Genomic DNA, 57,671 nt, shown 5'->3' on the forward strand with positions numbered 1-57,671 from the left:
CTTTGGGCCATCGTCAGCAACCGGACGCCCTACGCGACAAACTTCAAAAATGCTGCTTGACTCAAACATTAGGCTGCGACCTCCTGCGACCGGCCGGCCATGGCAAGGCCGACCGCGTTGCGGTCGACCGGTCCCTTGCTGGCGTCGAACTCGGCGACGATGCGGCCCTTGAACATCACGACGATGCGGTCGGACAGGGCCAGGATCTCGTCGAGTTCCGATGACACGATCAGCACGCCATCGCCTTCGTCGCGCGCATGCACGATGCGGCCGTGGATATACTCCACGGACCCCACGTCGAGCCCGCGCGTGGGCTGGGCGGCGACCAGCACCTTGGTGTCGCGCGACAACTCGCGCGCGACGACGAGCTTCTGCTGATTGCCGCCCGAAAGCTGGAAGGCCTTGGCATGCACGGAGGGCGTACGCACGTCGAAATCGACCGCGTTGCGGGCCGACTGCTCGAACACGGCCGGCCACCTTATCGCCGGACCGGCCGCAAAGCGGTCCTCGTAATAATTGTTCAGGGCCATGTTCTCGGCGATCGTGAAGTCGCCGATGATGCCGGTGCGCTGGCGGTCCTCGGGGATATGCGCCATGCCCATGGCATGGCGGTCGCGCACCGAGGCGCGGGTGATGTCCCGGCCATCGAAGATGATGGTGCCGCCATCGGGGCGTCGCAGCCCGGTGACGGCCTCGACGAGCTGCGACTGGCCATTGCCCTGCACGCCGGCAACGCCGACGATTTCGCCGCTTCTGACATCCAGCGAAACGTCGTCGACGATCAGGTCTCCGCTTTCGCGATAGACCGTCAGCCCGCGTATCTCCAACAGGACCTGGCCGGGCGCGAACGGCGCCTTGTCGACATCGAAGCTGACCGGGCGTCCGACCATCATCTCGGCAAGCTGCTGCTCGTTGACCTGTTTGGGGTCGCCGTGGCCGGTGATGCGGCCCGCACGCAGCACGCTGATGCGGTCGGCGATCTCAAGGATCTCGTCGAGCTTGTGGGTGATGAACACGATCGCCTTTCCCGCATCGCGCAGCGACCGGACGATGACGAAGAATTCCTCGACTTCCTGCGGGGTCAGCACGGCGGTCGGCTCGTCCAGGATGAGCACGTCCGCCGAACGGAACAGCACCTTGATGATCTCGACGCGCTGCTGGATGCCCACGGGCAGGTCTTCGATCAGCGCGTCGGGGTCGACTTCCAGTCCGTAGGTGTCGCCGATCTCGCGCACCTGGCGGCGTGCCGTGTTCAGATCGAGATAGTCCAGCCTCTGGGTCGGCTCGATGCCCAGGATCACGTTCTCGGCGACGGTGAACACGGGCACGAGCATGAAGTGCTGATGCACCATGCCGATGCCGGCGGCGATCGCATCGCCCGGCCCGCCAAAGGCCACCGGCTTGCCGTCGATGCGGATCTCGCCCTCATCGGGAGAATAAAGACCCGAAAGCACGTTCATCAACGTCGACTTGCCCGCGCCATTCTCGCCAAGAAGGCCGAGGACCTCGCCGGCGCGGATATCCAGATCGATGCCGTCATTGGCGACGACGGATCCGAAGCGCTTGGTGATGCCGCGCAGCTCAATGTCCATGACGCACTCCGGTAAAGCCGGCCGGCCGCGGTCGGGCCGGCCGTCGGGGCAGGGGCCTGCACCTATTGCGTCACGTCGACCTCGCCGGCGATGATGTCTTCGCGCAACTGCTCGATCTCGGCCTTCAGGTCGGCGGGCACGGCGTCCTCGAAGGCGTGGTAGGGCGCAAGGCTCACACCGCCGTTCTCGAGCGTGCCGACGATGACACCGCCTTCGAACGCGTCATTCATGGCCATTTCGATCACCTGGAAGACCGTGGCGTCCATCCGTTTCATGATCGACGTCAGATACACATCCTGTCGCTCCGGATCGGTGAAGTACAGATCGGCGTCGACACCGATGATCTTGAGCGCGTCCGTCCCCAGTTCGTCGGCCAGCGTTGCCGAGCCCAGACCGACCGGGCCGGCCACCGGCAGGACGATGTCGGCGCCCTCGTCATAAAGGTTCTGGGCAAAGGCGCGGCCATCATCGAGCGACTCGAAATTGTTGGTGAACAGGCCCTGTTCGCTCTCGGGGTCCCAGCCGAGCACTGTCACCTCCGCGTCCTTCTGTTCGTTGTAGAAGTCGACCCCGCGGGCGAAGCCGTTCATGAAGATCGTCACCGGCGGGATGTTGATGCCGCCGAAAGTGCCGACAATGCCCGTCTCGGTCATGCCGGCGGCAAGATAGCCGGCGAGAAACGCGGCCTGATCGGTCGCGAACACCTGGCCGACCACGTTCGGAAGCGGCGGCTCGTAGGCGAAGTCGACGATCGAGAACATCTGGTCGGGGTTGGCTTCGGCCGCTTCCCTCGTGGCGTCGCCCAGAAGGAAACCGACCGTGACGATCAGGTCGCACTCGCCCAGAAGCGAGTTGATGTTGGGCATGTAGTCGGTTTCCGCCTGCGACTCCAGAAAGCGAGCGTCGATGCCGAGCTGCTCCTGGGCCATCTGGACGCCTTCCCAGGCGGTCTGGTTGAACGAATTGTCGTCGATGCCGCCGGTATCGGTGACCTGGCATGCGGTGAAGGCGGCGGCCGAGGTGGCCATTCCGAACGTCAACGCAGCCGCAATCAGGGCCGCTTTCGCGAAAACAGGCCTGCTTCCCATGGTGCTTCTCCTCCAGTGATGATCCTGTCATGCGCGACGGCGTCACGCATGCATGGCGCGCCGGCACACGACATGATGCGGCGTTGACCGGCTCGCATGCTAGCAAGCAAGCCGTCATTCGGGCTTGACGTGAATCAAGCTGCGCTGTCTGGCGTGGTGCGCGCGAACGGGGCGGTCAGCGCGCCAGCCAGCCGCCGTCCACCGGCAGGATCGCGCCGTGCACGAACCGGGCCGCCTCGCTTGCAAGGAACACCACCGGGTCGGCGATCTCCTCGGCCGTGCCCCAGCGCCCGACCGGCACGCGCGCCATCAGTTCGGCGCTGCGCGCCTGGTCCGTCTGCAGCCCGGTGTTGATGTCGGTGGCGATATAGCCCGGCGCGATGGCGTTCACATTGACGTTTTGCGGCGCCCATTCATTGGCGAGCGCGCGCACGATCTGCGCGATCGCGCCCTTGCTCGCCGCATAGCCGGGCACGGTGATCCCGCCCTGAAAGCTCAGAATCGACGCCACGAAGACGATCTTGCCGCCGCCGCGCTCGATCATGCGCCGGCCGATTTCGCGCGAAAGGATGAAGGGCGCGCTCGCATTGACCTCCATCACATGGTCCCAGTCCGCATCGGCGTGCTCGGCCGCCGGCGCCCGGCGAATCGTGCCGGCATTGTTGACCAGAATGTCGATGGCGTGGTCGTCCGCATCGAGCGTTTCGACCAGCCGGTAGATTGCCTGCCGGTCGGCGAAGTCGCACCGATAGCCGGCAAAGCGCCCCCCATGTCCGGTAACGTCCGCTTCGACATCGCTGCCGGTGGGTTCAAGGCTGGCGCTGACGCCGACCACATCGGCCCCGGCCCGCGCAAGGCCCGCCGCGATCGCACGGCCGATGCCCCGCCGGCAGCCGGTGACGAGCGCCGTGCGACCGCTCAGGTCGAAGTGGGACAGGTCGCCGGCCATCACCGCGCCCTCACAGCAACAGCCGACGCGGGTCGGCGAGCAGACTGGCGTAGCGCGCCAGAAAACGCGCCGCATCGGCGCCGTTGATGACGCGGTGGTCGTAGGACAGGTCGAGCGGCGCCATCGGCACCGGCAGCCATTGCTCCTGGTCCCAGACCGGCACGGTCTGCATGCGGGTGATGCCCAAAATGGCGACCTCGGGCGGATTGACGATCGGCGTGAAGGCCGTCCCGCCAATGCCGCCCAGATTGGAGATCGACATCGATGCGCCGCCCATCTCCTCGGCGCGGATCTTGCGCGCCTGCGCGCGCGCCGCCAGATCGGCGATCTCGGCGGCGATGCGCCAAAGCCCCTTGCGGTCGGCCTCGCGAATGACCGGCACCATCAGTCCATGCGGCGTGTCCACGGCGATGCCGATGTGAACGTAGTGCTTGAGTATCAGCGTTTCGCCATCGGGCGACAGCGAGGCGTTGAAGCGCCCGAAGGCGCCGAGGCAATGGGCGAGCGCCTTGACGTGGAAGGCAAGAGCGGTCAGCCGCACCCCGCGCTCGGCCGCTTCGGTCTTGAGCGAAGCGCGCAAGGCCTCGACGGCGCGCATGTCGGCGCGGTCGTGATGGGTCACCTGCGGGATCAGCGCGTTGGCCGCCGACAGATTGTCCGAAGCAAGCCTTGCAAAGCGCGGCAGCGGTTCTTGCGACACCGCGCCATGGGCGCCATGGTCGACGGCCCAGTAGCCTGTCGGGCCCTGCCGTGCCTCGCCCTTGTCGCCGCCGCCGTTTCCATCGCCCAGATGCCTGTCGATGTCCTCGCGCGCCAGCGTCTGGCGGCCTGCGGCGCGGGCCACATGGTCGATGTCGACGCCCTTGTTGCCGGCATAGGCCCTGACCGAGGGGCTGGCCACGACGCTCATCGCATGTCCTTTCCGGCCGCTACCAGGCCGCCGAGATGTATTGCGTTTCCATGAATTCGAGCATGCCCTCATGGCCGCCCTCGCGGCCCAGACCCGACTGCTTGACACCGCCGAACGGCGCGGCCGGATCGGAGACCAGCCCGCGATTGAGACCGACCATGCCGTATTCGAGCCGTTCGCACACCTTCATGGCGCGTTTCATGTCCTCGCAGAAGACATAGGCCACCAGCCCGTATTCGGTGTCGTTGGCGCGGGCGATCACGTCCTGCTCGTCCGTAAACCGCTGGATCGCGGCGACCGGTCCGAAAATTTCCTCGCGCACGCAATCGGCATGGGCCGGCACGTCGGTGATCACCGTGGGCGGGTAGAAGAAGCCCGGCCCGTTCGGGATCGCACCGCCGAGCTTGAGCTGCGCGCCCTTTGCAAGCGCGTCGTCGACGAAGGCGACGACCTTGTCGCGCGTGTCGGCGTTGACCAGCGGGCCGACATCGACGCCCGCGTCGAGCCCGTTGCCCATCTTCAGCGCCGCCATCTTCTCGGTGAAGCGTTCGGTGAAGGCCGCGGCGACATCGTCATGGACGTAAAGGCGGTTCGCCGCCGTGCACGCCTCGCCGATATTGCGCATCTTCGCCAGCATGGCGCCCTCGACCGCCTTGTCGATGTCGGCGTCCTCGAAGACGATCAGCGGCGCGTTGCCGCCCAGTTCCATGGCTGGCTTGAGCACCTGGTCGGCGGCGGCGTGCAGCAGCTTGCGACCGACGCCCGTCGAGCCGGTGAACGAGATCACGCGCACGCGCGGATCGTGCAGCAGATGGTCGACCAGCGCGCCGGTACGCCGCGAGGGCAGCACGTTGACGAGCCCCGCCGGCACGCCCGCCTCCTCGAGCAGCGGCATCAGTGCCAGCATGGTCAGCGGGGTTTCCGAGGCCGGCTTGATGATGACCGGGCAGCCGGCGGCAAGCGCCGGGGCGATCTTGCGCGTGCCCATGGCGGCCGGATAGTTCCACGGCGTCACCAGCACGGCGATGCCCGCAGGCTTGTGCTGCACGATGATGCGAGCGCCCGAGGCGGGCGCGTGGGTGATCAGCCCGTCGGCGCGAACCGCTTCTTCGGAGAACCAGCGGAAGAACTCGGCCGCATAGGCCGCCTCGCCCATGGCGTCGGCCCGCGCCTTGCCGTTTTCCAGCGTGATCAGGCGCGCAAAGTCCTCGCGCCGCGCCGTCATCAGCTCGAATGCCTTGCGCAGCACCTCGGCGCGCTCGCGCGGCGGGCGTCCGGCCCAGTCCGCAAAGGCGGCCTGGGCCGCATCGAGCGCCGCATCGGCATCGGCGATCTCCGCCGAGGCAACCGATGCCAGCACCTCCTCGGTGGCCGGGTTGATCACGTCGAAGCGTTGGCCGTCCGCGCCCGGCCGCCAGGTTCCGTCGATGTAAAGGTCGGTATGGTCCATGGTGCCGGTGTCCTAGAGCAAGTGCCTGAGCGGCTCGGATATCCGACCGGCGAACGCATTGACAAGGGCGACCGCCTCGGTTGCGGCAAGCGCGCCTTCAAGCGCGATCGCCAAGTGCGCGCCGGCGTCGGCGATCTGGATCACCACCGCGTTCTCGCCGTCCCGGCGCATGGCCGTGATCGCGCTTCCGGTAAGATCGCGAACGATCAAGTCCGCCGGCCCGTCGGGTCCTGCCTCACAGGTGGCGGCGAGCGAAATCCGGTCCGGGTCGACCAGACGCGCCGGCGCCGTGGTGCCGGCCGTCTCGATGCCGACGCGGAGTTCGGTCTCGCGCCCGGTCGCCTCGCGCAGGGCCGCGGCGGCGAAGGCGGCGAACACGCGGCCGGGCTCGGCCGCAGCGCCGGTCTCGGCGGCGATGAATTCGAGCAGTTCATCGAACTGGGCGCGCGGCGCTTGCGCCTCGATCCGCGTTGCGGCGGCCGCTGCCGGCGCGGTGGCAGGCACGGCGCGCAGGACCTCGAGATCGGCGACATGGTAGGGCGGCCGGGCGCCGCTCCGCGCCAGGTGCCCCAGATCGAGCCCCTGCTCGCGCGCCAGCCGCCGTGCCTTGGGAGAAGCCAGGATGCGGCCATCGCCGGCCGCTGCGACCGGCGCGGCCTGCGGCGTCGGCTCGCGCGGGGTTTCGGCCGGGGCTGCCCGTTCCGACGGGGCGGGCCGGGCGTCTTCGACCTGCGGCTCGGGCGCGGCCGGCTCGACAGTGACAGCGGCATCCTCGGTGTCGGCGATCACCGCGACCACTTGCCCGATGGGCACATGCTCGCCCGCCGCCGCCGCGACGCCGGACAGGAAGCCGTCGACCTGCGCTTCGACCTCCATCGTCGCCTTATCGGTCTCGACCTCCATCAGCCCCTCGCCGGCCTTGACCGCGTCGCCCGGCTGCTTGAGCCAGGCGACGATCAGCCCGGTGTCCTGGGCCATGCCGAGTGCCGGCATGATCACGTCATGCGGCATCGAACACCTCGCCGCGAACGCACAGCCGCGCCCGTTCGGCCACCTGCTCGGCGGTCGGCACGGTCAGATCCTCGAGCGCCGGCGAGAACGGCACCGGCACATCCATCGCGCCCATGCGCTGCACTGGCGCGTCGAGATGGTAGAACGCCTTCTCACCGATGCGGCTGGCGATTTCGGCGGTCACGCCATAGCTCCGATGGCCTTCGTCGATCACGATCGCGCGGGATGTCCTGCGCACGGAATCAAGGATGGTGTCTTCGTCCAGCGGCACGATGGTGCGCGGGTCGATCACCTCGGCGGAAATGCCCTCGCGCGCCAGCGTCTCGGCCGCGCCCAGCGCCACCTGCACCATGGACGAGGTGCCGATCAGCGTGATGTCGCGGCCCGGCCGCACGATCTCGGCCCGGCCGAACTCGATCAGATATTCGGTGTCCGGCACTTCGGCCTTGTCGTTGTACATCAGCTTGTCTTCGAAAATGACGACCGGATTGTCGTCGCGGATCGCCGTCTTCATCAGACCCTTGGCCTCATAGGCCGAGGACGGCAGCGCCACCTTGAGCCCGGGAATGTGCGCGACCAGCGTATGCAGGGACTGCGAATGCTGCGCGGCCGAACGGCGCGTCGCACCCAGATTGGTGCGCAGCACCATCGGCACAGTGAGCTTGCCGCCGGACATGTAGTGGGTCTTGGCGGCCTGGTTGCACAGCTGATCCATGACCAGGAACAAGAAATCGCCGAACATCAGATCGACGATCGGCCGCGATCCGGTCATCGCCGCGCCCACCGCGATGCCGACGAAACCCGGCTCGGAGATCGGCGTGTCGATGATCCGTTCGGGCCCGAACTCCTCGACCAGTCCGGACAGCACCTTGAACGGCGTGCCTGCCTCGGCGACATCCTCGCCGATCAGGAAGATCGTCTCGTCGCGCCGCATTTCCTCGGCGATGGCCTGGTTGACGGCCTTTGCCAGCGTGATCTCGGCCATGATCGTCTCCTTAAAGCGCGCGCAGCGCCGGCGTTTGCGCATGCACATGCATGGCGACCTCGCCCGCATCGGGGTAGGCGGCGGCTTCCGCGTAGGCGACCGCTTCCTCGGCCGCCCCGCGTTCCTCGGCGTCGATGGCGGCAAGGTCGTCCGCGCCGGCAATGCCCTGCTCGCTCAGCCAGCGGCCGAAATTGGCGATCGGGTCGCGCTCGGACTTCCACAGCGCTTCCTCGTCCTTTGACCGGTAGTAGCCGCGATTGATGTCGCCGACATGGTGGCCGTGATAGCGATAGGTATCGAGCTGGACGAAGAAGGGTCCCTCGCCCTTGCGCGCCCGTTCGACGAGATCCTGCGCCAGCCGGTTGACGGCGAGCACGTCCTGGCCGTCGACGCGATGCGCCTCGATGCCGAAGGCTTCGGCCCGTGCCGTCAGTTCGCCGGCCGCCATCTCCTCGACCCTGGTGTACTCGCCATAAAGATTGTTCTCGCACGCATAGATGACCGGCAGCCGCCACAGCGCGGCCATGTTCATCACCTCGTAGAGCAGTCCCTGGCCGAGCGCGCCGTCGCCGAAAAAGCACACCGTGACATCGTCGCGCCCGGCGCGCCTGGCCGAAAGCGCCGCACCGGTGGCGATGCCCGCCGAGCCGCCGACGATCGCGTTGGCGCCCAGATTGCCGTTGTCCTGATCGGCGATGTGCATCGAGCCGCCCTTGCCCCGGCAATAGCCCTCGGCCTTGCCGAGCAGTTCGCAGAACATCGGACGGAACTCGGCGCCCTTGGCGACGCAATGGCCATGGCCGCGATGGGTGGAGGTGATCTTGTCGTCGACGCGCAGTGCTTCGCAGATGCCGACCGCCACCGCCTCCTGTCCCGAATACATGTGGGTCAGGCCCGGCATCTTGGCCGCAAGGTAGAGCTGGTTGGCGTTGTCCTCGAACACCCGGATGCGCACCATTTGCCGGTACATGCGCAGATAGCCCTGACGATTGGTCTTCGGATCGGCGGTCATGGCGGCGCGGCCTCAATAGCGGTTGGCGATGGGCAGGTCTTCGGCCGGGAACAGGCTGATCACCTCGCAGCCCCTGTCGGTGACAACGACCTCCTCCTCGATACGCGCGGCGGAATAGCCGTCGGTGGCCGGGCAGTAGGTTTCCAGTGCGAACACCATGCCGGTCTCGATCACCATCGGGTTCTCGAGGCTGACCGCGCGCGAGATGATCGGCCGCTCGTGCAGCGCCAGCCCAAGGCCGTGGCCGAATTGCAGGCCGAAGGCGGAGAGTTCGTCGGGAAAGCCGAAATCGGGCGCGGCGGGCCACAGCGCGGCGACGGCGTCGGTGGTCACGCCCGGCTTGATCGCCTCGATGGCCGCATCGAGCCACTCGCGAGCCTTGACATAGGCGTCCACCTGCACCGGCGTCGCCCGGCCGACATTGAAGGTGCGATAGTAGCAGGTGCGATAGCCCTGATAGCTCTGCAATATGTCGAAGAAGGCCTGGTCGCCGGGCCGGAACAGGCGGTCGGTGAAATTGTGCGGATGCGGATTGCAGCGCTCGCCGGAGATGGCGTTGATCGCCTCCACATCGTCCGAGCCCATCTCGTAGAGCATCTTGTTGGCCATGGCGACGATGTCGTTCTCGCGCACGCCCGGCTTCAGCTCCTCCGAGATCATGTGATAGACCCCGTCGACCATCGAGGCGGCCTGGTTGAGAAGCTGGATCTCGTCGATATTCTTGATCTCGCGCGCCGACAGCATGATCTGCTGGCCGTCGACCACCGTGATTCCGGCCTCCTGCAGGGCGAAGAACATCGCCGTCTCCGCATAGTCGACGCCGACCGGCATGTCGCCGACCCCGGCCTGCCTGAGAAGGTCCGCGATCTCCTCGGCATAGCGTTTCATCAGCCCGAAGGCGGGCGGGATCGTCCCGCGCATGCCGACCACTCCGGCGCGGCAGCGCTCGGGGTCGAGCCAGTCGCAATATTCGCGGTGGTGGACCGCCGCCGAGCCGAAATCCCAAACATAGGGCTCGCCGTCGCCGGCCAGAAGCGCGAAGCGGCACATCTTGTCGCGCTCCCACTCGCCGATCTTGGTGCCCGACACGTAGCGGATGTTGTTGACGTCGAACAGCAGCAGCGCCCCGCAATCGGACTTGGCGAGCGCCTCCCTTGCGCGGGAGAGCCGATAGCGCCGCAGCCGGTCGTGATCGACGCGTCTCTCGAAATCGACGGCCATGTGGCCGAGCGCCGGGATATGCCGGTCCCAGCGCCAGTTCGGCTCGAGGTCGGTCGGTTGCAGGATGCGTGGGTTCAGGGCCTGGTTCATTCTTGCCTCCCCGCGCGCTGGGGCGCGTTTCGATGGGTCTGATTGCGCGCCGCCCCTTGGCGGATGCGCACGATCGTCACTGGATGCACCAGCCGCCGTCGATGTGGATCATCTGGCCGGTCATGTAATCGCTGTCGGAGCTGGCAAGGAACGCCGCCGTGCCCTTGACGTCGTCGGGATAGGAGACCCGCTTGATCTTCAGCTCGTTGGCGACGATGTCCTCGTAGGCCTGGCCCTCGCGCTTCTTGAAGCCGATCTCGATGAGGTCCTTGTCGAGTTGCTCCCACAGCGGGGTGACCACCACGCCCGGCGCATAGCCGTTGACGGTGATGTTGTGCTCGGCCAGTGCCACCGCGCCGCAATGGGTCAGCGCCAGGCAGCCATATTTGGAAGTGCAGTAGACCGTGACGTCGACCAGCGGCTTGCGCGAGGCGATCGAGCCGACATTGATCAGCTTGTAGGGGTAGTCCTGCCTGCCCTGGGCGATCATCTGTCTGGCCGTCTCCTGCATGCCCAGCCACATGCCCTTGGTGTTGACGTCCATGATGTGGTCCCAGTTGTCCTCGTCGATATCCATGAAGAAGCGCGGCTTGTTCAGCCCGGCGTTGAACACCCCCACATTGATCGGTCCGAAGGCCTCGACGGTGGCGGCGACCGCCGCCGCATTGTCCTCGCGCCTGGTCACGTCCATCCGGACCGCGATCGCCTCGCCATTGCCGCGCCGGTTGATCGCGTCGGCGACGCGCCGGGCCTGCTCGACATCGATATCGCCCAGGCACACATTGGCGCCCTGCTCGGCGAAGTGCTCGGCATTGGTCGCGCCCATTCCCTGGGCCGCCCCCGTGATCAGGATGTTCTTTCCCTTCAGGCGATTGGAATCCATCGTCTCCTCCCTCGTGTCATCGATGCCCGGGCTGCTCGAGCGCCTCTTCGGCCCGCCCTTGCGCAGCGCGCAGCGCCTGGCGCGGCGACTGGATGCCGCGCAGCATGTCGTGGAATTCCTCGCCGCAGATCTGGATGATCCGGTTGATCTGCGGAATCGGCGGGCGCGGCCAGAACTGCAGTTCGTCGCGCCAGGACATGGCGTCGACCGCCTCGAAGATCGGCGACGAGCCGCGCACCTCCGGATCGGCGCCGACCGAATAGCGCGGATTGGTGCGGCTGCCGTTCTGGATGTAGAGCTTTTGCGCCTCGGGCGACGTGAAGACGATCAGCGCCTCGGCCACCGCCTCGAGCCGCTCGGGCGCGATATTGGCCGGCACGCACAGCACATAGCCGCCGACCGGCGCGACGGGTGCGGCACCCGGTCCGGCCGGATGCGGCAGGTAGCCGGTCTGGCGCGCCGCCGGCGAATCCGGGTCGAGCTCGAAATAGGGCGCCAGCAGCGTGTATCCGTAGGCCATGGCGATCTCGCCGGCCGCATAGGGGCGCACGCGCTCGTACCACGACATCGACAGGATGTAGGGCGGCGAGTATTTCAGCAGCGCCATCAGATATTCGGCCGCCGCCAGCCCGGCCTCGGTGTCGATGGTCGGCCGATGCCCGCCCTCGGCGAGGCGGTCGGTGTCGAAGCCGCCGGCGGAACGCGGCAGATCGATCACCGGCTGGCCGAAATCGGCCAGCGTCATCAGGAAGGTATGGCCGAGCGCGGTGCCCCGGGCCGCGTTCCAGGCGATGCCGTAGCGCCCCTGCGTGGGGTCGTGCAGCGCCTCGGCCGCCCTGAGCACGTCCGCGGTGCGTCGCGGCGGCTCGAGCCCGGCCCGGGCGAACAGGTCGCGGCGATAAAAGAACAGCTCCGGCGTCGTCTGCGCCGGCACCCCGTAGGCCCTTCCGCCCCAATGCGCCGCCTTCCAGCCCGCCGTATGGAAATCGGCCGGGTCGAGCCGGGCCGGGTCCAGCGCCCGGTCGAGCGGCATCAGCATGCCGCGCTCGACGAACTCGCCCACCCACGGCAGGTCGACGGCGATGATGTCGTACCGGCTCGTCTTGCGCTCGGCGTTCTTGATCGCCTCGGCATGCAGCCGGTCGATCGAGAAGGCGCGCTGGTTGATCTGCGTGCCGATGACCTGCTCGAACTGCCGCTTGAGCGTGTCCATGACCATGAAGGTCGGATCGCCATGGACAAGAACGCGCACGCCGCCGGCGATCTTCAGCGGCTCGGGCAGCACCTGCAGCGGCGGTATCGACTGCGCCGCCAGATAGGACGCTCCGAAATAATAGTCGCGCGCCTCGTCGCGCGGCGCGCCCCATTCGAAGCTCTGCTCGGCGAGCCGGCGCGTGCGGGCGGTGAACTGCATCCAGGCGTCGACCAGCTTGTCGCTGGGATGCATGGAGTAGGTCTTGCCCGAGCGCGTGCGCGGCCGCTGCTCGATCAGCCCGGCTTCGACCATCGCCTTCAACCGCCGGCTGGCGGTCGCATAGGGCACGCCGGACGCGCCGATCAGCGATGTCGGCGTCACCGTCTTGGCTTCCAGATGGCTGCGGATGAGATGCAGGGACATGCGAAAATACGGATTGGGCGCAGACACTTCCAGGGCATGCTCGAGCTCGTCGCAAAAGTCCTCCACGAAGGACAGCGTGCGCAGGACTTCGTCCCGGTCGCGCGGCGAGACCGCCATGGTCTGTGCGCTTGCTCCTCCCGATTGCGTGGCCTCGTGTCGGACGCGCCGGCCAGCGCCCCCGTTCACGTCTGCCCGCCTGTCGCGGGCGTTCGATTCTGACGGTCGCTGGCTGTTCACTTGCGCCTCCCATGCAAAATGTCCAAAATGACGCACCGACCATACGGGCAAAATATCCATATCCGATACGAAAATTCTCAGATTGGATATCTTCCGGACTCCAGCCGGAAGGTTCCTTCGGCACTGTGATCGGCGATCACCCGGGATTCGGGTGGCCGTTGACGGCTGGTCCGCTGGCCGCGACGCGAGCATTGTTTGTTGGGAGAAATCGGGAGGAGTACCAGATGACCAAGCGCATCACGCTTGCCGCCACCACCGCACTTGCCGGGCTGATGCTGGCCGGCGCCGCTCAGGCGGAGACGATCACCATCGGCATCACGCAGAACAATGTCGGTGTCGACAGCTACCAGACCACCTATGAGAAGGCCTTCATCGAGGCCGCCGAGGCCAATGAGAACGTCGAGGCCATCGTGCTCGACGCCGGCGGCGACGTCGCCCGCCAGATCGCCCAGATCCAGGACTTGATCCAGCAGGAAGTCGACGCGATCATCATCTGGCCGACCAACGGCAAGGCCGTCGTGCCCGCCGTTCGCAAGGCCGATCAGGCCGGCATTCCGGTGGTCATCACCAATTCGAACATCGCCGAGGAGGGCTTCGAGTTCATCGAGTCCTTTTCCGGACCCGACAACATCACCCAGGGCGCCTATTCGGCGGAACTGATGTGCGACGCGCTCGACGGCGAGGGCCAGATCGTGCAGATCTCCGGCCAGCCCGGCTACACCACCGCCATCGAGCGCCAGAAGGGCTTCGAGGATCGCCTCGCCGAGGCCTGCCCCGGCGTCACGATCATGGAGACCCAGCCCGGCGACTGGAATCGCGAGAAGTCGCAGCGCGTCATGGAGTCCTTCCTGGTCAAGTATGACGAGATCGATGGCGTGTATTCGGGCGACGACAATATGGGCGTGGGCGCGCTCAACGCGGCCAAGGCCGCCGGCCGGGCCGACGGCATGATCTTCGTGGGCGCGACCAACTTCGCCGTCGGCTACGAGGCGATGGGCCGCGGCGAGTATTACGGTTCGATCTACCAGTCGCCGGTCGACGATGCCAGGAACGCGCTCGCAACCGCGATCGCCGTCGTCAATGGCGAGGACGTGCCTTTCCTCAACTACTTCGATACGCCAAAGATCACCCAGGAGAACATGGAAGAGTTCTCCAAGCCCGTTTTCTGAGGCACAACGACCATGCGGCGCGGGACGCTTGACGCCCGCGCCGCCTGCGGCTTGGCACGGCCGCCCGATCCGCTATCCTGCGCCAGCGGGCGCATGGCAGCCGATCGCGCCGGGAGGAGACGCGGCGCGGGCCGTCGGGGCACCGCGCAAGCCCGTAGCGCCCGAACCCTTGGGGAGCGCGCAAGGCCACGACCATCGAGCGTCATGTTCGCCGCCCGGGCCGGCGGGCAAGGGCCGTCACGGGCCGGGAGGAGGCAGACATTGGCATCGACCACGTCACCGGACCGCATCAAGGATCTGACGACCGTTCTGGCGCGTCAGGGCATCCTCATTGCCTTCATCCTGTTCATGATCGGCTTCGGGCTCGTTTCCGACCGCTTCCTGACGCCGGAGAACCTGATGACCGTGGTGCGCCAGTCGGCCATCATCGGGGTCATGGCGATCGGCGTGACGGTTGTCGTCCTCAGCGGCAATCTCGACCTTTCGGTCGGCTCGATGCTGTCCTTCGCCACGGTGCTGGTGGTCGATCTGCACGACAAGCTCGGCGCCGCGCCCGCCATCGGCGTGATGCTGGTGGCAACGCTGTGCATCGGAGCGATCAACGGATTTCTCGTCGGCTTCCTGCGCCTGAACTCGCTCATCGTCACGCTCGGCATGCTGTCGGCGATCCAGGGCGTCACGCTGATCTATTCGGGCGGCAAGAATGTCGACATCGCCGATCAGGAAACCACCTGGTTCGCCATCTTCGGCCGCGGCGAGGTGCTGGGCATGGCAACGCCCATCGTCATCTTCCTGGGGCTCGCGGCGATCATGCATCTGGTCATTGCCTATACGCCCTATGGCAGGCGCATCTACGCCGTCGGCGGCAATCCCACCGCCGCGGTCTTCTCGGGGATCCGGCGCAACCGGGTCGTGTTTTCGACCTATCTGGTCTCGGCCTTCTGCGTGGGCATCGCCGCAATCATACTCGGCAGCCGCGTCATGGGCTCGCAGAACAATGTCGGCCAGGGCTATGAACTGCTCGTGCTGTCGGCCGTCATCCTGGGCGGCACCTCGCTTCTGGGCGGTTCGGGTACGATCTGGAAGACCGTCATCGGCGTGCTGATCCTGGGCTTCATCCAGAACGGGCTGCTGCTGCTCGGCTTTCCCTATTTCGCCCAGTGGATCGTCACCTGGATCGTCATCATCCTCGCCGTCTGGCTGGACGTCGCCGCCAAGCGCGGCCGGCTGTTCTCGCCGATCGCGTAAGGGAGCCGGCCATGGCCCAAGTTCTGTCGACACCGACCGCACCACGCCTTTCCGGCGCGTTCCGATGGCTGCTGCGCCATCCCATCTGGGGCTTCGTGGCGGTGGTCTTCATCTTCTTTTCCTTCGCCACCGCGCACTTCTTCGACGTTCAGAACCTGCAGAACGTGCTGGTGCAGACCTCGACGATCGGCCTGATCGCGCTCGGCATGACGCTGGTCATGATCAATGGCAATATCGACCTGTCTGTCGGCGCCACGCTCGCCCTTGCCGCCAGTCTGACCGTCGACATCATGGGCTGGCCGGTCTTCGCCGACTGGGGCAACTGGCAGCTCCTGCCGGCGGTCCTGGCCGGCCTTGCGGCCGGTGTCGCCATCGGCGCGCTCAACGGCATCATCGTATGGAAGACGGGCGTCGACGCCTTCATCGTCACCCTGGGCGCCATGCTCGGCGTGCGCGGCCTGGTCTTCGTCTACACCGAGGAGCAGTCCTTCTACGCCATGAACTTCGCCTATTCCGATTTCGGCGCCAGCTCCATCGGTCCGCTGCCCACGCTCGCGGTCATCTTCATCGTCTGCGCCATCGCCATCCATCTGCTGCTGTCGCAGACCGTCCACGGCCGCAACACCTACGCAGTCGGCGGCAATCGCGAGGCGGCGGTCAATGCCGGCATTCGGGTCGGCCCGCACATGGTCGTCAACTTCATGATCGTCGGCTTCTTCGCCGCGCTCGCCGGCATCACCCTGTCCACGCAAATGGGCGCTTCCACGCCCAATCTTGGCCGCGACTACGAATTGTGGGTGATCACCGCCGTGGTCCTTGGCGGCACCAAGCTGACCGGCGGGGCCGGCAACATCATCGGCACGCTGGGCGGCGTGCTCGCCATCGGCATCCTGCGCAACGGCATGAACCTGATGCAGGTGCCGGCCTTCTACGTGCTGGTCATCCTGGGCACGATCCTGATCGCGGTGCTTTTCCTGGACAAGCAGCTCAACCGCAAGGGCGAAGAGGAGTTGCGCCTGTGACCGAAAGCGAACCGACACTTCGCCTTGAGGGCATCGTCAAGACCTTTCCCGGCGTGCGCGCGCTCGACGGCGTCAGCTTTGAGGTCCGCGCCGGCGAGGTGCACGCGCTGCTTGGCGAGAACGGCGCCGGCAAGTCGACGCTGATGAAGGTGCTCGCCGGCATGTACCAGCCCGATGCCGGACAGATCGTCGTCAGCGGCAGGCCTGTCGTCATGCGCAACCCGATCGAGGCCAAGCACAACGGCGTCATCCTCATCCACCAGGAGCTGTCGCTGGCCGAAGAGATGAGTGTGGCCGAGAACATCTTCCTGGGCGAGTTGCCGCGCCGGCGCTGGGGCTTTGTCGACTGGAAATCGCTGCACGAGCGCGTCGCCACCATCCTCGACAAGCTCAATTGCGATTTCGGCCCGCGCACGCGCATCGACACGCTGTCGATCGCCAAGAAGCAGATGGTCGAGATCGCCCGCGCGCTCACGCACCAGGCCCGGATCGTCGTCTTCGACGAGCCCACCGCCTCGCTCACCGACCAGGAAAAGGTCGTCCTGTTCGACATCATCCGCGACCTGCAAAGGGACGGCGTCGGCATCGTCTACATCTCCCACCGCATGGAGGAGATCTTCACCATTTCCAACCGCATCTCCGTGCTGCGCGACGGGACCCATCGTGGCACGCTCGAGACCGCCGAAACCGACGAGGACGAGGTCACGCGCCTGATGATCGGGCGCAGCCTGAGCTATGAGCGCAACCGCGAGGCCCCCGACGTCGGCGATGTCGCGCTCGCCGTCGAGGGCCTGTCCTGCGGCAGGCTGTTCGACGACATCGGTTTCGAACTGCGCGCCGGCGAGGTGCTGGGCTTTTACGGTCTGGTCGGCGCCGGCCGAACCGAGCTCGCCGAAACCCTGTTCGGCCTGCGCAGGCCCACTGCCGGCCGCATCGTGCTCGGCGGCAGCGAGGCACGCATCGACTCCTCGGTCGAGGCCATCCGGCAGGGCATTTCGCTGGTGCCCGAAAGCCGCAAGGAACAGGGCCTGGTCTTGTCCATGAACTGCCGTGACAACATGACGCTGCCGCAGATCGACGATCTGACGGCCGGCCCGTTCGTCTCCAATGGCGGCGAGATCGCGATCTACGACATGTATCGCGACCAGCTCGACATCAAGGCGCCGAGCTGGCGCCAGCTCGTCCAGTTCCTGTCCGGCGGCAACCAGCAGAAGATCGTCATCGGCAAATGGCTTGCCATGAAGCCGCGCGTGCTGATTGTCGACGAGCCCACGCGCGGCATCGATGTCGGCTCGAAGGCCGAGATCCACAATCTGCTGCGCGAACTGGCGCGGTCGGGCTACGCGGTCATGGTCATTTCCTCGGAGATGCCCGAGGTGCTGCATGTCTCCGACCGCATCATCGCCATGTATCAGGGGCGGATCACCCGGCAGTTCACCGCCGCCGAGGTCAATGAGGACAACCTCGTCCAGGCGATCTCCGGCATCGGTCCGGGGAGCGGCGGCAAGGCCCGGCCGATCGGCGCGCAGGCGGCCTGAACACGGTGATCGGGCGACCTCTCCGGTGTCGCAATTGGACCATTGTGACAATTTCGAGGCGATTTCTTCGGTCGGCTTGCCGGCCGAAAAGGCCTTGTGCGCCAATGGCTTCAGGCTCGTCTCACCGGCCAGGGGCATCGCCCCTGCACGCATTGGGGGTTGACCTTGGTCGCTGATTGGCCATGCTTATGAGAGGCAACAGGTGGAGGCTCGCCATTCGGGGCAGAAAGAAAAAATTGGATCGATACCGGTCGGATTGCCGCTTCTGCGCGAATGTCGTGAGACCACGGGAACGCCCCCCGGCTTTCTGACGTTGCTCTTTTGGACAGGACCGCAAGCGCGGACTGGTTGCCCGCTTCGGGCGTCTTACCGCTTCCGGCTTCTGGTCCCCCGATGTTCTGCTCAACAGGAGTTATTCATGCGTAAACTCGCACTTGCCACATGTGTCGGCGCCGCCATGTTCCCGGCCGCCGCACTCGCCCAGGACGACGGCTGCGGCGAAGTCTCGATCACCGAGATGAACTGGGCTTCGGCCTCGATCGTCACCCAGGTCGCCAATTTCATCATGGAACAGGGTTACGGCTGCGACGTGACGATCGTTCCATCGGACACCGTGCCGGCCGTGACGTCGGTGGCCGAGAACAACGAGCCCGATATCCTCACCGAACTGTGGCGCAACTCGACCGGCGAAGTCTATCAGCGCCTCGTCGACGAGGGTAAGATCGAGCCGGTTGCCGACGTGCTCGATCCCGGTGGCGTCGAAGGCTGGTGGATCCCGACCTATCTCGCCGAGGAGCATCCCGAACTGACCGATCTCGAGGGCGTGCTCAACAACCCCGAACTCGTCGGTGGCCAGTTCAACAACTGCCCGGACGGCTGGGGCTGCCGGGTCGTCAACGACAATCTGATCCGCGCCATCGATCTGGAAGACCATGGCATCGAGGTCTTCAACCACGGTTCGGGCGAAACGCTCGCCACCTCGATGGCCTCGGCCGTCGAGAACGAGGAACCCTGGTTCGGCTACTACTGGGGCCCGACCGTGCCGCTCGGCAAGTACGACATGACCCAGGTCGACCTCGGCGAGGTCAAGCCGGACGTTCACGCGGCGAACGCCACGCCGGACAATCCGGACCCGCAGGTCTCCGACTTCCCCGCCGCGCCGGTGCTGACCGTCGTCACCAGCGACTTCGGCGAGCGCGAGCCGGAAATCGTCGAGTTCCTATCGAACATGACCTTTCCGACCGAGCTGATGAGCTCGCTGCTGGCCTGGCAGGACGAGAACAGCGCCTCGGGCGAGGAAGCGGCCGTCTACTTCCTGCAGAACAACACCGAGCTGTGGTCTGAGTGGATCAACGACGCCGCGCGCGAGAATCTCTCGGGCCTTCTGTAAGGCTCCCCGTTAACGGATGAACACCGGACAGGGCCGTCAGCCGGCCCTGTCCTCTCTTTATTGAACAGGGGGCGCCGCCCGACACCAACCGGCGCTTGATTGATGGCAACATATGATTTCGTGTTCGACGCGCTTGGCTTGCGCGGGTGGTGCGACGCAGGCGGCTCTCAGGCGCCTGCTTCGATGTCCGACCTGCTCGCTCAGGCCCAGGGCGCCGATGCTCCGGCACCGTCCCTGTGGGATCTGCCGTTCCCCTCGCTCGACGCGCTGAACGAAGCCTGCGGCCGCATCCCGCAGTCTCGCGATCTCACGCGCGGGCTCGAGCAGGGTTTCCTCGACATCAAGGACGCACTGTCGCTCGTCCTCGACCCGATCACGCAGCCACTGAGCTGGATGCTCAATGGCGCGCTGTGGACGATCCTGAACACGCCGTGGTGGATCGTCATTCCGGCGCTTTTGCTCGTGACCTTCTTCGTGGCGCGCTCATGGGGCCTGGTCGGCTTCGTTGCGGCCTGTATCGGTCTGCTGGCCTTCATCGACCACTATGAATTCGCCATGCAGACGCTGGCCATCATATTCGTCTGCGCCTTCCTGTGCGTGCTGCTGGGCGTGCCCATCGGCATCGGCATGTCACGGTCCGATGCGGCACAGCGCGCGATCATACCCGTGCTCGACATGCTGCAGACGCTGCCGCCCTTTGTCTATCTCATTCCGCTGATCTTTCTGTTCAGCGTCACCGAACCCAAGCTCTACGGCATCGCGATCATCCTTTACGCCATCGTGCCGGTCATCCGGCTGACGGACCTGGGCATCCGGCTGGTCGATCCGGCCGTCATCGAGGCCGCCGACGCCTTCGGCATGACCGACCGGCAGAAGCTCTACGGCGTGCAGGTGCCGCTGGCGCTGCCCAACATCATGGCCGGCGTCAACCAGACGATCATGATGAGCCTGGCCATGGTGGTGATCGCCTCGCTGGTCTCCGCGCCAGGGCTCGGCGTGCTGGTGCTGCGCGGCATCCGCAATCTCGAACTGGGCGTGGGCCTCGTCGCCGGACTGGGGATCGTGCTGCTGGCGATCATCCTCGACCGCGTGACCAAGGCATCGCTGGCCCGCGTCAACGCTTCGCAGAAGGCCGGGGGCTGAACGATGAGCGACGAAGCCGTCAAGATTCGCATCCGCGAGCTCTACAAGATCTTCGGCGAGGACCCGCAAGCGGCCCTCGAACAGGTCAAGGCCGGCATGTCCAAGCCCGAACTGCTCGACCAGACCAACCACGTGCTCGGCCTGTCGGACATCAATGTCGACATCCGCGACGGGCTGACCACGGTGATCATGGGGCTGTCGGGCTCGGGCAAGTCCACGCTGATCCGGCACCTCAACCGCCTGATCGAGCCGACCGCCGGCGAGGTGCTGGTCGACGGCGAGGACATACTGGACTACGGCCCGGCGCAGCTGCGCGACCTGCGGCGCCGGCGCATGTCCATGGTGTTCCAGAAATTCGCGCTCTTCCCGCACCGGACGGTGCTGGAGAACGCCGCGCTGGCGCTGGACGTGCGCGGCATCGCCCGTGCCGAATACGAAAAGGAAGCCACCAAATGGCTCGACCGTGTCGGTCTTGGCGGCAATGAATCGCAGTTCCCGCATCAGCTTTCGGGCGGCATGCAGCAGCGCGTCGGCATTGCCCGGGCATTGGCGTCGAACTCCGAGATCATGCTCATGGACGAGGCCTTCTCGGCGCTCGACCCGCTGATCCGCACCGACATGCAGAACCTGCTCGTCGAACTGCAGGCCGAACTGCAAAAGACCATCGTGTTCATCACCCACGATCTGGACGAGGCGCTCAAGCTCGCCGACCATCTGGTCATCCTCAACGAGGGCGCCGTCGTCCAGCAGGGCGAGCCGCAGCACATCCTGCTGCATCCGGCCGATCCCTACATCGAGGACTTCGTGTCCGACATCAACCGGGCGCGCGTGCTCAAGGTGCGCTCGGTCATGACCCGGGACGAGGGGCCGGCGGGACCGATCGCCGGCGAGGTCGACCAGGAAGCGACGCTCGAGGACGTCATCTCCATTTCCGAGGGCGACATCTCCAAGAACTATCTGGTCACCAAGGACGGCCAGCGGGTCGGAACGCTGAAGATGAAGGATCTGGTCAAGGCGCTGGTGCCCTCCAAGCCCGCCGAGGACGGCATCCGCGTCAAGATGAGCGCCTGACCGACCGGAAGAACCCGACGACATGGCACGGTGCGGCCGGAACGCCGCGCCGACCGCGAGGGTTATCCCGGGATCGCGTGTTGATCCCGCCGCACCCCTGCGTCACAACAGAACCGATCGCAATCCGACGAAAGGCCGCTTTCCGATATGTGTGGAATTGCCGGAGAAATCCGCCTTGACGACGACTTCGCCGACCCCCGTGCCGTGGCGACGATGGTCGACGCGCTGGCGCCGCGCGGCCCCGATGGCAGCGGCGTGCTCGCCCAGGGACGGGTCGCCTTCGGCCACCGCCGCCTGAAGATCATCGATCTGTCCGACAAGGCCGCCCAGCCCATGGCCGACCCGGCGCTGGGGCTGAGCATCGTCTTCAACGGGTGCATCTACAACTATCCCGAACTGCGCGCCGAACTCGCCGCCGCCGGCTACCACTTCTTCTCCGACGGCGACACCGAGGTCGTCCTCAAGGCGTTCCACAAATGGGGCGAGGCGTGCGTGACGCGCTTTCACGGCATGTTCGCCTTCGCCATCCATGACCGCGACAGCGGCCGCGTGACGCTGGCGCGCGACCGGTTCGGCATCAAGCCGCTCTACCTTGCCGAAGGTCCGGGGCGCCTGCGCTTTGCCTCCACCCTGCCGGCGCTGCTCGCCGCCGGCGAGGTCGACACGCAGATCGACCCGGGCGCGCTGCACAACTACATGTCCTTTCACGCCGTCGTGCCGCCGCCGCGCACCATCCTTCGGGGCGTGCGCAAGCTGCCGCCGGCGACAACGCGCACCATCGAGCCCGACGGGCGGACACGCGACCGGCTCTATTGGGAGCCCTCCTATGAGCGGCGCGCCGAAGATGGCGGCCTGACCGCCGATGACTGGCGCGACCGCGTGCTCGCCGCGCTGCGCACCGCCGTGCGGCGCCGCATGGTCGCCGATGTGCCCGTCGGCGTGCTCCTGTCGGGCGGTGTCGATTCCTCGGTCATTGTCGGTCTTCTCGCCGAGGAGGGCCAGAAGGATCTGATGACCTTTTCGATCGGCTTCGAGGAGGCGCATGGCGAAAAGGGCGACGAGTTCGTCTATTCCGACCTGATCGCCGAGCGCTTCGGCACGCGCCACCACAAGATCTTCGTGCCCGGCGACGACATGATGACCCATCTGCCCGAGGCGATCGCCGCCATGTCCGAGCCGATGGTTTCATACGACAATATCGGCTTCTACCTGCTCAGCCGCGAGGTTTCCAAACACATCAAGGTGGTGCAGTCGGGTCAGGGCGCCGACGAGGTGTTCGGCGGCTATCACTGGTATCCGCCGCTCGCCCATTCCAACGACGTCGCCGCCGACTATGCCCGGGTGTTCTTCGACCGCAGCCATGCCCGGCTCGCCGAGCATCTGTCGCCGCAATGGCTGGCGGACCGCGACGACAGTTTCGAACTGGTGCGCGATCACCTGATGCGGCCGAACGCGGCGACCCCGGTCGACCGCGCGCTGCGCCTTGATTCCCATGTCATGCTGGTCGACGATCCGGTCAAGCGGGTCGACAACATGACCATGGCCTGGGGGCTTGAGGCGCGCGTGCCCTTTCTCGACCACGAACTGGTCGAACTGGCCGCCTCGATCCCGCCCCAGTTCAAGCTTGCCCATGAGGGCAAGGGCGTCCTCAAGGAGGCCGCGCGGCTCGTCGTTCCCTCCGAGGTGATCGATCGCAAGAAGGGGTATTTCCCCGTGCCGCAGCTCAAATACATCCAGGGGCCGTTTCTCGACATGGTTCGCGACGCGCTGACCTCGCAGGCGGCGCGCGAGCGCGGCCTGTTCCGGCAGAGCTATCTCGACGCCCTGTTCGAGAGCCCGGCCGAGCACATCACCCCGCTGCGCGGATCGGAACTGTGGCAGGTCGCCCTTCTTGAGATGTGGCTGCAAACGCACGACATGTAAGGGTACATGACCAAGGGCAAGGACAGCTCCAAGACGTGGGCCGGCGGACGCGAGCGCCAGCACGGCGATGCCTATGCCCATCGCCTCAAGCGCATGCGCGAGCAGGGCCTCAAGCCGCCCATCGCCCATCACGGCAATGACGCCGACCAGATGAAGCCCGAGTTCGCGCTCGATTGCGGCTGGGGCCGGCTCGTCTTCGCCCAGACCTTCGAGACCGCCGAACCCCTGACCGCCGCCCTGCGCGGAGAGCAGCCCGACCAGCGCGACATCGCCGTCTATGTGCGCAACCCGCACGTGCTGCTGGCCCATGCCCCGCAGGAGCTGTTCCTCGACCCCTCGCACACTTTCCGGCTCGATCTTTCGCACTACCGGCCCTCTCGCCGGCCGATCAAGGGCTACTTCATCCGCCGGCTGACCTCGCAATCGGATGCCGAGGCGATCAACCGCATCTATGCCAGCCGCTCCATGGTGCCCGTACCGCCGGAATTCTTCTGGTCCAAGCGCGATGCGCGCACCATCGTCTATTTCGTCGCCGAGGATGAAAAGACCGGCGAGGTCATCGGCACCGTCACCGGCGTCGACCACATGCGCGCCTTCAACGATCCCGAGCGCGGCGCCTCGCTGTGGTGCCTGGCCGTCGATCCGGCGGCGCGCCATCCGGGCATCGGCGAGGCGCTGGTGCGGCGGCTGGCCGAATACTTCATCGCGCGCGGCGCGGCCTTTCTCGACCTGTCGGTGATGCATGACAACGAGCAGGCCATCAAGCTTTACGAAAAGCTCGGCTTCGAGCGCGTCTCCTTCTTTTCGGTCAAGCGCAAGAACCCGATCAACGAGACCCTGTTCACCGGCCCCGAGCCGGACCACGATCTCAATCCCTACGCCACGATCATCATCGACGAGGCGCGCCGCCGCGGAATCCATGTCGACATCGTCGACGCCAGGGGCGGCTTCTTCCGCCTGACCCAGGGCGGCCGCTCCATCCTGTGCCGGGAAAGCCTGTCGGAGCTGACCACGGCCGTGGCCATGTCGATCTGCGACGACAAGGCGGTCACGCGCCGCATCGTCGGCGCGGCCGGCGTGCGCGTGCCCGAACAGTTGTCCGGCGATGCCAGCCCCGACGAGATCGCCGAGTTCGTCGCCCGTTTCGGCACGATCGTCGTCAAGCCGGCGCGCGGCGAGCAGGGCAGGGGCGTCTCGGTCGGCCTGTCCGATATGGACGATATCGAGGCGGCGATCGCGGCCGCGCGCGAGGTGTCGGACACGGTCCTGCTCGAGGAGTGCGTCGAGGGCGAGGATCTGCGGCTGGTTGTCATCAATTTTCGCGTGGTCGCCGCCGCCGTGCGCCGCCCGCCAGTGATCGTCGGCGACGGCGAGCGCTCCATCGCCGACCTGATCGCCGCGCAGAGCCGCCGCCGTGCCGCCGCAACGGGCGGGGAATCGCGCATTCCGCTCGATGCGGAGACCGAGCGCACCGTGGCCCAGGCCGGCTATGCGCTGGAGGACATTCTGCCCGCCAGGACCCAGCTCGCCGTGCGCCGCACCGCCAATCTGCACACCGGCGGCACGATCCACGACGTCACCGACACGGTCAATCCGGTGCTGGTCGAGGCCGGCATCAATGCCGCCCGCGCCATCGACATCCCGGTGACGGGCATCGACCTGATGGTGCGCTCGCCGCATGAGGCCGACTACGCCTTCATCGAGGCCAATGAGCGGCCCGGCCTTGCCAATCACGAGCCGCAGCCGACCGCCGAGCGCTTCATCGATCTGTTGTTTCCGCTGTCCATGCCCGCCTCGGCGCGGCAGGCGCTGCGGCAGGCCGGCGACCCGGCGCCGTAGCCGCGCCTCAGCGCTCGCCGCGCCGATACGGCGCCATCAGCGCTTCGGGCACCTGTGCCCGGCGCGCCACCAGGATCAGCGCCAATATGGAAAGTAGATATGGCGCCATCAGGAAGAGCTGGTAGGGCACGTCCTCGACGACGTTCTGCAGCCTGAGCTGATAGGCATCGAAGAAGGCGAACAGCAACGCGCCGAGCAGCGCCTTGCCCGGCCGCCAGGACGCGAAGACGACCAGCGCGATGCAGATCCAGCCGCGCCCCTGCACCATCTGGGGAAAGAAGCTGTTGAAGGCGGCCATGGTCAGGAACGCGCCGCCGACCGCCATCAGCGCCGAGCCGGCGACGACCGCGCCGATGCGGATGGCGATCGGGTCGAGCCCCTGCGCTTCCACCGCATGCGGGTTCTCGCCGGTCATGCGGATGGCCAGCCCGACCGGCGTGCGATTGAGCACATAGGCGAGCACCGCCACCGCCGCCAGCGCCAGATAGGTCGGCGCGGTCTGCGCGAACAGCACCGGGCCGAGGAACGGTATGTCCGACAGGAACGGAATGGCGAGCGGCCGGAACGGCGCGATCGTCGGTGGCAGATCGCCCACCTCGACGATCAGCCGGTAAAGATAGTAGGACAGCGAGGAGGCGAACAGGGTGATGCCAAGCCCCGAAACGTGTTGCGACAGGGCGAGCGGCACCGTCAGAAAGGCATGCAGCAGCCCCATCAGCGCGCCCGACAGCGCGGCCACCGCAAGGCCGGTCCACAGATCGGCGCCCAGGAACACCGTCAGCCAGCCGACCATGGCGCCCATCGTCATGATCCCCTCGATGCCCAGATTGAGCACGCCCGCGCGCTCGCACAGGAGCGCGCCGAGCACGCCGAAGATCAGCGGCGTTGCGATGCGCAGCACCGCCGCCCACAGGCTCGCCGTGGTCAGGATGTCGAAGGCTTCCATCATCGGCGGATCCGGTAGGTGGTGAACAAGAGCGCGACCAGCATGGTCAGCAGCGACATCGCCATGATCACATCGGCGATGAAGCTGGGCACGCCGGTGGCGCGCGCCATGCCGTCAGCGCCCACGAAGATCGTGGCGACGAACAGTGCGGCGGCGACCACGCCCGCCGGATGCAGCGCCGCCAGCATGGCGACCACGATGCCCGAATAGCCGAAGCCGGGCGACAGCGTGGTGGTGACATTGCCGGTCACGCCCATCACCTCGATCGCGCCGGCAAGACCGGCCAGCGCGCCAGAAAGCAGCGCCACGCCCATGATGGTGCGCGGCAGCGACACGCCGGCGAATGCGGCCGCGCGCGCATTGAAGCCCGCCGCCCGTGCCTCGGCGCCGAACACCGTGCGCGCCAGAATCAGCCAGACGACCCCCGCCGCCGCGATCGCGACGACAAAGCCGACATGAAGGCGCGAGCGCGGCACCAGATCGGGCAGCCGCAAGGCCCCGTCCACCGGCACCGATTGCGGCCATCCGAACGCCAGCGGGTCGCGCAGCGGACCCTCGATCATCAGCCCGACGAACAAGATGACGACGAAATTGAGCAGAAGCGTCGTCACCACCTCGTCGACGCCGAAGCGCAGGCGCAGGAAGGCCGGCCCGGCCAGCAGCGCCGCGCCGGCCGCCATGCCGCCGGCCATCAGCAACGCCATGCCGATGACTGGCGGCAGCCCGGCGAGAAGAAAGTGGCCGGCCCAGGCGGTGACCAGCGCGCCGACATAGAACTGGCCCTCCCCGCCAATGTTCCACAAGCGCGAGCGGAAGGCGACGGCGGCGGCGAGCCCGGTCAGGATCAGCGGCGTCGCCCGTGTCAGCGTCTCGGTGACCGACAGCCGCGAGCCGAAGGCACCGCGCAGCATCTCGCCATAGGCGGTGAGCGGGCTGACACCGGCCATGGCGATCAGCCCGGCCGCCAGCACCATGGCCGCGGCGATGGCGGCGAGCGGCGCGATGGCGGCAAGGCCGAGCGGCACATGGGCGCGCCGTTCAAGCCGCATCGTCGCGCTCCCACATGCCCGCCATCATCAGCCCCAGCCGGCGCGAATCGGCCTGTTCGGCCGCCACCGGCGCCGACAGTCGGCCGCGCACGATCGCCTGCATGCGGTCGGCTAGGCCGATGGCCTCTTCGAGTTCCTCGGTGATCAGAAGGATCGCCGCGCCCTCGGCCCGCGCCGCCAGCAATTCGGCATGGACGGCGGCGATCGCCCCTTCGTCGAGCCCGCGCGTCGGCTGGTTGGCCAGGATGAAGCGCGGCCCCGCCGAAAGGATGCGTCCCAGGATCAGCTTTTGCATGTTGCCGCCCGAAAGCAGCCGCGTGCGCGTTTCGGCCGCCGCGCCGCGAATGTCGAAGCGCTCGATCAGCGTGTGCGCGAACCGGCGCGCGGCGCCGCGCCGCACGAAGCCGCGCGAGGAGAATTCGGCCGTGCCCATCCGTTCGAGCACGGCATTCTCCCAGACCGGCAGTTCGCCGACCGCGCCTTCGGCATGGCGATCCTCGGGAATGCGCCCGACGCCGGCGCGCACCAGCGCGCGCGGGCCGAGCGCTCCCATGTCTTCTCCGTTCAGCGTCAGACGGCCGGCATCGGGCCGCGCCAGCCCCGACAGCAGCCGCCCCAGCGCCGCCTGGCCATTGCCCGACACGCCGACAATGCCCAGGATCTCGCCCTCGCACACCTGGAACGACACGCCGTCGAGCCGCCTCTCGCCGCCCTCGCGCACCGTAATGTCCGTGCCGATCACCACCGGCGCGCCCGTCGCGTGCTGCTGGCGCCGGGGCCGGGTGACGCGCCGCCCGACCATCAGTTCGGCCAGTTCGTCCGGGTCGGTGTCGGCGGTGCGGCGCTCGGCGACGTTGCGGCCGCCGCGCAGCACCACCACCCGGTCCGATGCCGCCATCACCTCGTGCAGCTTGTGGCTGATGAAGATCAGCGACAGCCCGCCCCTGGTCATGCCGCGTAGTGTGTCGAACAGTCGTTCGGCCTCCGGCCGCGCCAGCACCGCCGTCGGCTCGTCGAGGATCAGAATGCTTGCGTCGCGGTAGAGCGCCTTGAGGATCTCCACGCGCTGGCGCTCGCCCACCGAAAGATCGCCGATGCGCGCGTCGGGGTCGACGGGCAGACCGAAGCGCTCGGCGATTGCGGCAAGCCGGGCGCGCGCCCGCGCCCGCTGGCTTTGCAGTCGCATCAGGGGTTCGGAGCCGAGCACGACATTGTCGAGCACGGTCAGATTGCCGGCCAGCGTGAAATGCTGGTGCACCATGCCGACGCCGGCCTCGATCGCCGCGCGCGGCTTGCCGGGCGGCAGCGTCGAGCCGAACACGTGCACTTCCCCCTCATCGGCGGTGTAATGGCCGAACAGGATGTTCATCAGCGTGGTCTTGCCGGCGCCGTTCTCGCCCAGAAGGGCGAGGATCTCGCCCTTCGCCAGCGACAGGCTCACCGCGTCATTGGCGACAAGCGTGCCGAAGCGCTTGGTGATGCCGTCGAGTTCGAGAACGGCCGTCATGGCAACCCCGCAACGGCAAACGGAAACGTCAACGCCGGCGCGACCGCCTCCAGCCGTGCGCCAAGCCCCAGCAATGCGGCGTCCGACCCCATCGGGCCGAGAAGCTGCACGCCGACGGGCAGCCCATCGTCAAGCCCGAAGGGCAGGGCAAGCGCCGGCAGCCCGGCGACATTGGCCAGCGAGACGTTCGGCGCCAGCGCCGCCATCTGCGCCAGGCGGGCGGCCGGATCGGTGGCCTGGGGATCGAACGCGCCGATGGCCGGCGGCGGACCCGACAGCACCGGCATGAGGATCACGTCGCACGCATCGAACAGCGCCCATGCCCGGTGCGAGACCCGGGCGAGCGCCCGGCTGGCCGCGAACAGTTCGGCGGCGCCCATGGTGCGGCCCTGCTCGGCGAAGGCGGCGGTGATCGGCGTCACCTCGTCGCACCCGATGTCCATGATAGCCAGCCAGTCGGCGAGCGAGGCGGTCAGGATCGTGCCGGCCACCTTGTGGGCGTCGGCGCCCAGCGTGTCGATCGACCCAAGAGGCTCGATCGCCGCGCCCAGATCCTCGAGCGCCCGCGCGGCGGCTCTTGTCCGTTCCTCGACCGCCGGTGCGCAGTTGCCGGGGATGGCCAGTCCGACACGCACACGATCGCCGAAGCCGACCGGCGCCGCGTCGGGGCAGGGGCCGCGCGCATCGCCGCCCGCCGCGGCAAAGGCGGTCGCCACGTCGCGCACCGTGCGCGCCAGCACCAGTTCGCCGACAATGCCCAGGAGGTGGTTGAAAAAGCCCGGCCCGCCCGGCGTCGCCCCGCGCGTCGGCTTGAGCCCGACCAGCCCGCAGCACGCCGCCGGCACGCGGATCGAGCCGGCCGCATCGGTCGCATGGGCGATGGCCGCGATGCCGGCGGCAACCGCGGCCGCCGCGCCGCCCGACGAGCCGCCCGGCGAAAGCGAGGTGTTCCACGGGTTGCGCGCCGGTGGCGCGCCCGGCGGCTCCGAGGTCAGGGCGAGGCCGAATTCGGGGGCGGTGGTGAGCCCGAACGGGATCAGCCCCGCCGCGCGAAACCGGCCGAACAGGGCGCTGTCCTCGTCCGGGTCGGCCATCCGGCGCCGGAGGGCGGGCGAACCGGCCGCCGTCGCCATGCCGGCGGCGGCCGAGCCCAGATCCTTGCCCGGGAACGGCACGCCGTGCAACGGCCCGCGCGCCGCGGCGGGCGCGGTGTCGGCGCGGCGCGCGGCGCCAAGCGCGCATTCGGCCTCGATGCGCGTCAGCGCACCGAGCCAAGCGTGACGCTCGGCCGCCTCGAGGGCGGCCGTCATGGCGGCATGTGCGCTCGTCTCCCCCGCCGCGATCGCAGCGGCGAGGGCCGTGGCATCGGCCACCAGAACGCCTTAAGCGGGCTCTTCGGCGTCGATGGGCACCTCGAAATCGCCGGCCTGGATGTCAGAGCGCTTCTGCTCCATCGCCGGGATGGCGTCGGCCGGAACCATTTCGGCGACGTAGATCAGATCGTTGCCGCCATGCTTCATGAAGGAATATTCGGTGTAGTCGCGGCCGACCGGATTGCCGGCATTGATGTCGGCGACGATCGCATCGATCGTCGGCCCGTAATGCCAGATCGCATTGGCGAACACGGTGTCCGGATAGCGCGGCGTGTAGTCGATCAGCGAGCCGATCGCCTTGACGCCGCGTTCCTGGGCGCCGTCGGCTGTGCCGATTCGCTCGCCGAACAGGATGTCGGCGCCCGCGTCGATCTGCGCGATGGCCGCTTCCTTGGCCTTGGCCGGGTCGAACCAGGCGCCGATGAACCCGTTCAGGAACGTCGCGTCGGGATTGACCTCGCTGACCCCCATGCGGAAGGCGTTGATCAGAAGGTTCACCTCGGGGATCGGATAGCCGCCGACCGAACCGAACACGTTGGAGTCCGACATCCGGCCAGCCAGCATGCCGGCGAGATAGGCCGCCTCATGGTTGCGCGTGCCGAACACGCCGAAATTGTCGCCCTGCGGCCCGCCCGACGAGCCCATCAGGAAGGCGGTGTCCGGATAGTCGGCGGCCACTTCGCGCGCCTCGCGCTCGACCGCATAGCTCTCGCCCCAGACCAGTTGATGGCCCGCCTCGGCATATTCGCGCATGGCACGCGGGTAGTCGGTGGCGGACACACCCTCGGAGAACTCGTATTCGATCTGGCCGGCCTCGGCGGCCTTCTGCATGGCCAGGTGGATGCGCGAGTTCCAGGCGTTTTCGACAGGCGAGGCGTGCACGCCGGCCACCTTCACCGGCGACTGCGCCCAGGCGCGCCCGACCAGGGCGGGCATGGCAAGCGTCGCGGCGGTGCCGATCAGCACCTTTCTGCGGGACGTGATGATGGGCATGGCATTTGGTCCTTTCCTGCGGGTGGGTGCGGGTCGTTTCATTCGGCCGCCGTTCTCAGATCGGTATCCTCGGCAACCGGCGCGTAATCGGCCGGATCGACCGTCGCCGGCCGGCCTTCGACGGCAAGCCTCGCCCGGCGCGGCGGGGTCTCGGCGATGACGCGGCCCTTGCGGATCACGCACAGCCGCGTCGCCTTCAGCCGCACCGCCTCGATCGGATCGCGCGCCTGCAGCACCACCAGGCTGGCCGGCCCGCCCTTGCGCAGGCGGGGATCGGGCAGGCCCATCGCCGCCGCGCCATTGACGGTCACCGCATCGAACGCCCAGGCCATCGCCTCGCGCGAGGTCATCGGCGCGGCGTGCACGGCCATGTGCGCGACTTCCAGCATGTCGGCCGAACCCAGCGGATACCAAGGGTCCATGGTGCAGTCCTGGCCGAAGGCGACATTGACGCCCGCCGCGCGCAATTCGGCGATGCGCGTCAGCCCGCGCCGGCGCGGATAGCTGTCCTGACGGCCCTGCAGCGTGATGTTGATAAGCGGGTTGGGCACGACGCTCATGCCGCTCTCGGCGATCAGCGCGATCAGCTTGGTCGCATAGTAGTTGTCCATCGAGTGCATGGAGGTGACGTGGCTGGCGACGACCCTCGACCCGAGTCCGAGCCGTGTCGCCTCGGCGGCGAGCGTTTCGATGTGCCGCGACATCGGATCGTCGCTTTCGTCGCAATGCAGGTCGACCGGCAGGCCGCGTTCGGCGGCGATCGCGCACAGCCGCTTCACCGAGGCGGCACCGTCTTCCATCGTGCGTTCGAAATGCGGAATGCCGCCGATCACGTCGACGCCCATGTCGAGCGCCCGTTCGAGATTGGCCTCGGCATTGGGCGAGCGGTAGAGCCCGTCCTGCGGAAAGGCGACGAGCTGCAGATCGATATGGTCGGCGACCTGCCGCCTGACCTCGAGCAGCGCCTCGACGGCGAGCAGCCGGTCGTCGCAGACATCGACGTGGCTGCGGATCGACAACAGTCCCTGCGCCACGGCGAGATCGCAATAGCGCAGCGCCCGCTCGATCACCGCCTCACGGGTGAGCTGCGGCTTGAGTTCGCCCCAGAGCGCGATCCCCTCGAGCAGCGTGCCCGAGCGGTTGAGCCGCGGCAGGCCAAGGCTCAGCGTGGCATCCATATGAAAGTGCGGGTCGACGAAGGGCGGCGAGGCCAGCCGGCCGCCGGCGTCGATCTCGCGCCGCGCGTCGGCGGCAAGGTTCGCGCCGATCTCGGCGATGCGGTCGCCGCTGATCGCGATGTCGACCGGGCCACGCCCATCGGGCAGCCGTGCATTGCGCACGACGAGATCGAGCATGTGCACCCCCGCGCCACCGCCTTGAAAACGCGAGTTAAGCAGGCCCGCATCGACCGGTCAAGAATGTGCGCGGCCGCGATGTTGCACTGCGGGAAAGATCAGTAGTCGCGCTCGAAGAACACGCCCAGCCGGGAGTCGCCTTCGGCATCGACGCTGCCGCGCGCGGTCAGCGAGTCGGTGATGTCCAGATTGATCGTGGTCTCGACGCCGCCGGGCTCGGTCTCCAGCTCCAGATAGACATTGTCCGACAGGTAGCGGCCGGCGCGCACGCCGACCCCGCCATCGTCCTGCTCGATGATGTCGAGATCGTCGACGCCGAGCGCACCGCGCAGCCCGCCGGCCAGATTGGAGTCGCCGCCGGCGAGCGAGGCCGCCGCCGCGGCCAGCCGGGCGATCTGGGTCGGCGACAGGCTGGCGATGTCGGCGCCGAACAGCACGCGCGCCAGGATCTCGTCCTCGGGCAGGGCCGGGTTCGAGCTCAATTGCAAGTCGAGATCGGAGACCGGCCCGCGCAGCGTGACGATGGCGGTCAGGTCGCCCGCCTGCGTCTCGGCGACCAGATCGATGAAGGGATCGAGATCGCCGGTCAGCGTCACCGAGCCGCGCGTGAAATCGAGGCGCTGGTTGAGCACCGAAAGGCGCCCGCGAATGAGCGAAAAGCCGCCCACCGGCCGCACGTCGTCGAGCGGGCCGGTGACCGAGACCCGTCCGCCGAGTTCGGCATCGAGCCCGCGCCCGCGCACGAAGATCTGATTGGGTGCGTTGATGGTCAGGTCGAGCCGATAGAGCGCCCGCGCCCCGGCGCCGGCCTGGCGCGGCATGACGGCGGCCAGGCGCTGCAATGTCAGCCGTGTCGGCCGGCCTTCGCCGACATGGCGCACATCGAGCAGGTCGGCGTCGCCGCCGAAGGCCTCGGGCACGGCGATCTCGGCGCCGGCGACATCGACCGTGCCGGCGATCAGCGCACCGCCGGCGAGTGGTCCGGTGATCGTCAGATCGGCACTGACATCGGCCGAGAAGAACTGCCCGTCCGTGTATCGCGCGCCGGACAGCCCGACGGCCAGATCGGCAGGCAGCTCCGGCCCCAGCCCGATCGTTCCCGACACGGTGAGCCCGCCCCCGCGCGAGAACCGTGCCGAGGCGCTGCGGATGACGATGCGGTCGCCCTCGAGCCCGGCCATCACGTTGACCGCGTTCAGTTCGATATTGGCGAGCGGGTCGACCACCGTGCCCCCCGAAACCGAGGCAAGGCCCGAAATGGCCGGGTCGGCGAGCGAGCCCGACACGTTCGCCTGCACGCGCAGCGTGCCCGAAAGGCGCGTGCCGCGACCGGCGAGCGCGGCATTGCCGAGCGCCAGCGGTGCGGTGCCGCTGACATCGAGGGCAAGACCGGCGCCGGCGATCGGGATCGCGCCGCTGGCCGACAGATCGAGTCCCTGCGGGTTGGTGGCGTTCAGCGCGGCGATCCGGATGGTTGCACCCGAAAAGGTGCCGCTCGCTTGCGCGTTGAGCGGCGCAAGTCCCGCCGCGCGCACCGGCTCGGCCGTCAGCCCGCTGCCGGACAGCTCGAAGCGCACCTGCGGATCGGCCGGCGTACCGGTGATGCTGGCGTCGCCGCTGACCGTGCCGGCAAGGCCGAGTTCGGGTCGGACCGCGTTGGCGATGGAGACGGGCAGGGCGCTCAGCGTCACGTCGACCGCGATGGTCTCGGCGATCGTGCCGCTCGCCGCGACGCGGCCGCCTTCGCCATCGAGCGCCAGCGCCTCGATGCGCGTCTGATCGCCGGCAAGCACGATGCGGGCCGGGGCCGCCAGCGATGCATCGCCATAGGGCGTGTCGAGATCGAGCCGGTCGAGCGCGATCCGGCGCCTCGCGCCCGTCAGCGACACCGTGCCGTCGGCTGCGATGTCGATGCCGCCTTCGAGCCGCGCCCGGCCATCGAAGGCCAGATCCGCCGCGGCGCCCGGCCGCAACGTCGCCTCGAGCGTGCGAATATCGGTTCCGGCAACCGAGACCGCGCCCGCCTCGATCCGTGCCGATCCGCCGACAGTTCCGAAGATGTCGGTCAGGTCCGCCTCGATCCGCGCCGTGCCGATGCGCGTGTCGCCAATGGCGATGGCGTCGGCATCGGCCGAAACCTCCGCGTCCTGCGTGCCGTCCGCGGCCGACAGCGCGATGTCGGCGTCGAGCGCGCCCGAAGCGTCGACGAGCGCCAGCGCGGCAAGGCCTGCAATGTTGTCGGCGTCGACATTGAGCGTGCCCGTCGCCAGGCTGTCTTCACCAAGGCGCAGGTCGCCGGTCACACGCGCCGCGCCCGCGCGCAGCGCCAGATCGTCGAGCGTCAGCGCGCCCTCGCCGTCGCGGGCGATCTCGGCCGACAGCGCGAACGGTTCGCCGCCGATGCGCCCATCGCCCGACAGCGCGCCGTCAATGGCGCCATCGAGCGCCTGACCGTCGAATTCGAGCCGCAGGCCCGAGACCGCCTGGCCCGCCAGCGCGCCGTCGGGCATGACGACCATGGCATCGATCCGGTAGGGCTGGGGCGCCGGGTCGGCCTCGGCCTCCTGGGGCGGTTCGGGGCGTGCAATGGCGATCTGCGCGCCGGCCATCCCGGACGAGGCGTCCGCGATCACGCCGAGGTCGGCAAGCGAGAACGCCGCGTTCACATCGGCGGCGACGCTCGACAGGCTGCCGTCGAGCGCAAAGGAGAACTGCGCGTTCTCGCCTTCGAGCGAATCGAATGCGAGCCCCTCGGTGGTGCGTGCGACGCCCCCTTCCAGGCGCAGGTCGCCGGCGAGCATGCGTCCCACGAGATCCTCGCCCGCGCCGAAGTCGGTGAGCGCGCCGGCGATGTCCAGATCGAACGCGCCGCCGAGCGGCTGCACCGCACCGTCGAGCGTCAGCCGCGCCGCGCCCGAAAGCGCCCGCCCGAAAAGGCCGGAGAGCGGCGCCAGATCGGCGCTGCGATAGGCGAGCGTCCCGTCAAACGCGGCCCCTTCGATCGCGCCCGCGCCCTGGGTCGTGCCGAATGCGCCTGCCAGCCGCAGCGCCTCGACCGTCAGCGGCGATTGCGCCTGCCAGGCGCCCGAGGCGTTGAACGAGACCGTGTCGCCGAGCGCCCGGTCCAGACCGGCATCGTCGGCCGCGATTCCCCGGGCTGCCCCGTCGAGCGCAAAGGTGACGCGGCGATCGTCGGGCTGCTGGAGCGCGGTCAGTTGCCCGCCGCCTTCAAGGCGCAGCGTGTCGATCGTCACCCCCTGGCTGCGCAGCGCCTCGATGTTCGCATCGAGCGTCCAGTCCCGCCCGCCATAGTCGAGCGCGATCCGGGCGCTGCCGATGCGCGTCTGCGTGCCGGGCAGATCGATGGGCGCGCGGTTGTCGCCGACGATCTCGGCATCGAGATCGAGCACCGCCGGAAAGCCGTCGGCCAGCAGCCGTCCCGTCAGATCGGCCGATACCGCACCGCCATCGAGCGTGAACTCGTCGATGATCGTGGTGCCGTCATCGCGCAGGGTCAGTTGGCCGGCGAGCTCGGTGCGCTCGCCGAAGAAGGCGCGCAGATCGTCGGGCAGGATATCGGCGAGCGGCCCGGCCAGCGCGAAATCGAGCCGCGTGCCGTTGGCCAGCAATCCGCGATCGGTCCGGAGCGATCCATCGAGAATGCGCGTCCCGCCGACGTCGAGGCCCAGATCGATGTCGAGCGCATCGACCGGCCCGCCGCCCTCGATGGCAAGCGAGACGGGCGGTCGGCCATCGAGGTTCAGAAGGTTCGCCAGGACGCCGTCGGCCGGCTCGTTCAGGCGGGCATCGAGGGTCAGCGTCTCGTCCTCGTACTGCGCGTCCAGCGCCAGCGTGCCGCCGGGGCCGTCCAGCCGCTCGATGTCGAGATCGGCGGCCAGTTCGCCCCCGTCGAGCATGAGCGAACCGTCGACCGACAGCACCGATTGCAGGCCGAACACGGCTTCGCCGAATTCGGCGCGCGGCAAGGCCAGCTCGTCGATGCTGACCGCAACGGGCAGTTCGGGAATGGAGAACGCGCGCGCTTCGGGCGCCGGCAGGCTGTCATCGGGCAGGGGCGGTCGCGTGAAGGTGAGCGCCTCGGCCGACAACTGCTCGATGTCGACGCGCCCGCGCAGCAACGCGCTGCGGTTCCAGACAAGGCGCGGCTCCTCGATGGAAAGCCACACCCCGTCCTCGTCCGACACGGTGATCCGCTCGAAGCTGACATCGGAGGACAGCGTGCCCTCGATGCCGATCAGCCGGATCTGCATGTTGGGCGCCGAGATCCGCTCCTCGACAAAGCGGATGAAGGCTGACCGCTCGGCCGCCTCGTCCTGCGCCTGCGCCGGTGTCAGCAGACCGGCCGTGGCGGCCGCGATCGGGATCGCTATGGCCCTGGCGCGCATCATCTCAGAACGCCTGTCCGATGCCGGCATAGATCGCCAGCACGTTGTCGCCCGGCCGCCGGTTGACCGGGAACGCCAGATCGACCCTGATCGGGCCGAATCCGGTATCGTAGCGCAGGCCGACGCCGGCGCCCACGCGCGGCGTCTGGGAGAAATCGGGCGTCGAGCCGGCGCTGACAAGGGCGGCGTCGACGAAGCCGACCGCGCCGATCCTCTCGGTGACCGATCGCCGCACTTCCACCGAGCCTTCCAGCAGCGACTTGCCGCCCATGGCGCTCATGCCGCCCGCGCCGATCGAGCGATGGGCGAAGCCGCGCACCGAGGCGCCACCGCCGGCGAAATAGAGCCGGTCGGGGGGCAATAGCGCCGGCGCCGGGCCGAACAGGGCGCCGGCCCTGATGCGCCCGGCGATCACGGTTCGGTCATCGGCGTCGAATGCCCGGTAGCCGCGCGCCTCGGCATCCAGTTGCAGCGCGCCATTGCCCAATTCCCATTCATAGAACGGGGTCACCGTACCGCTCAGGAACACGCCCGAGGTCGGATCGAGTTCGTCGTCGCGCGTGTCCAGTTCCGCACCGCCCGAAACGCCGAGGACGCCGAGCCGGCGCGTGCCGTTCATGTCGGTGAATTCGGCGTAGTCGGCAAACAGCGAGGCGCTGTAGGTCAGCGATGTCGACGCGAAATGGGTCAGGCTGACCGCCGTTCGCCCGCCGGTGCGGGTGTAGCTGTCCAGCACTTCGCGCTCGGCGATCGCTTCCAGCGTGACATCGGTATCGGGCGTGAACCGGCCCGGCAGGCCGAGCGTGGCGCCGAAGCGGTAGTCGTAGGCGCCCGGATCGGTCCCGCTGTCGATGCCGGACACGCTGCCTTCGATGCGCAGCCGCTCGGCGCGGCCGAACAGGTTGCGGTGCAGCCAGAACGCTTCCGCGCCGAGCCCGTCGACCGTGGAATAGCTGGCGCCGATGCCGATCCGGCGCAGCTTGCGTTCATCGACGATGACATTGATCGGCAGCCCATTGTCGGCGCCGACCTCCTCGCCCTCCTTGACCGCGGCGGTGTTGAACACGCCAAGGCGCTGCAATCGCTCGCGCGCACGTTCAATGTCGTCGGGGTCGTATTCCTCGCCGGGTCGCAGCCCGGTCTGGCGGGCGACGAAGGCCGGGTTCATCCGCTCCGTGCCCTCAACGGACACGTTTCCATAGACCGCGTAGGGACCCGGATCGAGCCCCATCGCCACGCGCAGGCGGCGCTCGCGATGGTTGGCGACGACCTGCTGGTCGGCGACGCGCGCCTTGGCGTAGCCCTGCTGGCGCCAGGCTTGAACGCTCAGATCGCCCGCCTCGCGCACGATGCCGGCCCGCGCCGGCGCCCCGGGCAGAAAACCGATATCGGCGGGGTCGGGCACCTGGTCGGTCCTGTCGTCGGTCGGCGGTGCCTGATTGTCGATGCGCAGCGTGCCGAAGGCGAAAGGCGCGACCGGATCGACGGTGACCGTGATCACCGTGCCGTCGGCGAAGTCGTGTCCGGCGGGCAGATCGGCCACTTCGGCGCCATTGGCGGTGATCGAGATCAGCCCGCCATAGCGCGCCTGGTTGTAGAGCGCGGCGAGCAGGCGCCGATAGTCGCCCTTGGCGCGCGCCAGTAGCCCGGCAGAGCCCGCCGCCGGCTCGTTCCGGCCCTGCCAGAGCGCCGAGGCCGATTGCAGCGCGTCCCGCAGCTCGTCGCCGCCGCCCTCGACATTGAACGACACCTGGTAGGGCTTGGGGTCGATCAGGTCCGGTTCGGCGACCTCCTGGCGGCACGGGCCGAACAGGCACAGGCCGAACAGTTCGAGCGCACCCGCCGGGGGCGCGGTCCAGATCAGCGCCGGGCCCGCCAGCAAGGCGGCAGGCAGTATCGTACGTGTTGCAAGCGGCAAACCCGAATGGACCCTTTGAACGCGCTACCTGTCTGATCGTGTGATTGCCCAATCGGTCGGCAATGAGGCAATGGCGGCCAGCATATGGGCCAAAGGTTTGGAGAAAGCGAACAGATCGTGCAAGCCCATGCCGCGCCTTCGACCGGCCCCGGCCGCTTCTTGCCGGTATTGCCGGACCGGTCACCCCATGCCGGACAGCAACCCAAGTTCGCACATCCGCCAATTGTTCCCCCGGGGAGCTGGCGAGTATCGGCACGCGGGGCAGCCTTGGTGCCCGAAATCGCCGGCATGGCCATGCGGGACCCGGCACCGCGCCCAATTCCTGCAAATCGTTCTCGATAGCATTGACTCTTGCAAATCAGTTGCATTAGCACGAGATGAGGAAACACCGACCGACACCGCGAACAAGGGAGAGATCCGACCGATGCCGACGAGACGACGTTTTCTTGGCCTTGCCACCGCGCTGGCGGTGGGTCTGCACGCGACATTCGCCCTTGCCGCCGACAGGCTCGATGTCGTCACGACCACCGGCATGATCGCCGACGCGGCCCGCGAGGTCGGCGGCGACCTGGTCGAGGTCCAGGCGCTGATGGGCCCCGGCGTCGACCCGCACGCCTACCGCCAGACCCGCTCGGACATCGTGGCGACCGCCAATGCCGATCTGGTGCTCTGGCACGGTCTCTATCTGGAAGCGCAGATGGAACAATTCCTGCTCGAACTGGGCGAAGCGAACAACATCCTCGCAGTGGCCGAGGATCTGCCGCGCAACCTGCTGATCGGCCATGACGACTATGAGGGCCGCTACGACCCGCATGTGTGGATGAACCCCAATCTGTGGTCGCGCGTTGTGCTCAATGTCCGCGACGCCCTGGTCGATCTGATGCCCGAACACGAAGACACGCTGCGCGCCAACGCCGACGCGCATCTGGAAGAACTGCGCCAGCTCGCCAATTACACCACCGAGGTTCTGTCCTCGGTGCCGGCCGAAAGCCGCGTGCTGCTCACCGCCCATGACGCGTTCAACTATTTCGGCTCGGCCTATGGCTTCGAGGTGATCGGGATCCAGGGCATTTCGACCGAGAGCGAGGCCGGCCTCAGACGCATCGCCGAACTGGTCGACATGCTGGTCGAACGCGATATCGGGGCGGTTTTCGTCGAGACGTCGGTCTCCGACCGCAACATCCGCGCGCTGATCGAGGGCGCGGCGGCGCAGGACCACCAGGTCGTCATCGGCGGCGAACTGTTCTCCGACGCCATGGGCGAGCCCGGCACCTATGAGGGGACCTATGTCGGCATGATCGACCACAACGCCACCGTCATCGCCCGCGCGCTCGGCGGCGAGGCGCCCGAAAAGGGCATGTCGGCCCTGCTCAATTGAGGATACCGGAATGAAGCAAGCCGCCATCACCCTTGCGGCCGATCGGGGCCGGGTGCACAGCCCGGCCGCGCCACCCGAAGACAGCCCGCTCGCCATTTCCGGCCTGACGGTCTCCTATGGCGACAAGCCGGCGGTCTTTTCGGTCGATGCAACCTTCGCGCCCGAGGCGATGACGGCGATCATCGGTCCCAACGGCGCCGGCAAGTCGACATTGCTGAAGGCATCGCTGGGCGTGATCCCGCGCGTTTCGGGCGAGGTCACGGTGTTTGGCCGGCCCATCGAAAGGGCGCGCGAGCGCATCGCCTACGTGCCCCAGCGCGCCAGCGTCGACTGGGACTTTCCGACCACGGTGATCGATGTCGTTCTGATGGGGCTTTACCGCCGCATCGGCCTTGTGCGCCGCATCGGGCGGGCGAACCGCGATACCGCGCTCGAATGCCTCGACCGCGTCGGCATGGCCGATTTCGCGCACCGCCAGATCGGCCAGCTTTCGGGCGGCCAGCAGCAGCGCGTGTTCCTCGCCCGCGCACTCGCGCAGGACGCCGATCTCTATCTGCTCGACGAGCCCTTCGCCGGCGTCGACGCGGCGACCGAACGCGCCATCATCGACGTGCTCAAGGCGCTCAAGGCGCAATCGCGCGCCGTGGTCTGCGTGCATCACGACCTGGCCACCGTGCGCGCCTATTTCGACCATGTGTTCCTGATCAATGTCCGCCGCATCGCCCAGGGGACGGTCGAGGAGGCGTTCACCTCCGAAAACCTGCAGGCGACCTATGGCGGGCGCCTTGCGACCGGCCATATCGACCAGCTCTCGCTTCCCGGCCAGCAGGTGTCATGAACCCGCTCGCCGAGGCCCTCCTGTTGCAGGCGGGCTATAACGCCGCGCTGGTCGGCATCGGCGCCGGCCTTCTGGGTTTCGCCGCGGGCGCGGCGGGCACCTTCCTGTTCCTGCGCAAGCGCGCGCTCGTCTCCGACGCGGTCGCCCATGCCACGCTCCCCGGCGTCGGACTGGCCTTCATTGTCATGGTCATGGCCGGCGGCGACGGGCGCAACCTGCTCGGCCTGCTTGCCGGCTCGGCGGTCAGCGCCTGGGTCGGCCTGTGGCTCGTGCAATGGATGACGCGGACGACGCGCCTGTCCGAGGACGCGGCGATCGGCGCGGTGCTGTCGGTCTTCTTCGGCCTGGGCATCGTCATCCTCACCGTCATCCAGACCATGAGTTCGGGCCGGCAGGCGGGGCTGGAGAGCTTTCTTCTGGGCTCGACCGCCGGCATGCTGTTCAACGATGCGCTGATCATCGCGATCGGCGGCTCGCTGGCGGTCATCGCGACATGGCTGCTGCGGCGGCCGATGACGCTGGTCTCGTTCGATCCCGACTACGCGGCCGCCTCGGGCACGAACGTCGACCGCATCGACCTGGCCATGATGGGCCTTGTCATGGCGGTCACGGTGATCGGCCTCAAGCTGGTCGGGCTGATCCTGATCATCGCGCTTTTGATCATCCCGCCGGTGACGGCGCGGTTCTGGACCGAGCGCAGCGATCACGTGATCTGGTGGGCGGGCATCTTCGGCGGCGTGTCCGGCTATGTCGGCGCGGCGATTTCGGCCTCCGCCCCGGCCCTGCCGACCGGTGCGATCATCGTGCTGGTCGCGGCCGGCCTGTTCGGCCTGTCGCTCCTGTTCGCGCCCGCGCGCGGCGTGGCGGCGGCGGTGCTGCGTCACCGGCGCTTCCAGTGGCGCGTCCATCGCCGCCAGGGCCTGCTCGCAATGGCCCGGGCCGAGCCGATCCACGACCCGTTCACGCTGCGCGTTCTGGGTTCGGAGGGGCTGGTGCGCCGCGATGGCGTGCCGACCGATGCCGGCCGCGCCCAGGCCGCCAAGATCGCCCGCGACGAGCGGCGCTGGGACGTCGCCCGCCAGATCCACCTCGATGCCGGGCTGACCGGGCGCTATGACGGGCTGACGCCGATCGAGCAGGTGTTCACGCCCGACGAGATCGCCGAGTTCGACGCCCGCATCGGCGGACCGGCCCCGGTCGCCACGCAGGGTGGGCATTGATGGGCGCCCAGTTCGTTCAGTTCTCGCTGACGCCGATCCTGATCGGCATTTTCGCGGCGATCGCCTGCGCGCTGCCGGGCAACTTCCTGGTGCTGCGGCGCCAGGCGCTGATCGGCGATGCGATCAGCCATGTCGTGCTGCCGGGCATCGTCGTTGCGTTCCTTATCACCGGCACGGTCGCCGCAATTCCGATGCTGCTGGGCGCGGCCGGCGCGGCGATCGTCGCCGTCATCCTCATCGAGGCGATCAAGCGGCTTGGCCGCATCGAGCCGGGCGCTGCGATGGGCGTGACCTTCACCACGCTATTCGCCGCCGGCGTGCTGCTGCTCGACCAGTCCGACACCTCCAATGTCCATCTCGATGTCGAACACGCGCTGATGGGCAATCTGGAAAGCCTGATCTGGTTTCGCGCCGAGGGCTGGCATTCGCTGTTCGATCCGGTGGCGCTCGCCGCCCTGCCCGACGAGTTGGGCCGCATTTTCGTCGTCTGCCTGCTGGTCATCGCGCTGACCGTCTTCTTCTGGCGGCCGCTCAAGATCTCGACCTTCGACGAGGGCTTCGCCCAGGCGCTGGGCCTGCCGGTCGGCGCCATGGGCTTCGGCCTGGTTGTCGTCGCCGCCATCGCCGCGGTCGCCGCCTTCGATGCGGTCGGCTCGATCATCGTGATCGCCATGTTCATCTGCCCGCCGGCGGCGGCACGGCTGATGACGAACTCGCTGGAGCGCCAGGTGTGGTGGAGCGTGGGCTTTGCGACGCTGGCGGCGATACTCGGCTATGTGTTCGCCGGCTACGGTCCGCTGTGGTTCGGCGGGCAGAACGCGGTCAGCGCCGCCGGCATGATCGCCGCCGTCTCCGGCGTCATCCTGGGCCTTGCCTGCCTGTACGGCCCGCACCGGTCGCGTGTCGGCGCCGCCCGACAGCAGGCCGATGCGTGATCGTCCAGGTGGCGTTCAGCCGGCGCGGGCGGCGAGGTGGTCGTCGCCCTCGCAATGGGCGTGATCGCCGAGCGCCTCGATCACGCGGCAATCGGACACCGTGCCGCCCGAGCATTGCGCGATCATGCGTTCGAGTTCGCCCTTGAGCGCCGTCAGCCGCCGGATGCGCCGCTCGACCTCGCCCAGCTGCGTGCGCGCGATGTCGTCGACCGCCCGGCACGAGGCCTCCGGCGTGTCGGCGAGGCTGAGAAGGTCGCGTACCGCCTCCAGCGGAAAGCCCATGTCGCGGGCATGGCGGATGAACAGCAGCCGGTCGATATCGGTCTTCCGGTAGACCCGATGATTGCCCTGCGAGCGCTCGGGTGGCCGCAACAGCCCGATCTGCTCGTAATAGCGGATGGTCTGCACCTTGCACTGGGTGGCCTCCGCCACCCGCCCGATCGTCAGCGCCTGCGCCATGATGATTGCCTCTTGAACCTACAGTTACTGTAGATAGTAGGTCATGGGGACCGGTAGGAAAAGCACCCCTCGAATGGGGTGCGCCGACATCGATCCCGGTCCGCCCCGCAGTCATGCGCGCACGGACCCGGCGTCGCAAGGAGTGCTCACGATGGCCGCAGGCTGCTGCAATCATCAACCGAAATTCGATGGCATGTCGGCCGGCTTTCGCCGCGCGCTGTGGATCGTCATCGCGATCAATGCGGTGATGTTCGCGGTCGAGATGACGGCGGGCTCGCTGGCCGGCTCGCAGGCGCTGAAGGCCGACGCGCTCGACTTTCTGGGCGACACGCTGACCTACGGCATCAGCCTGTTCGTGCTCGGCATGTCGCTGCGCGTGCGCGCCACCGCGGCCCTGTTCAAGGGGCTGAGCCTGGCCGCGATGGGAACCTGGGTCCTGGGCTCGACGGCCTATCAGGTGCTGGTGCTCGGGGTGCCGAGCGCGCCGGTGATGGGCGTGGTCGGCTTTCTGGCGCTCGCCGCCAACATGGCCAGCGTGCTGGTGCTGATGCGCTACAAGGACGGCGATGCCAATGTGCGCTCGGTCTGGCTGTGCAGCCGCAACGATGCGATCGGCAATGTGGCCGTGATGGGTGCCGCCGCCGGCGTGTTCGTCACCGGCACGGCCTGGCCGGACCTCGTCGTCGCCGCGTTGATGGCTGGGCTGTTCCTGTGGTCGTCGGTCCAGATCATCCGCCAGGCGCTCGACGAGCGCCGCGAGGGGCTGGCGGCCGGCCTGGCTTGATCGCGGCGACCGGCCCGGCCGATCAGAACAGGCGCCGGGCGTAGGCGGTCAGCTTGAAGAGGTCGGCCCTGCTCGTCTCGCCTTCGACGCCGTAATAGTCGGCCTTGCCGATATCGACGTAGTAGCTGCCGTCGAGACCGACCTGAAGGCCCGGGGCGGGCATGTATTCGCTGCCCAGCGAGGCCAGAATGCCGCTCGGCTTCCATTCGAGCGTGTTGGCCTTCGTGGCGAGCGAGATGCCCGAGACGGTGGCCGTCGACTTCAGATCGTTGCGCCAGACATGTTCGTAGGACGCAAGCAGCGAATAGCCGCGTGTCTTGACCAGCGTGCCGTCTCCGTCGACCAGATAGTCGCTGGCAAAGGGCAGGCCGCCCAGATAGGACACGCCGCCTTCGGCATAGGCGCCCGAGACGATGAAACGGCCGAACCTGCCGGCGATCTTGGTGCGGTATTCGAGCCCGGCGGAGACGGCAAAGCCCAGTTCGTCCTCGGGCACGCCGCAGCATTCGGTTTGCCGGTCGTCGCTGAGATGGATCAGCGCGGCGCTGAGCTGGGCGGCGCCCCGGCGCGGATCGTCGATTCGCGCGGCAACGACCAGATTGGGCAGCGTGCGCGAGCCGCGCAGGGCCCACACGCCCTCCTCGGCGCGCCGCGCCGCATCGTCCTCCAGCGAGACCGTCAGGCTGCCGCGCTCGCCGAACCGGTGGGTATAGGCGACAAGGTCGGTGATCGCGTTGGACGCATAGCCGGCGGTGTAGCTGAGGCCCGGCGAGAAGTCGAAGAACGAGCCGAGCCGCCCGGCGGTGAAGCCGGCAAGCTGGACGAAGGCCTTGTCGACGAAGATGGTGTCGTCGCTTTCGGGCTCGAGCGTGCCGCGCAGGCTCAAAACGCCGAGCAGCGGGCCGTTTTCGGTCTCCGTGGCCGAGGTGAAGGTGACGATCGCGTCCGTCTCGAATGCACCGACATCGTCCTCGGCCGGCACCAGATCGTAGATGATGAAGGGCTCGCCGGTCACATAGGTCGTCTCGGCGAACAGGTCCTGCTGGCCGAAACCGGCCTTTTGGCTGACTTCGACCTGTCCGCTTATGCGCAGACAGGTCCCGGTGCCGGGCTGCCGGACAAAGCCCGGGCCGAATTGCAGGCATGGCTCGACGGCGCGCGTCGGCGACGGCTCGGCGATGAGCTGGGGCGGACGATCCGCAAGGGCCGGTGCGACGACCGGTACCCATAGCTGTCCGATGCCGAGCACGGCGACCAGGCCCGCGGCACCGCGTGCGCCCATTCGATGTCCCATTGATTCCTCGCCCTGTCGCCGCGCACTCGCCTGTTTGCCGGTTGCACCGCTTCGACCCGACTACAGCGTCGTTTACGCAATGTTAAAATTCTAATAAATCTGACTACATTAAAGTTAACACGCGGTAAACGAGTATTGCGTTCTGAATTCCTTGACGCATATTAAGCTTTCGTTAATTCTCATGTTCACGGGGACTGCAACAAAAGCAATACGGCCCCGCAAACCAACCAATGAGGATGCGTCTATGAAACAGACACTTCTAGCTACCGCAGCTGCCGCTGCGTTCATGGTGGTTTCGGGTTCTGCCTTCGCGCAAAACACCGCCATCATCGTCGACCACGGCTACGGCAATAAGGCCTATATCGACCAGAAGGGCCACGAGAACGCGGCCGTCGGGTATCAGTATGGCACGAAGGGCCGGATCACGACCAAGCAGACCGGCACGTACAACTACGTGGAAGGCACCCAGAAGGGCTATCGCAACTCCATGAGCGCCAGCCAGTACGGCAAGGTCAACCAGGCCGACGGCTATCAGGGCGGCAGCAAGGAGCACATGTCGATCAAGCAGGTCGGCAAGTACAACTCCGCCTACGGCGCCCAGTATGGCGGCCGCAACACCATGACGACCGGTCAGGTCGGCTATGAGAACAAGGCGGTCGGCTACCAGGACGGCTACAAGAACCGGATGGGCATCGGCCAGTACGGCTACGACAACGCCGCTGGCGTGACGACCAAGGGCTATGGCGGTCGCGTCTCGGTGGGGCAGACCGGTTCGAAGAACTATCTGGAAGGCATCATGGGCGGCAAGCGCAACGCCATCCACGGCTGGCAACGCAAGAAGTAGGGCGGCCCTGGTTCACGCGGGAGGCGGTTCGCCGCCTCCCCATTTCGCAATCGGTCGGGAGTGGGCAGATGAGAAAGACAACGCCGATCGTGTGCGTGGCGCTGATGTTCGGCGCGCCGGCGTCCACGGTCTGGGCCGAACCGGCGGACACCACGGTCTACCGGCAGAATGCGCCGGTCAACGTCAAGGTGCTGGTGCTCGCCGGGCCGGCGGCCGACGACAATGTGCGCATCGAGCAGACCGGCCGCTTCAACGCCGCAGCGGTCGTCTCCCGGCAGGGCGGTGGTTACACCGCGATCTACCAGTCCGGGATGGGCAATTCGGCGTTCGGCGGGCGCGGCGGACGGAACTCGGACACGCAGATCCATCAGGTCCAGACCTTCGAGCCGCCGGCGTTCGAGCCGCGCCGGTCGGGCATCTGGAGGCGGCGGTGACCGGCCCCGCACGGCTCGGCATCGCACTTGTGGCGGCCGGCAGCGTGCTCGCCGGCGGCGCTGTGGCCGGCGAGAAACGCTTCGTGCTGGAAAGCGGCGACAACACCGCGGTGCTGCTTCTGCCCGAGGGCGAAGCGGGGCGGATCGCGATCGAACGTGACGCCGGGGGCGGTACGATCCGCATCGAGGATGAAGGCTCGGGCAACAGCTTCACCTTCATGCAACTGCCGGCCGAGGCGACCGGCGACTGATACCGGCAAGGCCAGAGGGTGTCGCAGACGCACCCGGCCGAACGACAGGGAAAGCGACATGTTCAACACGACGACCATTGCAGCCGCGCTGCTGTTCGCCACGGCCCTGCCGGCCATGGCGGGCGATGCCAGCGTCATCCGGCGCACCCAGACCGGCATCGTCAACATCGCCGAGATCGACCAGAGCGCGCGCCACAACCAGCTCGAGCTCAACCAGTTCGGCGCGCGCAACATCGCCTCTGTGCGCCAGCGCGGACAGACCAACAGCGCGCAGGTGCTGCAGGTCGGCCGTTACAACACGTCGTCGATCGCCCAGGATGGCGACCGCAATTCGGCCACGCTCACCCAGCGCGGCGATGTCAACGAGCAGGCGATCATGCAGACCGGTCGCATCAGCCGCAGCACGGTCACGCAGATGGGCGAGACCAACTACCTGACCACCTACACCAATGGCGGCGTGAGCGCGCTGATCATCGAGCAGACGCTCAAGCCGCGCGGCATCTTCCGCAGGTAGAGCTGCGCAATGCCCGCCCGGTCATCGTCCGTCGATTTCGGGCGTGGCCGGCGGTCCGCCCTGCAGGTCGGTGATCAGCGCCTTCATCTCGGCAATTTCCAGCCTTTGCGCCTCGATGATCTCGTTGGCGAGATCGCGCACGCGTGGATCGGAGATTTCGGCGCGTTCGCTGGTCAGGATGGCGATGGAGTGGTGCGGGATCATCGCGCGCATGTAGGAGATGTCCTGCACCGTCGTCTGGCTGCGCAGCAGGAACAGGGCGACGACGAAAACCACGAGGCTGCCGGCATAGATGGCGATGTTCGCCGCGCGGCTCGTATACATGGCGAGCATGAAGCTGAGCATGATCACCGCCATCGCCGCGCCCATATAAAGCGCCATATAGGTGCGCGTCTCGCTGTAATACACGTGGTCGAGCGCGAAGGTGTTCAGATACATCAGGACGAACATGACCACCGTCGACGTGCCGATCATCCCGAAAAAGCGCCAGTAGGACATCTTGCCCTCCTTGTTCTTGGTCTTGGCTTTCAGGGCCATAACGGCATTCCAGCGCAGGAAGGTTGCGCGGCGCACGTCGATTTCCCGACGCCGTGCCCCGTGGGCGCGGCCCCATGGCGCGCCGTCAGCCCGGCAGCATCTTGCCGGGATTGAGCAGGCCCTGGGGATCGAGCGCCTGCTTGATCGCGGCCATGGTCTTCAGCACGACCGGGTCCTTGTGGCGGGCCATGGCGCCGAGCTTGGCGGTGCCGATGCCGTGCTCGGCCGAAAAGCTGCCGCGCATGTCGCGCACGATCGCCTCGACCGCCTCGCGCATTGCCTCGTGCAGGGCCGGCTCGCCGCTCGACGGCCACACCGTGTAATGCACGTTGCCGTCGCCCAGATGCGAGACGACGAAGGAGCGCGCGCCCGGATCCATCTGCCGCATGCGCGCATCGGCCTGATCGAGGAACAGGTGCACCTTGTCGACCGGCAGCGAGACGTCGTTGAGCACGATATGGTCGGCGGCGACGGTCAGTTCGGCGGCGTCCTCGCGGCGCTGCCACATCTGCCGGCGCTGGGCCTCGTTGCGCGCCACGGTCGCGTCCTCGACCAGGCCCTCCTCCATCAGCGCGGCCAGCGTCTCCTCGAGCCGGCCGACGAGCGGCACCGTGCCGTCCGGCCCCGGTGCCGCATCGCGCGGCGCGGTGGCGCCCAACTCGACCATCAGATTGACCTCGTGCGGGCCGCCGAACGGCTCGCGCGCGCCGTCGATATGGGCCAGATGGGCCTCGATGTAGCGCCGCGGCATGTATTCGAACGCCTCGACCGCGCCGCCCGATTCCGCCTGCAACCGGTTCAGGATGGTCAGCGCGTCGGGCAGGCTGGCGGCGGCGACCATCGCGGTCGCATAGGCGCGCGGTTTCGGCGCGAGCTTGAGCACGGCGGCGGTGATGATCCCCAGGATCCCTTCCGAGCCGATGAACAGCTGGCGCAGGTCCAGACCCGAATTGTCCTTGTGCAGATCGGTCATCAGGTCGAGCACCTCGCCGGAGGCCAGCACCACTTCGAGCCCGAGGCACAGATGCCGCGTATTGCCGTAGCGCAGCACGTTCGAGCCGCCGGCATTGGTGGCAAGGCAGCCGCCGATGCGCGCCGAGCCGCGCGCGCCGAAGGTCAGCGGAAAGACCAGGTCCTCGGCCTCGGCCGCCGCGTGAATGTCCGACAGGATCACGCCGGCCTCGACCACCATCACGCGGGCGGCGGCCCGCAAATCGCGGATCGTGTTCAGCCGCTCGATCGAGATCATCAGCACGCCCTCGGCGCGCGTGCCGCCCGAAAGGCCGGTATTGCCCGAGACCGGCACGACGGGCGCGCCATGGCGAGAGGCCAGGCGCATCACCGCGGCGACTTCCGCCGTCGATCCGGGCCGGACGACGGCCAGCGGCTGCCAGCGATAGCTTCCGGTCCAGTCCGACTGCCACCGTTCGGTATCGGCGCCGGTGAGCACGTGGGCGGCGCCGAGCGCGGCGCGCAATTCGTCAAGCAGCGTGTCTTTGATCGTCACATCCATTGCCTCCCGAACCCGCAATGTCGAGCCGGCCGGCACCTGTCAATCCATGTGGAAGACGTAATCGAGCGGGATCTGGACCGGCGTCTTGTCGGGATTGGTGTCCATGATGTCGGCCATGTGCTCGAACCACTCGCGCATGATCGGTTCGTCGAACAACTCGTCCAGCCGGTTGCCGGGCGTCTTGCGGTGCACGGCGAACAGGATGTCGGTCTGGGGGTCGTGGAAGATCGAATAGTCGCGGATGCCGTATGCGGCGAGCAGTTCGGCGAGCTTCGGCCAGATTTCGTCGTGCCGCTTCTTGTACTCGGCCTGCCGGCCCGGATGCAGCTTCATCTTGAAGGCGACGCGCTCCATGGACGTGTTCCCTTTTCGTGTCGTGCCCGGGCCGGCTTTCGGCCCGGGCGATGGCGTCGGCGATCAGAAGTCGAAGTCGTCGATGTTCTCGGCCGTGAACGTGGTCAGCTCGGCCTGGGTGTTGATGACGTTCTTGTCCTCGATCGTCACCGTGCCGAGATTGGGCACCTCGAAGGTGTTGCCCGGCGCGATCTCGATGTCGCCATTGCGCACCCCGACGGCGAAATGCGCGGCCAGCCAGCCCTGATTGTAGGGGCTCCACAGTTGGAATGCCTCGACCGTGCCGTCCTTGATGAACGGGCGCATCTGGTTGGGCGTGCCAAGGCCGGTCAGCTCGACCTCGTCGGCGACACCGGCCGACTGGATCACCTGGGCGGCGGCGGCGACGCCGACCGTGGTCGGCGAGATGATGCCGCGCAGGTTCGGATAGGTCTGCAGCAGGGCCTCGGCCTCGGTCGTCGACTTCTGCGGCTCGTCATCGCCATAGACGGTGGCGACCAGCTCCATGTTCTCGTATTTGGGGTCGTTCTCCAGAACATCGTTCATCGCCGCGATCCAGGTGTTCTGGTCCGGCGCGTCCGTGGTGGCCGAAAGGATGGCGATCTCGCCCTCGTAATCGATCATCGAGCCGAGCAGTTCGACCTGGTTGGGGCCCGTCTTGGTGAAGTCGACCGGCAGGATGCCGGCGTCGCGATGCTCTTCATTGCCGACCAGGTCGCCATTGACCGCCAGCACCAGAATGCCGCGGTCGCGGGCGCGGTCGAGCACCTGGTTGAGCGCGTCGGGCGAATTCGGCGAGATCGCGATCACGTCCACGCGGCGCTGGATCTGCGCGGTGATGAACGGGATCTGCGAGGTCGCCTCGGGGGTCGCCGGCGCGGTGGTGCTGAAGGTGCAGCCGAGCTCCGCGCAGCCATCCTCGAAACCGGCGACGATGGAATCGAAATAGGGGTTGCCGGTGTTCTTGGGGATGTAGACGATCTCGATACCGTCCTGGGCGACGGCCGCGCCGGCGGCCATCACGGTGCTGGCGGCGAGCGCGGCGGCGATCAGTGTTCTACGTTTCATGGCGGGGTCTCCTCCTCTGTGTGAACCCTGGTTGAATGTCGGCCCGGCTATCTTTGCGTCCGGGCGTAGATGAAGTTGGTGGCGATGATCGAAATGATCAGCAGCGCGCCCATGACGATGAGCTGCGTGGTGATGGGAATGTTGGCGACCGTCATCCCCGTTGCAATGACGACCAGCAGCCAGACGGCCAGATAGGTGCCGGCGATCGAGCCGCGCCCGCCGAAGATGTAGGTTCCGCCGAGCATGACCATCAGCACCATCTGCAGCTCGCCGCCCGAGGCCATGTCGTAGCGCACCGAGGCGAGGCGCGAGGCGGTGAGCAGCCCGGCGACGGCGGCGGCGATGCCCAGCAGCATGAACAGGCCCATCTTGATGCGCCGGACACGGATGCCGGCATGGCGCGCAGCCTCCGGCGAGGTGCCGATCTGGTAGATCTGCCGGCCCGTGACGGTGAAGGCCAGAAAGATGCCGAGCACGATGGCGATCGCGGTGAAGACGATCACCGGCACGGGCACGCCGAGCCAGACGCGCCAGTCGATGCCGATGAACCAGGACGGAAAGCCGCCGATGGAGCGGTCGCCGGCGAGCACCTGGGCAAGGCCGCGATAGAGCGTCAGCGTGCCGATCGTCACGATGATCGAGGGCAACTGGCACCACAGCACCAGGAACCCGTTGAACGCGCCCATCGCCGCGCCGACGACGACCGCCGCGCCCATGGCGAGCGCGATCGGCAGGCCGGCCTGGAACAGCCAGGCGAAGACGCAGGCGGTCAGCGCCATCAGCGCGGCCGGCGACAGGTCGATCTCGCCGGAAATGATCACAAGCGTCAGCACCAGGGCGACGATGGCGTATTCGACGTAGAACGATGCGCTTTCGAGGATGAAGGTGGCATCGGCGAAGAACGGCGACAGCGCCGAGGCGATGAAGAAGGCCGCGATCAGCAGCACGAGGGTCATCACCTCGGGCCGGATCAGGACGACCTGCCATAGCGGCCGCGCCTCGGCGGCCTCGTGCGCATCGACGGCCCGGGTCCGTGCCGTTTCGCCGGCGCCGGTTTCGGTCGAGGTGCTCATGCCGAACTCCGTGCCTGGGCGAGGGCGCGCACGCTGCGATCGCGCACCGCGCGGTCGATCAACAGGGCCGCGACGATCACCGCGCCGTTGAAGACATCCTGCCAGAAGGCCGACACGCCCAAAATGGGCAGCGCGACCGACACCATGCCCAGCAGCAGCACGCCGAGCACGGTGCCGAGCACCGTGCCCACCCCGCCATTGATCGACACGCCGCCGACGACGACCGCGGCGATCACGGTGAATTCGAAGCCGACGCCCGTTATCCCCGGGTTCACATAGCCGAAGCGCGAGGCGTAAAGGACGCCGGCGAGCCCGGCCAGCGCGCCCGACAGCGTGAACACCAAAAGCGTGATCGGTACGACCTTGATGCCCCTGAGCGGGGCGGCGACGGGGTTGGAGCCGAGCGCGTAGATCTGGCGTCCGACGCGGGTGTGGCCGAGGAAGAGATAGGTCGCGAACGCCACCGCAAAGGCGATGATGACGATCCACGGAATGTCGAAGATCGGCGAGGTCTGCGACATGGAGATCAGCGAGCGCGGGATGAATTGCGGATCGACCTGGCGGGCGTCCGAGACAAGGAAGACCAGTCCGCGATAAAGGCTCAGCGTGCCCAGCGTCACGATGATCGAGGGCAGCCGGAAAAGCACGACGAGCAGCCCGTTCAGCGTACCGAGCGCCGCGCCCAGCGCGATCGCGACGAAAACGCCGATCAGGATCGGCACCTCGGGCAGGTCGCGGAACATCATGCCGGCGACGATGGACGAGAACGCCATGGTCGAGCCGATGGACAAATCCACGTGCCGGGCGACCAGCACCATCATCTGGCCCATGGCCGCGATCAGGATGAGCGGGATCGCCAGCGCGACGATGCGCGCGGTCTCCAGCGTCAGAAAGCGCGGCTCGATGGCGCCGACGATCAGCGCGACGATGACGATCATCACGAAGATGCCCGCCTCGCGCCGCCGCAGGAAGAAGCTGCCCAGGCCGCTCATGCAGCTTCTCCATGCGGACCCTTGCGCGGCACGGCGGCGCGCATGACGGTTTCCTCGGTGGCTTCGCCGCGTGGCAGTTCGGCGGTCAGCCGGCCCTCGGACATGACCAGGATGCGGTCGCACAGCGCCAGCAGTTCGGGCAGTTCCGAGGAGATGAGCAGGATCGCCTTGCCGCTTTCCGCGAGTTCGCCGATCATGTCGTAGAATTGCGCCTTGACGCCGATGTCGATGCCGCGCGTGGGTTCGTCGAGGATCATCACGCCCGGCTCGGTGTGCAGCCAGCGCGCCAGGATCGCCTTTTGCTGATTGCCGCCGGACAGTTCCATGATCGGCTGGCGCAGCGAGGCAAGGCGAATGTCGAGCTGTTCGACCGAGGCGCGGGCCAGCTTGCGCACCAGGCGCGCGCGGATGAACCCGCCCGGCGCGATCCTGTCCGGCACGGCGGCGGTGATGTTCTGCTCGACGGACATCGAGCCGAAGATCCCCGCCGCGGCGCGGTCCTCGGGCACGAAGGCCAGCCCGCGCGCGATCGCATCGGACGGATCGGCGATGCGCACCGGTTCGCCGCCCACCTTGATGGTGCCGGTTTCGGCAGGGGCGATGCCGAATATGGCGCGGGCGACATCGGTGCGCCCGGCGCCGACAAGGCCGGCCAGTCCGACGATCTCGCCGCGATGCACGGCAAAGGAGATGTCCTCGAACAGGCCGGTACGGCCAAGGCCCTGAACCTCCAGCGCCGTCTCGCCGATGCGGGCGCGGTGCTTGTGGATATAGTCATTGACCGGCCGACCGATCATCATGCGGATGATCCGCTCGTCGTCGAGGTCCTCGACCCGCTCGGTACCGACCAGGCGCCCGTCGCGAAACACCGTGGCCCGGTCGCACAGGGCGCGCACCTCCTCGAGCCGGTGCGAAATGAACACGATGGTGCGTCCGGCATCGCGCAATTGCCGGACGATGTCGAACAGGGTCTGCACCTCCTTGGGCGTCAGCGGCGCGGTCGGCTCGTCCATGATGATCAGACGTGCGTCGCTGTCGAGCGCGCGGGCGATCTCGACCATCTGCTGGTCGGCGATGGAAAGCCCGCGCATCGGCGCGGTGACGTCCATGCCGATGCCGAGCATGTCCATGAGTTCGCGCGCCCGCGCCTCGATCGCCGCCCAGGGCACGCGCGACAGCGCCGCGCCCTGGCCCCGGCCCATGACGAGGTTCTCGGCGACCGATAGGTCGGGAAACGAGATCGGCTCCTGATGGATGAGCGTGATGCCCAGGCGCTGGGCGGCGAGCGGCGAGGGCACCTCGACCTCGCGCCCCTCCATGGACAGCCGACCGCGCGTCGGCCGGTGCACGCCCGACAGGATCTTGGCGAAGGTCGACTTGCCGGCGCCGTTCTCGCCCAGAAGCGCGTGGATCTCCCCGCGCTCGAGGTCGAGATCGACATCGGTGAGCACCTCGACGCCGGCGAACTGCTTGGAAATGCCGCGCGCAGAGATGAGCGCGCCGGTTTCGGCGGTCCCCTGCGCCATGGTCTCAGCCATTGTCCGGTGTCGGCGCGTGTTCGGCGAGCAGGCCCTGCGCCTTCAGGTCCGACCAGAACGCCGTCGGGATCGGCGTGGCGACATGGCCCAGGTTCTGGCGGATCTGGTCGGGATGGGCCGCGCCGGGAATGATCGAGACCACCGCCGGATGGGCCAGCGGGAACTGAAGCGCAGCCGCCGGCAGGGCGACGCCATGCGCCCGGGCCACCTTCCCGATGCCGCGCACCTTGTCCTGGACGTCGGTCGGGGCCGCGCCATAGGCATATGTCGCCTTCTCGCCCGCTCCGGTGACGAGGATGCCCGAGGCGAAGGGCGCCCCGATGATCACCGAAACGCCGCGGCGGACGCAGTCCGCCATGCCGCGATCGAGCGAGGCCTGGTCGGCGAGCGTGTAGGGCATGGCGACCAGCAGGAAGTCGATGTCGACCTCCGGCGCGACCGTCTCGAACGCCTCGTTGGTGTTGATCCCCATGCCGAAGGCCTTGATGTCTCCGGTCTTCTTGAGTTCCTCGAGCGCCTTGATCCCGCTTTCGGCCAGGTCGCGGCGATGGCCCAGATAGGTCTCGCCCTCGCCGTGGAAACCCGCGTCCAGATCGTGGATGATCAGCGCGTCGACCGTATCGAGCGCCAACCGCTGCAGGGCCTGCTCGTAAGAGCGCATGATGCCGTCGCGGGAATAGTCGAAGCGCACCTCGAAGTTCAGCCCGCCGATCCAGGGCGAACGGTCGAAGCTGCGCGGGTCGGCGGGCCGGTGCAGCGTGCGCCCGACCTTGGTCGTCACGAGGAATTCGTCGCGCGGCCGGGTGCGCAGGAAGCCGCCGAGCCGATGCTCGGCCAGCCCGCGCCCGTACCATGGGGCGGTGTCGTAATAGCGAACGCCGCCGTCCCAGGCCGCTTGAAGCGTCGCGCGCGAGTCCGCCTCGGCGACCGGTGCGTAGAGCTCGCCGATATGGGCCGATCCGAATCCGAACACGGGAAGATCGAGGCCGGTCGGGCCCACCTGCCGCGTTTCGCTGATCGATACCAAGGTCACTCCCCCCTTGCCCGCGGGCGGCTCTCCGTCCGCCACGGCCGGTAATTTGTCAGACAAAAATTAGTTTGACAAGTCCTTGTCCATGGCGAAAAATCACCGCCGACGCAGCACGACCGGCCGCCAGCGCACGGACCGGCACGCCACGGGGAGGGATCATAGCGGGCATGCGCATCGCCGGCACATATCCGATGCTGTTCGCCTTCTTCGGCTCCGATGACGCGCTGCGGCGCGAGGCGATCGAGCGCCAGGTCGCGGCCGCCAGGGCCGTGGGCGCGGACGGCGTCGCCGTGCTCGGCCTTGGCACCGAGGTCGCAAAGCTCGGCCGCGCCGAGCGCGCCGCCGTGCTCGAATGGACGGTTGCCGCCTCTGGCGACCTGCCCGTCGCCGCGACCATCGCAGAGACCAATCTGGTCGACATGATCGAGGCCGCGCGCGCCGCCGAGCGGGCAGGTGTGGCCTGGCTCATCTTCCAGCCGCCGCGACCGCCCGCCTCCGGCGCCGATCTGATCGACTGGTTCGCCGCGGCGGCAAGCGCCGTTGACTGCCCCGTGGCGATCCAGAACGCACCGGAGTTTCTCGGCATCGGGCTGACGCCGGCCGAACTGGCCGAACTGGGTCGGCGCCAGCCCAACGTCACGGCGGTCAAGGCCGAATGCAGCGCGGTGGCGCTGGGCACGCTGGTCGATGCGCTGGGCGACACGATGACCACGCTCAACGGGCGCGGCGGTTTGGAGTTGACCGACAATTACCGCGCCGGCGCCGCCGGCATGATCCCGGGCATCGAGACCGCCGATCTGCAGGTTGCCGTCGCCCGCGCCATGGCGGCGGGCAACGAGGCCGAAGCCGAGGCGCTCTATCGCCGGCTGCTGCCCGCCGTCGCCTTCGCCATGCAGGGCATCGACCATTTCGTCACCCACGCCAAGCACATCGCCGCCCTTCGGCTGGGCCTTGCGCCGAGCGCACGGCGTGCGCCGGGCGGCCACATGACCGCGCGCGGCGCCGCCTGGGCCGAGCGCCTCGCCGCCGAGCTTGGACCCTTGCCCGTCTGAACGCAACCGAAACGGAGCCCCCCATGCCGCAGATCACCGATGTCCGAACCACGATCTGGGAGTGGACCGGCCCCGTCGCGCCCATGCCGCCGCATTTCTGCACGACCGCCTCGGACATCGTCGCCGACGTGACCGGCTCGATCGCCGGCTTTCGTTTCCTGGGCTGGCTGATCTGCGAGATCGAGTGCGACGACGGCACGGTGGGCATCGGCAACGCCGCGCTGGCCCCGCACGCGGTCAAGACGACCATCGACACCTATCTCAAGCCGCTGCTGATCGGCACCGACCCGCTGGACAACGAATATATCTGGCAGTCCATGTACCGGCGCACCTTGCCCTTCGGCCGCAAGGGCATCGGCATGACGGCGATGAGCGCGGTGGACCTGGCGGTCTGGGACGCCAGGGGCAAGATCCTCGGCCAGCCGGTGTTCAAGCTGCTTGGCGGCCGCACCAAGGAGAAGTTGCCCGTCTATGCCTCGCGGCTTTATTCGCAGCCGCTCGAGGATCTGCACCGGGAAGCCCGGGCCTATGCCGAGGCCGGCTTTTCGGCGGTCAAGCTGCGCTTCGGATGGGGACCCAAGGACGGCATCGCCGGCATGGCGAAGAATGTCGAATTGGTGCGCACCG

General features: G+C 67.7%; 49 protein-coding genes (1 of these 49 running past the window's edge). 20 read left to right on the plus strand and 29 right to left on the minus strand.

The features are described 5' to 3' along the window. Nucleotides 1-68: 68 nt before the first annotated feature. From RBB34_RS11620 to RBB34_RS11670, 11 genes are all read right to left on the minus strand, one after another. Complete coding sequence (locus RBB34_RS11620; RefSeq protein ID WP_306119393.1) at nucleotides 69-1,592, minus strand: ABC transporter ATP-binding protein; 1,524 nt, start codon at nucleotides 1,590-1,592, stop codon at nucleotides 69-71. Between the two features lie 62 nt (nucleotides 1,593-1,654). Beyond that, nucleotides 1,655-2,620 carry a BMP family ABC transporter substrate-binding protein gene (locus tag RBB34_RS11625; RefSeq protein WP_306119394.1) on the minus strand — a complete coding sequence of 322 codons (966 nt, stop codon included), beginning with the start codon at nucleotides 2,618-2,620 and terminating at the stop codon, nucleotides 1,655-1,657. Between the two features lie 235 nt (nucleotides 2,621-2,855). Beyond that, nucleotides 2,856-3,629, minus strand: coding sequence for an SDR family oxidoreductase (locus tag RBB34_RS11630; protein ID WP_306119395.1), 774 nt, complete (start codon nucleotides 3,627-3,629; stop codon nucleotides 2,856-2,858). A gap of 10 nt (nucleotides 3,630-3,639) precedes the next feature. Next, nucleotides 3,640-4,539 (minus strand): 2-oxo acid dehydrogenase subunit E2, encoded by a 900-nt coding sequence (locus tag RBB34_RS11635; RefSeq protein ID WP_306119396.1) that lies wholly within the window; start codon nucleotides 4,537-4,539, stop codon nucleotides 3,640-3,642. A 19-nt stretch (nucleotides 4,540-4,558) separates the two neighbouring features. After that, nucleotides 4,559-5,989 (minus strand): NAD-dependent succinate-semialdehyde dehydrogenase, encoded by a 1,431-nt coding sequence (locus RBB34_RS11640; RefSeq protein ID WP_306119397.1) that lies wholly within the window; start codon nucleotides 5,987-5,989, stop codon nucleotides 4,559-4,561. Nucleotides 5,990-6,001: 12 nt separating this feature from the next. Further along, entirely contained in the window at nucleotides 6,002-7,000 is a 999-nt protein-coding gene (locus RBB34_RS11645) for a biotin/lipoyl-containing protein (protein WP_306119398.1), read from the minus strand. Beyond that, nucleotides 6,990-7,985 carry an alpha-ketoacid dehydrogenase subunit beta gene (locus tag RBB34_RS11650; RefSeq protein ID WP_306119399.1) on the minus strand — a complete coding sequence of 332 codons (996 nt, stop codon included), beginning with the start codon at nucleotides 7,983-7,985 and terminating at the stop codon, nucleotides 6,990-6,992. The genes RBB34_RS11645 and RBB34_RS11650 overlap by 11 nt, the downstream gene beginning before the upstream one ends. Before the next feature lie 10 nt (nucleotides 7,986-7,995). Continuing rightward, entirely contained in the window at nucleotides 7,996-8,997 is a 1,002-nt protein-coding gene (locus RBB34_RS11655) for a thiamine pyrophosphate-dependent dehydrogenase E1 component subunit alpha (protein WP_306119400.1), read from the minus strand. Between the two features lie 12 nt (nucleotides 8,998-9,009). Further along, nucleotides 9,010-10,308 (minus strand): Xaa-Pro peptidase family protein, encoded by a 1,299-nt coding sequence (locus RBB34_RS11660; RefSeq protein WP_306119401.1) that lies wholly within the window; start codon nucleotides 10,306-10,308, stop codon nucleotides 9,010-9,012. Nucleotides 10,309-10,384: 76 nt separating this feature from the next. After that, nucleotides 10,385-11,191 (minus strand): SDR family oxidoreductase, encoded by an 807-nt coding sequence (locus RBB34_RS11665; protein WP_306119402.1) that lies wholly within the window; start codon nucleotides 11,189-11,191, stop codon nucleotides 10,385-10,387. A 16-nt stretch (nucleotides 11,192-11,207) separates the two neighbouring features. After that, a complete protein-coding gene (locus RBB34_RS11670; protein ID WP_306119403.1) occupies nucleotides 11,208-12,926 on the minus strand; it encodes an extracellular solute-binding protein in 1,719 nt (572 codons plus the stop codon). Between the two features lie 344 nt (nucleotides 12,927-13,270). Between RBB34_RS11670 and RBB34_RS11675 the strand changes: the two genes are divergently transcribed. The 9 genes from RBB34_RS11675 to ngg all read left to right on the plus strand — a co-directional run bounded on the left by RBB34_RS11675 (nucleotide 13,271) and on the right by ngg (nucleotide 25,389). Next, on the plus strand, nucleotides 13,271-14,215 hold the full coding sequence (locus tag RBB34_RS11675) for a sugar ABC transporter substrate-binding protein (protein WP_306119404.1): 945 nt from the start codon (nucleotides 13,271-13,273) through the stop codon (nucleotides 14,213-14,215). Nucleotides 14,216-14,476: 261 nt separating this feature from the next. Beyond that, a complete protein-coding gene (locus RBB34_RS11680) occupies nucleotides 14,477-15,463 on the plus strand; it encodes an ABC transporter permease (protein WP_306119405.1) in 987 nt (328 codons plus the stop codon). Between the two features lie 11 nt (nucleotides 15,464-15,474). Further along, nucleotides 15,475-16,485, plus strand: a complete 1,011-nt coding sequence (locus RBB34_RS11685; RefSeq protein WP_306119406.1) for an ABC transporter permease — start codon at nucleotides 15,475-15,477, stop codon at nucleotides 16,483-16,485. Then, nucleotides 16,482-18,023 (plus strand): sugar ABC transporter ATP-binding protein, encoded by a 1,542-nt coding sequence (locus RBB34_RS11690; protein ID WP_306119407.1) that lies wholly within the window; start codon nucleotides 16,482-16,484, stop codon nucleotides 18,021-18,023. Before RBB34_RS11685 ends, RBB34_RS11690 begins: the two co-directional genes overlap by 4 nt. Before the next feature lie 418 nt (nucleotides 18,024-18,441). Beyond that, nucleotides 18,442-19,413 (plus strand): ABC transporter substrate-binding protein, encoded by a 972-nt coding sequence (locus tag RBB34_RS11695; RefSeq protein ID WP_306119408.1) that lies wholly within the window; start codon nucleotides 18,442-18,444, stop codon nucleotides 19,411-19,413. A 183-nt stretch (nucleotides 19,414-19,596) separates the two neighbouring features. Next, complete coding sequence (locus RBB34_RS11700) at nucleotides 19,597-20,556, plus strand: ABC transporter permease subunit (RefSeq protein WP_306119409.1); 960 nt, start codon at nucleotides 19,597-19,599, stop codon at nucleotides 20,554-20,556. A 3-nt stretch (nucleotides 20,557-20,559) separates the two neighbouring features. After that, nucleotides 20,560-21,627: a betaine/proline/choline family ABC transporter ATP-binding protein gene (locus RBB34_RS11705; RefSeq protein ID WP_306119410.1), complete on the plus strand. Its 1,068-nt coding sequence runs from the start codon at nucleotides 20,560-20,562 to the stop codon at nucleotides 21,625-21,627. A 147-nt stretch (nucleotides 21,628-21,774) separates the two neighbouring features. After that, nucleotides 21,775-23,550, plus strand: coding sequence for an N-acetylglutaminylglutamine amidotransferase (locus RBB34_RS11710; RefSeq protein WP_306119411.1), 1,776 nt, complete (start codon nucleotides 21,775-21,777; stop codon nucleotides 23,548-23,550). Nucleotides 23,551-23,556: 6 nt separating this feature from the next. Further along, a complete protein-coding gene (gene ngg, locus RBB34_RS11715; RefSeq protein WP_306119412.1) occupies nucleotides 23,557-25,389 on the plus strand; it encodes an N-acetylglutaminylglutamine synthetase in 1,833 nt (610 codons plus the stop codon). A 7-nt stretch (nucleotides 25,390-25,396) separates the two neighbouring features. Here the strand turns inward: ngg and RBB34_RS11720 are convergent, their stop codons facing one another. The 8 genes from RBB34_RS11720 to RBB34_RS11755 all read right to left on the minus strand — a co-directional run bounded on the left by RBB34_RS11720 (nucleotide 25,397) and on the right by RBB34_RS11755 (nucleotide 38,900). Continuing rightward, nucleotides 25,397-26,338 (minus strand): ABC transporter permease, encoded by a 942-nt coding sequence (locus RBB34_RS11720; protein WP_306119413.1) that lies wholly within the window; start codon nucleotides 26,336-26,338, stop codon nucleotides 25,397-25,399. Further along, the gene (locus tag RBB34_RS11725; protein WP_306119414.1) at nucleotides 26,335-27,384 is read right to left on the minus strand and encodes an ABC transporter permease; all 1,050 of its coding nucleotides are present in this window, start codon (nucleotides 27,382-27,384) and stop codon (nucleotides 26,335-26,337) included. Before RBB34_RS11725 ends, RBB34_RS11720 begins: the two co-directional genes overlap by 4 nt. Beyond that, a complete protein-coding gene (locus tag RBB34_RS11730) occupies nucleotides 27,374-28,891 on the minus strand; it encodes an ABC transporter ATP-binding protein (RefSeq protein ID WP_306119415.1) in 1,518 nt (505 codons plus the stop codon). Before RBB34_RS11730 ends, RBB34_RS11725 begins: the two co-directional genes overlap by 11 nt. Continuing rightward, nucleotides 28,888-30,264: an amidase gene (locus tag RBB34_RS11735; protein WP_306119416.1), complete on the minus strand. Its 1,377-nt coding sequence runs from the start codon at nucleotides 30,262-30,264 to the stop codon at nucleotides 28,888-28,890. The genes RBB34_RS11730 and RBB34_RS11735 overlap by 4 nt, the downstream gene beginning before the upstream one ends. 9 nt (nucleotides 30,265-30,273) lie before the next feature. Further along, nucleotides 30,274-31,200, minus strand: a complete 927-nt coding sequence (locus tag RBB34_RS11740; protein ID WP_306119479.1) for a BMP family protein — start codon at nucleotides 31,198-31,200, stop codon at nucleotides 30,274-30,276. A gap of 95 nt (nucleotides 31,201-31,295) precedes the next feature. Further along, nucleotides 31,296-32,612, minus strand: coding sequence for an amidohydrolase family protein (locus RBB34_RS11745; RefSeq protein ID WP_306119417.1), 1,317 nt, complete (start codon nucleotides 32,610-32,612; stop codon nucleotides 31,296-31,298). A gap of 98 nt (nucleotides 32,613-32,710) precedes the next feature. After that, complete coding sequence (locus RBB34_RS11750; protein WP_306119418.1) at nucleotides 32,711-37,021, minus strand: translocation/assembly module TamB domain-containing protein; 4,311 nt, start codon at nucleotides 37,019-37,021, stop codon at nucleotides 32,711-32,713. A 1-nt stretch (nucleotide 37,022) separates the two neighbouring features. Further along, nucleotides 37,023-38,900 carry an autotransporter assembly complex family protein gene (locus tag RBB34_RS11755; protein WP_306119419.1) on the minus strand — a complete coding sequence of 626 codons (1,878 nt, stop codon included), beginning with the start codon at nucleotides 38,898-38,900 and terminating at the stop codon, nucleotides 37,023-37,025. Between the two features lie 460 nt (nucleotides 38,901-39,360). On the opposite strand from RBB34_RS11755, the gene RBB34_RS11760 reads away from it, so the two are divergent. The 4 genes from RBB34_RS11760 to RBB34_RS11775 are packed head-to-tail and all read left to right on the plus strand — an operon-like array spanning nucleotide 39,361 to nucleotide 43,307. Beyond that, complete coding sequence (locus RBB34_RS11760; protein WP_306119420.1) at nucleotides 39,361-40,314, plus strand: zinc ABC transporter substrate-binding protein; 954 nt, start codon at nucleotides 39,361-39,363, stop codon at nucleotides 40,312-40,314. A 10-nt stretch (nucleotides 40,315-40,324) separates the two neighbouring features. Continuing rightward, entirely contained in the window at nucleotides 40,325-41,152 is an 828-nt protein-coding gene (locus tag RBB34_RS11765) for a metal ABC transporter ATP-binding protein (RefSeq protein ID WP_306119421.1), read from the plus strand. After that, nucleotides 41,149-42,372 (plus strand): iron chelate uptake ABC transporter family permease subunit, encoded by a 1,224-nt coding sequence (locus tag RBB34_RS11770; RefSeq protein ID WP_306119422.1) that lies wholly within the window; start codon nucleotides 41,149-41,151, stop codon nucleotides 42,370-42,372. Before RBB34_RS11765 ends, RBB34_RS11770 begins: the two co-directional genes overlap by 4 nt. After that, nucleotides 42,372-43,307 carry a metal ABC transporter permease gene (locus RBB34_RS11775; RefSeq protein ID WP_306119423.1) on the plus strand — a complete coding sequence of 312 codons (936 nt, stop codon included), beginning with the start codon at nucleotides 42,372-42,374 and terminating at the stop codon, nucleotides 43,305-43,307. The genes RBB34_RS11770 and RBB34_RS11775 overlap by 1 nt, the downstream gene beginning before the upstream one ends. 15 nt (nucleotides 43,308-43,322) lie before the next feature. Here RBB34_RS11775 and RBB34_RS11780 read toward each other — a convergent pair whose 3' ends face one another. Beyond that, nucleotides 43,323-43,766 carry a helix-turn-helix domain-containing protein gene (locus RBB34_RS11780; protein WP_306119424.1) on the minus strand — a complete coding sequence of 148 codons (444 nt, stop codon included), beginning with the start codon at nucleotides 43,764-43,766 and terminating at the stop codon, nucleotides 43,323-43,325. Between the two features lie 151 nt (nucleotides 43,767-43,917). On the opposite strand from RBB34_RS11780, the gene RBB34_RS11785 reads away from it, so the two are divergent. Beyond that, complete coding sequence (locus RBB34_RS11785; protein WP_306119425.1) at nucleotides 43,918-44,550, plus strand: cation transporter; 633 nt, start codon at nucleotides 43,918-43,920, stop codon at nucleotides 44,548-44,550. Nucleotides 44,551-44,572: 22 nt separating this feature from the next. Here the strand turns inward: RBB34_RS11785 and RBB34_RS11790 are convergent, their stop codons facing one another. Continuing rightward, nucleotides 44,573-45,832, minus strand: a complete 1,260-nt coding sequence (locus tag RBB34_RS11790; protein ID WP_306119426.1) for a porin — start codon at nucleotides 45,830-45,832, stop codon at nucleotides 44,573-44,575. A gap of 256 nt (nucleotides 45,833-46,088) precedes the next feature. Here RBB34_RS11790 and RBB34_RS11795 point away from each other — a divergent pair, with 256 nt between their 5' ends. From RBB34_RS11795 to RBB34_RS11810, 4 genes are all read left to right on the plus strand, one after another. Then, entirely contained in the window at nucleotides 46,089-46,688 is a 600-nt protein-coding gene (locus RBB34_RS11795; protein ID WP_306119427.1) for a hypothetical protein, read from the plus strand. Nucleotides 46,689-46,756: 68 nt separating this feature from the next. After that, complete coding sequence (locus RBB34_RS11800) at nucleotides 46,757-47,122, plus strand: hypothetical protein (protein ID WP_306119428.1); 366 nt, start codon at nucleotides 46,757-46,759, stop codon at nucleotides 47,120-47,122. After that, nucleotides 47,119-47,373, plus strand: a complete 255-nt coding sequence (locus RBB34_RS11805) for a hypothetical protein (protein WP_306119429.1) — start codon at nucleotides 47,119-47,121, stop codon at nucleotides 47,371-47,373. Before RBB34_RS11800 ends, RBB34_RS11805 begins: the two co-directional genes overlap by 4 nt. A 58-nt stretch (nucleotides 47,374-47,431) precedes the next feature. After that, entirely contained in the window at nucleotides 47,432-47,887 is a 456-nt protein-coding gene (locus RBB34_RS11810) for a hypothetical protein (protein ID WP_306119430.1), read from the plus strand. Nucleotides 47,888-47,908: 21 nt separating this feature from the next. On the opposite strand, the gene RBB34_RS11815 is transcribed toward RBB34_RS11810, so the two are convergent. The 8 genes from RBB34_RS11815 to RBB34_RS11850 form a co-directional block, all read right to left on the minus strand. Then, a complete protein-coding gene (locus RBB34_RS11815; RefSeq protein ID WP_306119480.1) occupies nucleotides 47,909-48,385 on the minus strand; it encodes a DUF305 domain-containing protein in 477 nt (158 codons plus the stop codon). A 124-nt stretch (nucleotides 48,386-48,509) separates the two neighbouring features. After that, complete coding sequence (locus RBB34_RS11820; RefSeq protein WP_306119431.1) at nucleotides 48,510-49,931, minus strand: FAD-binding oxidoreductase; 1,422 nt, start codon at nucleotides 49,929-49,931, stop codon at nucleotides 48,510-48,512. 45 nt (nucleotides 49,932-49,976) lie between these two features. Further along, nucleotides 49,977-50,291 (minus strand): L-rhamnose mutarotase, encoded by a 315-nt coding sequence (locus tag RBB34_RS11825; protein ID WP_306119432.1) that lies wholly within the window; start codon nucleotides 50,289-50,291, stop codon nucleotides 49,977-49,979. Nucleotides 50,292-50,354: 63 nt separating this feature from the next. Beyond that, nucleotides 50,355-51,359, minus strand: coding sequence for a substrate-binding domain-containing protein (locus RBB34_RS11830; RefSeq protein WP_306119433.1), 1,005 nt, complete (start codon nucleotides 51,357-51,359; stop codon nucleotides 50,355-50,357). Nucleotides 51,360-51,406: 47 nt separating this feature from the next. Continuing rightward, nucleotides 51,407-52,432 (minus strand): ABC transporter permease, encoded by a 1,026-nt coding sequence (locus RBB34_RS11835; RefSeq protein ID WP_306119434.1) that lies wholly within the window; start codon nucleotides 52,430-52,432, stop codon nucleotides 51,407-51,409. Continuing rightward, on the minus strand, nucleotides 52,429-53,424 hold the full coding sequence (locus RBB34_RS11840; RefSeq protein ID WP_306119435.1) for an ABC transporter permease: 996 nt from the start codon (nucleotides 53,422-53,424) through the stop codon (nucleotides 52,429-52,431). Before RBB34_RS11840 ends, RBB34_RS11835 begins: the two co-directional genes overlap by 4 nt. Continuing rightward, entirely contained in the window at nucleotides 53,421-54,962 is a 1,542-nt protein-coding gene (locus tag RBB34_RS11845; RefSeq protein ID WP_306119436.1) for a sugar ABC transporter ATP-binding protein, read from the minus strand. Before RBB34_RS11845 ends, RBB34_RS11840 begins: the two co-directional genes overlap by 4 nt. Then, the gene (locus RBB34_RS11850; protein WP_306119437.1) at nucleotides 54,955-55,989 is read right to left on the minus strand and encodes an aldo/keto reductase; all 1,035 of its coding nucleotides are present in this window, start codon (nucleotides 55,987-55,989) and stop codon (nucleotides 54,955-54,957) included. Before RBB34_RS11850 ends, RBB34_RS11845 begins: the two co-directional genes overlap by 8 nt. 170 nt (nucleotides 55,990-56,159) lie before the next feature. Here RBB34_RS11850 and RBB34_RS11855 point away from each other — a divergent pair, with 170 nt between their 5' ends. Continuing rightward, complete coding sequence (locus RBB34_RS11855) at nucleotides 56,160-57,044, plus strand: dihydrodipicolinate synthase family protein (protein ID WP_306119438.1); 885 nt, start codon at nucleotides 56,160-56,162, stop codon at nucleotides 57,042-57,044. Nucleotides 57,045-57,067: 23 nt separating this feature from the next. Then, nucleotides 57,068-57,671: the 5' portion of an L-rhamnonate dehydratase gene (locus RBB34_RS11860; RefSeq protein ID WP_306119439.1), read on the plus strand. It continues 569 nt past the right edge of the window; only the first 604 of its 1,173 coding nucleotides appear in the window; its start codon is at nucleotides 57,068-57,070; the stop codon falls past the right edge of the window.

Source organism: Roseitalea sp. MMSF_3546 (assembly GCF_030732865.1).
GTDB lineage: Bacteria > Pseudomonadota > Alphaproteobacteria > Rhizobiales > Rhizobiaceae > Roseitalea.

Coding starts and splice junctions, on each gene's coding strand:
- RBB34_RS11620 (WP_306119393.1), bottom strand. CDS start 1,592: ATGGACATTGAGCTGCGCGGCATCACCAAGCGCTTCGGATCCGTCGTC.
- RBB34_RS11625 (WP_306119394.1), bottom strand. CDS start 2,620: ATGGCCACCTCGGCCGCCGCCTTCACCGCATGCCAGGTCACCGATACC.
- RBB34_RS11630 (WP_306119395.1), bottom strand. CDS start 3,629: ATGGCCGGCGACCTGTCCCACTTCGACCTGAGCGGTCGCACGGCGCTC.
- RBB34_RS11635 (WP_306119396.1), bottom strand. CDS start 4,539: ATGAGCGTCGTGGCCAGCCCCTCGGTCAGGGCCTATGCCGGCAACAAG.
- RBB34_RS11640 (WP_306119397.1), bottom strand. CDS start 5,989: ATGGACCATACCGACCTTTACATCGACGGAACCTGGCGGCCGGGCGCG.
- RBB34_RS11645 (WP_306119398.1), bottom strand. CDS start 7,000: ATGCCGCATGACGTGATCATGCCGGCACTCGGCATGGCCCAGGACACC.
- RBB34_RS11650 (WP_306119399.1), bottom strand. CDS start 7,985: ATGGCCGAGATCACGCTGGCAAAGGCCGTCAACCAGGCCATCGCCGAG.
- RBB34_RS11655 (WP_306119400.1), bottom strand. CDS start 8,997: ATGACCGCCGATCCGAAGACCAATCGTCAGGGCTATCTGCGCATGTAC.
- RBB34_RS11660 (WP_306119401.1), bottom strand. CDS start 10,308: ATGAACCAGGCCCTGAACCCACGCATCCTGCAACCGACCGACCTCGAG.
- RBB34_RS11665 (WP_306119402.1), bottom strand. CDS start 11,191: ATGGATTCCAATCGCCTGAAGGGAAAGAACATCCTGATCACGGGGGCG.
- RBB34_RS11670 (WP_306119403.1), bottom strand. CDS start 12,926: ATGGCGGTCTCGCCGCGCGACCGGGACGAAGTCCTGCGCACGCTGTCC.
- RBB34_RS11675 (WP_306119404.1), top strand. CDS start 13,271: ATGACCAAGCGCATCACGCTTGCCGCCACCACCGCACTTGCCGGGCTG.
- RBB34_RS11685 (WP_306119406.1), top strand. CDS start 15,475: ATGGCCCAAGTTCTGTCGACACCGACCGCACCACGCCTTTCCGGCGCG.
- RBB34_RS11695 (WP_306119408.1), top strand. CDS start 18,442: ATGCGTAAACTCGCACTTGCCACATGTGTCGGCGCCGCCATGTTCCCG.
- RBB34_RS11700 (WP_306119409.1), top strand. CDS start 19,597: ATGTCCGACCTGCTCGCTCAGGCCCAGGGCGCCGATGCTCCGGCACCG.
- RBB34_RS11705 (WP_306119410.1), top strand. CDS start 20,560: ATGAGCGACGAAGCCGTCAAGATTCGCATCCGCGAGCTCTACAAGATC.
- RBB34_RS11710 (WP_306119411.1), top strand. CDS start 21,775: ATGTGTGGAATTGCCGGAGAAATCCGCCTTGACGACGACTTCGCCGAC.
- ngg (WP_306119412.1), top strand. CDS start 23,557: ATGACCAAGGGCAAGGACAGCTCCAAGACGTGGGCCGGCGGACGCGAG.
- RBB34_RS11720 (WP_306119413.1), bottom strand. CDS start 26,338: ATGATGGAAGCCTTCGACATCCTGACCACGGCGAGCCTGTGGGCGGCG.
- RBB34_RS11725 (WP_306119414.1), bottom strand. CDS start 27,384: ATGCGGCTTGAACGGCGCGCCCATGTGCCGCTCGGCCTTGCCGCCATC.
- RBB34_RS11730 (WP_306119415.1), bottom strand. CDS start 28,891: ATGACGGCCGTTCTCGAACTCGACGGCATCACCAAGCGCTTCGGCACG.
- RBB34_RS11740 (WP_306119479.1), bottom strand. CDS start 31,200: ATGCCCGCCCTGGTCGGGCGCGCCTGGGCGCAGTCGCCGGTGAAGGTG.
- RBB34_RS11745 (WP_306119417.1), bottom strand. CDS start 32,612: ATGCTCGATCTCGTCGTGCGCAATGCACGGCTGCCCGATGGGCGTGGC.
- RBB34_RS11750 (WP_306119418.1), bottom strand. CDS start 37,021: ATGATGCGCGCCAGGGCCATAGCGATCCCGATCGCGGCCGCCACGGCC.
- RBB34_RS11760 (WP_306119420.1), top strand. CDS start 39,361: ATGCCGACGAGACGACGTTTTCTTGGCCTTGCCACCGCGCTGGCGGTG.
- RBB34_RS11765 (WP_306119421.1), top strand. CDS start 40,325: ATGAAGCAAGCCGCCATCACCCTTGCGGCCGATCGGGGCCGGGTGCAC.
- RBB34_RS11770 (WP_306119422.1), top strand. CDS start 41,149: ATGAACCCGCTCGCCGAGGCCCTCCTGTTGCAGGCGGGCTATAACGCC.
- RBB34_RS11775 (WP_306119423.1), top strand. CDS start 42,372: ATGGGCGCCCAGTTCGTTCAGTTCTCGCTGACGCCGATCCTGATCGGC.
- RBB34_RS11780 (WP_306119424.1), bottom strand. CDS start 43,766: ATGGCGCAGGCGCTGACGATCGGGCGGGTGGCGGAGGCCACCCAGTGC.
- RBB34_RS11785 (WP_306119425.1), top strand. CDS start 43,918: ATGGCCGCAGGCTGCTGCAATCATCAACCGAAATTCGATGGCATGTCG.
- RBB34_RS11790 (WP_306119426.1), bottom strand. CDS start 45,832: ATGGGCGCACGCGGTGCCGCGGGCCTGGTCGCCGTGCTCGGCATCGGA.
- RBB34_RS11795 (WP_306119427.1), top strand. CDS start 46,089: ATGAAACAGACACTTCTAGCTACCGCAGCTGCCGCTGCGTTCATGGTG.
- RBB34_RS11800 (WP_306119428.1), top strand. CDS start 46,757: ATGAGAAAGACAACGCCGATCGTGTGCGTGGCGCTGATGTTCGGCGCG.
- RBB34_RS11810 (WP_306119430.1), top strand. CDS start 47,432: ATGTTCAACACGACGACCATTGCAGCCGCGCTGCTGTTCGCCACGGCC.
- RBB34_RS11815 (WP_306119480.1), bottom strand. CDS start 48,385: ATGTCCTACTGGCGCTTTTTCGGGATGATCGGCACGTCGACGGTGGTC.
- RBB34_RS11825 (WP_306119432.1), bottom strand. CDS start 50,291: ATGGAGCGCGTCGCCTTCAAGATGAAGCTGCATCCGGGCCGGCAGGCC.
- RBB34_RS11830 (WP_306119433.1), bottom strand. CDS start 51,359: ATGAAACGTAGAACACTGATCGCCGCCGCGCTCGCCGCCAGCACCGTG.
- RBB34_RS11835 (WP_306119434.1), bottom strand. CDS start 52,432: ATGAGCACCTCGACCGAAACCGGCGCCGGCGAAACGGCACGGACCCGG.
- RBB34_RS11840 (WP_306119435.1), bottom strand. CDS start 53,424: ATGAGCGGCCTGGGCAGCTTCTTCCTGCGGCGGCGCGAGGCGGGCATC.
- RBB34_RS11845 (WP_306119436.1), bottom strand. CDS start 54,962: ATGGCTGAGACCATGGCGCAGGGGACCGCCGAAACCGGCGCGCTCATC.
- RBB34_RS11855 (WP_306119438.1), top strand. CDS start 56,160: ATGCGCATCGCCGGCACATATCCGATGCTGTTCGCCTTCTTCGGCTCC.